Origin of the sequence: Micromonospora sp. DT43 (genome assembly GCF_049841645.1) — a bacterium.
Taxonomy (GTDB): Bacteria; Actinomycetota; Actinomycetes; order Mycobacteriales; family Micromonosporaceae; genus Micromonospora.
This window is the reverse complement of sequence record NZ_JBNCKR010000014.1, coordinates 1-55,353: the sequence shown is the minus strand read 5'-3', so window position 1 is coordinate 55,353 and position 55,353 is coordinate 1. Positions and strand designations below refer to the sequence as shown.

54 protein-coding genes (1 of these 54 only partly in view) are annotated in these 55,353 nt (G+C 72.1%); 26 read left to right on the top strand and 28 right to left on the bottom strand.

The genetic code is table 11. From position 1 onward, the window contains the following. On the bottom strand, window positions 1-400 hold the 5' portion of the coding sequence (locus ACLQ26_RS26810) for a type II toxin-antitoxin system PemK/MazF family toxin (RefSeq protein ID WP_393298511.1). It extends 92 nt beyond the left edge of the window; 400 of the gene's 492 nt are visible here — the first part of the coding sequence; it begins with the start codon at window positions 398-400; its stop codon lies off the left edge, out of view. 64 nt (window positions 401-464) lie between these two features. On the opposite strand from ACLQ26_RS26810, the gene ACLQ26_RS26805 reads away from it, so the two are divergent. Together ACLQ26_RS26805 and ACLQ26_RS26800 are read left to right on the top strand one after the other, a co-directional pair. After that, window positions 465-980, top strand: a complete 516-nt coding sequence (locus ACLQ26_RS26805) for an NUDIX hydrolase (protein WP_425747090.1) — start codon at window positions 465-467, stop codon at window positions 978-980. Window positions 981-1,030: 50 nt separating this feature from the next. Further along, window positions 1,031-2,332, top strand: coding sequence for a hypothetical protein (locus tag ACLQ26_RS26800; protein WP_425747089.1), 1,302 nt, complete (start codon window positions 1,031-1,033; stop codon window positions 2,330-2,332). Window positions 2,333-2,462: 130 nt separating this feature from the next. Here ACLQ26_RS26800 and ACLQ26_RS26795 read toward each other — a convergent pair whose 3' ends face one another. The 5 genes from ACLQ26_RS26795 to ACLQ26_RS26775 form a co-directional block, all read right to left on the bottom strand. Continuing rightward, window positions 2,463-3,107, bottom strand: coding sequence for a DUF2267 domain-containing protein (locus ACLQ26_RS26795; protein WP_425747088.1), 645 nt, complete (start codon window positions 3,105-3,107; stop codon window positions 2,463-2,465). Window positions 3,108-3,201: 94 nt separating this feature from the next. Next, a complete protein-coding gene (locus ACLQ26_RS26790) occupies window positions 3,202-3,600 on the bottom strand; it encodes an NUDIX hydrolase (protein WP_425747087.1) in 399 nt (132 codons plus the stop codon). Window positions 3,601-3,650: 50 nt separating this feature from the next. Further along, complete coding sequence (locus ACLQ26_RS26785) at window positions 3,651-5,003, bottom strand: MGH1-like glycoside hydrolase domain-containing protein (protein ID WP_425747086.1); 1,353 nt, start codon at window positions 5,001-5,003, stop codon at window positions 3,651-3,653. Next, the gene (locus ACLQ26_RS26780) at window positions 5,000-5,821 is read right to left on the bottom strand and encodes a sugar phosphate isomerase/epimerase family protein (protein ID WP_425747085.1); all 822 of its coding nucleotides are present in this window, start codon (window positions 5,819-5,821) and stop codon (window positions 5,000-5,002) included. Before ACLQ26_RS26780 ends, ACLQ26_RS26785 begins: the two co-directional genes overlap by 4 nt. Then, a complete protein-coding gene (locus ACLQ26_RS26775) occupies window positions 5,822-6,859 on the bottom strand; it encodes a zinc-dependent alcohol dehydrogenase (RefSeq protein WP_425747084.1) in 1,038 nt (345 codons plus the stop codon). A 116-nt stretch (window positions 6,860-6,975) separates the two neighbouring features. On the opposite strand from ACLQ26_RS26775, the gene ACLQ26_RS26770 reads away from it, so the two are divergent. The 4 genes from ACLQ26_RS26770 to ACLQ26_RS26755 all read left to right on the top strand — a co-directional run bounded on the left by ACLQ26_RS26770 (window position 6,976) and on the right by ACLQ26_RS26755 (window position 10,964). After that, entirely contained in the window at window positions 6,976-8,370 is a 1,395-nt protein-coding gene (locus tag ACLQ26_RS26770) for an ABC transporter substrate-binding protein (RefSeq protein WP_425747082.1), read from the top strand. Further along, window positions 8,367-9,323: a carbohydrate ABC transporter permease gene (locus ACLQ26_RS26765; RefSeq protein ID WP_393298488.1), complete on the top strand. Its 957-nt coding sequence runs from the start codon at window positions 8,367-8,369 to the stop codon at window positions 9,321-9,323. The genes ACLQ26_RS26770 and ACLQ26_RS26765 overlap by 4 nt, the downstream gene beginning before the upstream one ends. Beyond that, entirely contained in the window at window positions 9,323-10,189 is an 867-nt protein-coding gene (locus tag ACLQ26_RS26760; RefSeq protein ID WP_234588159.1) for a carbohydrate ABC transporter permease, read from the top strand. Before ACLQ26_RS26765 ends, ACLQ26_RS26760 begins: the two co-directional genes overlap by 1 nt. A 169-nt stretch (window positions 10,190-10,358) precedes the next feature. Beyond that, window positions 10,359-10,964: a class I SAM-dependent methyltransferase gene (locus ACLQ26_RS26755; protein ID WP_425747080.1), complete on the top strand. Its 606-nt coding sequence runs from the start codon at window positions 10,359-10,361 to the stop codon at window positions 10,962-10,964. A gap of 2 nt (window positions 10,965-10,966) precedes the next feature. Here the strand turns inward: ACLQ26_RS26755 and eccB are convergent, their stop codons facing one another. Beyond that, window positions 10,967-12,340, bottom strand: coding sequence for a type VII secretion protein EccB (gene eccB / locus ACLQ26_RS26750; RefSeq protein ID WP_425747079.1), 1,374 nt, complete (start codon window positions 12,338-12,340; stop codon window positions 10,967-10,969). Between the two features lie 128 nt (window positions 12,341-12,468). On the opposite strand from eccB, the gene ACLQ26_RS26745 reads away from it, so the two are divergent. Both ACLQ26_RS26745 and ACLQ26_RS26740 read left to right on the top strand, forming a co-directional pair. After that, a complete protein-coding gene (locus ACLQ26_RS26745) occupies window positions 12,469-13,182 on the top strand; it encodes a spermidine synthase (RefSeq protein WP_425747078.1) in 714 nt (237 codons plus the stop codon). 152 nt (window positions 13,183-13,334) lie between these two features. Then, window positions 13,335-13,511 carry a hypothetical protein gene (locus tag ACLQ26_RS26740; RefSeq protein WP_007459256.1) on the top strand — a complete coding sequence of 59 codons (177 nt, stop codon included), beginning with the start codon at window positions 13,335-13,337 and terminating at the stop codon, window positions 13,509-13,511. A gap of 12 nt (window positions 13,512-13,523) precedes the next feature. Here the strand turns inward: ACLQ26_RS26740 and ACLQ26_RS26735 are convergent, their stop codons facing one another. Further along, window positions 13,524-15,326, bottom strand: a complete 1,803-nt coding sequence (locus tag ACLQ26_RS26735) for an acyl-CoA dehydrogenase (protein WP_425747077.1) — start codon at window positions 15,324-15,326, stop codon at window positions 13,524-13,526. Window positions 15,327-15,469: 143 nt separating this feature from the next. Between ACLQ26_RS26735 and ACLQ26_RS26730 the strand changes: the two genes are divergently transcribed. Further along, window positions 15,470-15,880: an MmcQ/YjbR family DNA-binding protein gene (locus ACLQ26_RS26730; RefSeq protein WP_393298473.1), complete on the top strand. Its 411-nt coding sequence runs from the start codon at window positions 15,470-15,472 to the stop codon at window positions 15,878-15,880. A 119-nt stretch (window positions 15,881-15,999) separates the two neighbouring features. Then, a complete protein-coding gene (locus ACLQ26_RS26725; RefSeq protein WP_425747076.1) occupies window positions 16,000-16,695 on the top strand; it encodes an alpha/beta fold hydrolase in 696 nt (231 codons plus the stop codon). 15 nt (window positions 16,696-16,710) lie between these two features. Here the strand turns inward: ACLQ26_RS26725 and ACLQ26_RS26720 are convergent, their stop codons facing one another. Genes ACLQ26_RS26720 through ACLQ26_RS26710 form a run of 3 tightly spaced genes read right to left on the bottom strand, consistent with a single transcriptional unit; the run spans window position 16,711 to window position 20,195 of the window. Continuing rightward, on the bottom strand, window positions 16,711-17,967 hold the full coding sequence (locus ACLQ26_RS26720; RefSeq protein ID WP_425747075.1) for an MFS transporter: 1,257 nt from the start codon (window positions 17,965-17,967) through the stop codon (window positions 16,711-16,713). Further along, window positions 17,964-18,560, bottom strand: coding sequence for an ArsR/SmtB family transcription factor (locus ACLQ26_RS26715; RefSeq protein WP_425747073.1), 597 nt, complete (start codon window positions 18,558-18,560; stop codon window positions 17,964-17,966). Before ACLQ26_RS26715 ends, ACLQ26_RS26720 begins: the two co-directional genes overlap by 4 nt. 42 nt (window positions 18,561-18,602) lie before the next feature. Further along, window positions 18,603-20,195 carry an LLM class flavin-dependent oxidoreductase gene (locus ACLQ26_RS26710; RefSeq protein ID WP_425747072.1) on the bottom strand — a complete coding sequence of 531 codons (1,593 nt, stop codon included), beginning with the start codon at window positions 20,193-20,195 and terminating at the stop codon, window positions 18,603-18,605. Window positions 20,196-20,305: 110 nt separating this feature from the next. Between ACLQ26_RS26710 and ACLQ26_RS26705 the strand changes: the two genes are divergently transcribed. Beyond that, window positions 20,306-20,899, top strand: a complete 594-nt coding sequence (locus ACLQ26_RS26705) for a MarR family winged helix-turn-helix transcriptional regulator (RefSeq protein ID WP_425747071.1) — start codon at window positions 20,306-20,308, stop codon at window positions 20,897-20,899. A 168-nt stretch (window positions 20,900-21,067) separates the two neighbouring features. On the opposite strand, the gene ACLQ26_RS26700 is transcribed toward ACLQ26_RS26705, so the two are convergent. From ACLQ26_RS26700 to ACLQ26_RS26690, 3 genes are all read right to left on the bottom strand, one after another. Further along, on the bottom strand, window positions 21,068-22,576 hold the full coding sequence (locus tag ACLQ26_RS26700; RefSeq protein WP_425747070.1) for a phosphoesterase: 1,509 nt from the start codon (window positions 22,574-22,576) through the stop codon (window positions 21,068-21,070). A gap of 193 nt (window positions 22,577-22,769) precedes the next feature. After that, a complete protein-coding gene (locus ACLQ26_RS26695) occupies window positions 22,770-24,728 on the bottom strand; it encodes a Xaa-Pro dipeptidyl-peptidase (RefSeq protein ID WP_425747069.1) in 1,959 nt (652 codons plus the stop codon). A gap of 84 nt (window positions 24,729-24,812) precedes the next feature. After that, complete coding sequence (locus ACLQ26_RS26690; protein WP_363689958.1) at window positions 24,813-25,475, bottom strand: hypothetical protein; 663 nt, start codon at window positions 25,473-25,475, stop codon at window positions 24,813-24,815. A gap of 484 nt (window positions 25,476-25,959) precedes the next feature. On the opposite strand from ACLQ26_RS26690, the gene ACLQ26_RS26685 reads away from it, so the two are divergent. After that, entirely contained in the window at window positions 25,960-26,922 is a 963-nt protein-coding gene (locus ACLQ26_RS26685) for a helix-turn-helix transcriptional regulator (protein WP_425747068.1), read from the top strand. 33 nt (window positions 26,923-26,955) lie between these two features. Here ACLQ26_RS26685 and ACLQ26_RS26680 read toward each other — a convergent pair whose 3' ends face one another. Then, on the bottom strand, window positions 26,956-28,344 hold the full coding sequence (locus ACLQ26_RS26680; protein ID WP_425747067.1) for a PLP-dependent aminotransferase family protein: 1,389 nt from the start codon (window positions 28,342-28,344) through the stop codon (window positions 26,956-26,958). Here ACLQ26_RS26680 and ACLQ26_RS26675 point away from each other — a divergent pair. Continuing rightward, window positions 28,343-29,290: a DMT family transporter gene (locus ACLQ26_RS26675; RefSeq protein WP_425747066.1), complete on the top strand. Its 948-nt coding sequence runs from the start codon at window positions 28,343-28,345 to the stop codon at window positions 29,288-29,290. The genes ACLQ26_RS26680 and ACLQ26_RS26675 overlap by 2 nt on opposite strands. Here ACLQ26_RS26675 and ACLQ26_RS26670 read toward each other — a convergent pair. After that, window positions 29,287-29,673 (bottom strand): winged helix-turn-helix transcriptional regulator, encoded by a 387-nt coding sequence (locus ACLQ26_RS26670; RefSeq protein WP_425747213.1) that lies wholly within the window; start codon window positions 29,671-29,673, stop codon window positions 29,287-29,289. The genes ACLQ26_RS26675 and ACLQ26_RS26670 overlap by 4 nt on opposite strands. A 96-nt stretch (window positions 29,674-29,769) precedes the next feature. Between ACLQ26_RS26670 and ACLQ26_RS26665 the strand changes: the two genes are divergently transcribed. After that, on the top strand, window positions 29,770-30,627 hold the full coding sequence (locus ACLQ26_RS26665) for an SDR family oxidoreductase (protein ID WP_425747065.1): 858 nt from the start codon (window positions 29,770-29,772) through the stop codon (window positions 30,625-30,627). Between the two features lie 96 nt (window positions 30,628-30,723). Here the strand turns inward: ACLQ26_RS26665 and ACLQ26_RS26660 are convergent, their stop codons facing one another. Continuing rightward, window positions 30,724-31,419 (bottom strand): TetR/AcrR family transcriptional regulator, encoded by a 696-nt coding sequence (locus ACLQ26_RS26660; RefSeq protein ID WP_425747064.1) that lies wholly within the window; start codon window positions 31,417-31,419, stop codon window positions 30,724-30,726. Between the two features lie 83 nt (window positions 31,420-31,502). Between ACLQ26_RS26660 and ACLQ26_RS26655 the strand changes: the two genes are divergently transcribed. The 5 genes from ACLQ26_RS26655 (at window position 31,503) to ACLQ26_RS26635 (ending at window position 36,082) form a co-directional block, all read left to right on the top strand. After that, complete coding sequence (locus tag ACLQ26_RS26655; protein ID WP_425747063.1) at window positions 31,503-32,396, top strand: ion transporter; 894 nt, start codon at window positions 31,503-31,505, stop codon at window positions 32,394-32,396. 79 nt (window positions 32,397-32,475) lie between these two features. Beyond that, window positions 32,476-33,642 (top strand): acyl-CoA dehydrogenase family protein, encoded by a 1,167-nt coding sequence (locus tag ACLQ26_RS26650; RefSeq protein ID WP_425747062.1) that lies wholly within the window; start codon window positions 32,476-32,478, stop codon window positions 33,640-33,642. Beyond that, the gene (locus ACLQ26_RS26645; RefSeq protein ID WP_425747061.1) at window positions 33,642-34,487 is read left to right on the top strand and encodes a phosphate/phosphite/phosphonate ABC transporter substrate-binding protein; all 846 of its coding nucleotides are present in this window, start codon (window positions 33,642-33,644) and stop codon (window positions 34,485-34,487) included. The genes ACLQ26_RS26650 and ACLQ26_RS26645 overlap by 1 nt, the downstream gene beginning before the upstream one ends. Further along, on the top strand, window positions 34,484-35,689 hold the full coding sequence (locus tag ACLQ26_RS26640; RefSeq protein WP_425747059.1) for a ferritin-like domain-containing protein: 1,206 nt from the start codon (window positions 34,484-34,486) through the stop codon (window positions 35,687-35,689). Before ACLQ26_RS26645 ends, ACLQ26_RS26640 begins: the two co-directional genes overlap by 4 nt. 39 nt (window positions 35,690-35,728) lie before the next feature. Continuing rightward, window positions 35,729-36,082: a TraR/DksA family transcriptional regulator gene (locus ACLQ26_RS26635; protein ID WP_425747057.1), complete on the top strand. Its 354-nt coding sequence runs from the start codon at window positions 35,729-35,731 to the stop codon at window positions 36,080-36,082. A gap of 45 nt (window positions 36,083-36,127) precedes the next feature. Here ACLQ26_RS26635 and ACLQ26_RS26630 read toward each other — a convergent pair whose 3' ends face one another. Further along, entirely contained in the window at window positions 36,128-37,522 is a 1,395-nt protein-coding gene (locus ACLQ26_RS26630) for an FAD-dependent oxidoreductase (protein WP_425747056.1), read from the bottom strand. A gap of 13 nt (window positions 37,523-37,535) precedes the next feature. Beyond that, window positions 37,536-38,033, bottom strand: a complete 498-nt coding sequence (locus ACLQ26_RS26625) for a GNAT family N-acetyltransferase (protein WP_425747055.1) — start codon at window positions 38,031-38,033, stop codon at window positions 37,536-37,538. A gap of 98 nt (window positions 38,034-38,131) precedes the next feature. Here ACLQ26_RS26625 and ACLQ26_RS26620 point away from each other — a divergent pair, with 98 nt between their 5' ends. The 5 genes from ACLQ26_RS26620 to ACLQ26_RS26600 all read left to right on the top strand — a co-directional run bounded on the left by ACLQ26_RS26620 (window position 38,132) and on the right by ACLQ26_RS26600 (window position 42,626). After that, entirely contained in the window at window positions 38,132-38,509 is a 378-nt protein-coding gene (locus ACLQ26_RS26620; RefSeq protein WP_425747054.1) for an ArsR/SmtB family transcription factor, read from the top strand. Next, window positions 38,506-39,606, top strand: coding sequence for an ACR3 family arsenite efflux transporter (gene arsB / locus ACLQ26_RS26615; RefSeq protein WP_425747053.1), 1,101 nt, complete (start codon window positions 38,506-38,508; stop codon window positions 39,604-39,606). The genes ACLQ26_RS26620 and arsB overlap by 4 nt, the downstream gene beginning before the upstream one ends. Further along, complete coding sequence (locus ACLQ26_RS26610; RefSeq protein ID WP_425747052.1) at window positions 39,603-40,010, top strand: arsenate reductase ArsC; 408 nt, start codon at window positions 39,603-39,605, stop codon at window positions 40,008-40,010. The genes arsB and ACLQ26_RS26610 overlap by 4 nt, the downstream gene beginning before the upstream one ends. Window positions 40,011-40,500: 490 nt before the next feature. Continuing rightward, window positions 40,501-41,895: an L-fuconate dehydratase gene (locus ACLQ26_RS26605; protein WP_425747051.1), complete on the top strand. Its 1,395-nt coding sequence runs from the start codon at window positions 40,501-40,503 to the stop codon at window positions 41,893-41,895. An 8-nt stretch (window positions 41,896-41,903) separates the two neighbouring features. Then, the gene (locus tag ACLQ26_RS26600) at window positions 41,904-42,626 is read left to right on the top strand and encodes a FadR/GntR family transcriptional regulator (RefSeq protein ID WP_425747050.1); all 723 of its coding nucleotides are present in this window, start codon (window positions 41,904-41,906) and stop codon (window positions 42,624-42,626) included. 83 nt (window positions 42,627-42,709) lie between these two features. Here the strand turns inward: ACLQ26_RS26600 and ACLQ26_RS26595 are convergent, their stop codons facing one another. Genes ACLQ26_RS26595 through ACLQ26_RS26585 form a run of 3 tightly spaced genes read right to left on the bottom strand, consistent with a single transcriptional unit; the run spans window position 42,710 to window position 45,619 of the window. Beyond that, the gene (locus ACLQ26_RS26595) at window positions 42,710-43,519 is read right to left on the bottom strand and encodes an ATP-binding cassette domain-containing protein (protein ID WP_425747049.1); all 810 of its coding nucleotides are present in this window, start codon (window positions 43,517-43,519) and stop codon (window positions 42,710-42,712) included. Continuing rightward, window positions 43,519-44,571 carry an ABC transporter substrate-binding protein gene (locus ACLQ26_RS26590; RefSeq protein WP_425747048.1) on the bottom strand — a complete coding sequence of 351 codons (1,053 nt, stop codon included), beginning with the start codon at window positions 44,569-44,571 and terminating at the stop codon, window positions 43,519-43,521. The genes ACLQ26_RS26595 and ACLQ26_RS26590 overlap by 1 nt, the downstream gene beginning before the upstream one ends. Window positions 44,572-44,611: 40 nt before the next feature. After that, window positions 44,612-45,619, bottom strand: coding sequence for an ABC transporter permease (locus tag ACLQ26_RS26585; protein WP_425747047.1), 1,008 nt, complete (start codon window positions 45,617-45,619; stop codon window positions 44,612-44,614). 740 nt (window positions 45,620-46,359) lie between these two features. Between ACLQ26_RS26585 and ACLQ26_RS26580 the strand changes: the two genes are divergently transcribed. Further along, the gene (locus tag ACLQ26_RS26580; protein ID WP_425747046.1) at window positions 46,360-47,787 is read left to right on the top strand and encodes an endo-1,4-beta-xylanase; all 1,428 of its coding nucleotides are present in this window, start codon (window positions 46,360-46,362) and stop codon (window positions 47,785-47,787) included. Between the two features lie 142 nt (window positions 47,788-47,929). Here the strand turns inward: ACLQ26_RS26580 and ACLQ26_RS26575 are convergent, their stop codons facing one another. From ACLQ26_RS26575 to ACLQ26_RS26550, 6 genes are all read right to left on the bottom strand, one after another. Beyond that, complete coding sequence (locus tag ACLQ26_RS26575) at window positions 47,930-48,664, bottom strand: hypothetical protein (protein WP_425747045.1); 735 nt, start codon at window positions 48,662-48,664, stop codon at window positions 47,930-47,932. A gap of 2 nt (window positions 48,665-48,666) precedes the next feature. After that, window positions 48,667-49,380 (bottom strand): GAF and ANTAR domain-containing protein, encoded by a 714-nt coding sequence (locus tag ACLQ26_RS26570; RefSeq protein WP_425747044.1) that lies wholly within the window; start codon window positions 49,378-49,380, stop codon window positions 48,667-48,669. Between the two features lie 150 nt (window positions 49,381-49,530). Continuing rightward, on the bottom strand, window positions 49,531-50,685 hold the full coding sequence (locus ACLQ26_RS26565; RefSeq protein WP_425747043.1) for a serine hydrolase domain-containing protein: 1,155 nt from the start codon (window positions 50,683-50,685) through the stop codon (window positions 49,531-49,533). Between the two features lie 3 nt (window positions 50,686-50,688). After that, a complete protein-coding gene (locus ACLQ26_RS26560; protein WP_354857223.1) occupies window positions 50,689-51,513 on the bottom strand; it encodes a carbohydrate ABC transporter permease in 825 nt (274 codons plus the stop codon). After that, on the bottom strand, window positions 51,510-52,481 hold the full coding sequence (locus ACLQ26_RS26555; RefSeq protein ID WP_425747042.1) for a carbohydrate ABC transporter permease: 972 nt from the start codon (window positions 52,479-52,481) through the stop codon (window positions 51,510-51,512). The genes ACLQ26_RS26560 and ACLQ26_RS26555 overlap by 4 nt, the downstream gene beginning before the upstream one ends. Next, window positions 52,478-53,833, bottom strand: coding sequence for an ABC transporter substrate-binding protein (locus tag ACLQ26_RS26550; protein WP_425747041.1), 1,356 nt, complete (start codon window positions 53,831-53,833; stop codon window positions 52,478-52,480). Before ACLQ26_RS26550 ends, ACLQ26_RS26555 begins: the two co-directional genes overlap by 4 nt. A 372-nt stretch (window positions 53,834-54,205) precedes the next feature. On the opposite strand from ACLQ26_RS26550, the gene ACLQ26_RS26545 reads away from it, so the two are divergent. Then, window positions 54,206-55,240, top strand: a complete 1,035-nt coding sequence (locus tag ACLQ26_RS26545; protein WP_425747040.1) for a LacI family DNA-binding transcriptional regulator — start codon at window positions 54,206-54,208, stop codon at window positions 55,238-55,240. The last annotated feature ends 113 nt before the right edge of the window (window positions 55,241-55,353 follow it).

The following is a 55,353-nucleotide window of genomic DNA, read 5'->3' as shown; positions in this document are numbered from 1 at the left end:
CGCGCATGGTGAGCACGCGGTCCAGGCGTACCCAGCTCGGCCGCTTGTCGCGGTCCCACTCGCCGGGGCCGAGCGCGAACCAGTGCCGCTGCCCGTCCCGCTCGCTCTGGCTGGACAGCATCAGACCGAACAGCGTCCGGCTGTGCCGCCCGACCACCAGCACCGGGCGGTCCTTGCCCTGGCGGGGGTCATCCTCGTACGGCACCCAGGTCCAGACGATCTCGCCAGGGTCGGCCTGGCCATCGCGTTCGGGCGCGTAGGTCAGCTCCCGACGCTGCAACGCGCTCACCTGACGGGGACGAGCCACCCGCGCGGGGGCCGGCCCGGTACGCCGGGGCGACGGGATGACCGCGCCCACCCGGGAGATGCGTTGCGCCACGTTCCTCAACAGACCAGCCACGGCGGGCAGCCTACCGGCCCTGGCGTGGGGCGCCGGAGTCGGCGCACTGCGGCAGACTGGCCCGATGGACGAACTACCCGACGACCTGCCGATCCTTGAGCGGCGCGCGGTGCGCGTGGTGGTCCTCGACGACACCGACCGGGTGCTGCTGTTCCACACCCGCGACCCGGACCATCCGCGGCTGGGTACGTGGTGGGAGCTGCCCGGCGGCGGCATGGACCCCGGTGAGACGTACCGCGACACGGCCGTGCGGGAGCTGCGCGAGGAGACCGGCATCGTGGTCGACGTCGACGAGGTGGGCACGCCGACCTGGCGACGACGGGCGAGCTTCCTGCACCGCCAACTGCGCCACGTCCAGGACGAGGTGATCGTCGCCGTACGGCTGACCCGGCCCGGCCCGGACGTCGACGAGGCGGACCGGCTCGACTACGAGCGCGAGGACTACTTCGGCTTCCGCTGGTGGCCGCTGGCCGAGGTGGTGGCCAGCCGGCAACGGTTCTACCCCGGGCAGCTCCCCCGGCTGGTCACGTCCTTCCTGGCCGGCGAGGAGATCGACGAACCGTTCGAGCTGTGGTCGTGAGCGGCGTCGGTGAGGATGCCGGAGTGGGGCGCGGCGGGCAGAGTGAAGGCATGACGACCGACCTGCACGGGCCGCTCTCCGCGTACGCCGAGCGGCTGCACGCCACGATCGGCGACCGGCACCACGTCGCCTCCCCGCTCGGCGCCTGGCTGCTGCTCGCCCTCAGCGCGGCGACGGCCGACGCCGACCCGGTGACCGGGCCGGAAACGGCGATCGAGCCCACGGCGGCCACCGACGTGGCGGCCGCGACCGGGCCGGACTCGGCGACCGGACGGCTGGCGGACGCGCTGGGCACGGATCTGGCCCGCGCGGCGGAGGTTGCCCGCAGGCTGCTCGACGCGCCGCATCCGCTTGTCGCGTCGGCCACCGCGCTCTGGCTCCGGCCGGGCCACCTCACCGGCGAGCCGGCCGGGTGGCGGGCCGCACTGCCCACGGCGACCGAGGTCGGGATACTCCCCGATCAGGCCGGGTTGGACGCGTGGGCACGCGAGCACACCGACGGCCTGATCGAGACGTTTCCCCTGAAGGTCCACCCGGACGTCGTGTTCGCCCTGGCCAGCGCCCTCGCGACCCGGATCTCCTGGGCGCAGCCGTTCGAGGTCATCGACGCCCGCGCGCTCGGCACGGCCAGCGCCTGGGCACGGGACCTACGGCGAGCGCTGCGCAGCCCGAGCCACGGCCACCGGTGCGCCATCGTCACGACCGCACGGGCCGGTGACGTGATCGTGCACGCCGCACCGGCCCAGGCGACCGACGGCGCGGGGCTGGTGGTGCTCTCGGTGGCCGCCGCACCGCACGTCCCGCCTGCCGATGTGCTGGCCGCAGCGTACGACCTCAGTGCCGGCGCGGCCGACGGCGCGCAACCGGCCGGACGGCGCTCGCTGTTCGACCTGCCGCTGGGCGAGACCGCGCTGTGGACGCTGCGGGAGGAGCGGGTCCGGACCCGCGCGCGCGACGGCCGCGAGGAACGGCACAGCGCGGTGCTCCCCTGCTGGTCGGCGCGCAGTGAGCATGACCTGACCGCCGAGTCGCTGGGCTTCCCGGCGGCCACGGCGGCGCTGGCCACGGCGCTCGCCCAGCCGGTGCAGGGCTTCGAGGCACGGCAGGTGGCGATGGCCCGCTACGGCCGGTACGGCTTCGAGGCGGCGGCGGTGACAGGCATGTTCGGCACGGTCAGCCTGCCGCCGGAGGGCGTCGCCCGCACGGCCGAGTTGCGCTTCGGCCACCCGTACGCCGTGGTGGCCGTCGCGACCGACACCACTGCCGACGGCGGCATCGGGCCGTGGCACGGGGTGCCGGTCTTCTCCGCCTGGGTCACCGAGCCGGAGGACCTGCCCGACGCCGACGCCTAGACGCCCGGCGCAGGCTTGATCAACTCGGGTTCCTGCACATCGGGGCATCCCGAACCCGCGGATACCCCGGTTTGCAGGAAGTCGAGTGGACCTTGGCGGCCCGGAGGGCGGACCGCGGCGGATGCGCGGGTCAGGGGATGGACGGGTCGGGCACAATGGGCGGACCGGTCGCGCCGTCATCGTCGTCGCGGGGCAGTCGCGCGACCATCTCCCGGAACTCCCGTACGGTCACCGCCTCCCGCAGGGTCGCGAAGACCGCTCCGGTGCCGGCCCGTGCCGTTGCCGGGTCCACCCCGGCGCGCTGGCCCACCCGGCGCAGGAACTCCGCCGGCCCGGCGTCCACCGGCGGCGGCGTCGTGACGGGCCCACCGACGTCGAGGCCCACGCCGGTGTCGAGCCCGTCGACGCCGGTGACCGGATCGGGAACCGGGCCCGAGGACGAGCCAGCCAAGTCCGCAGGCAGGCCAGCCGGGTCCGCAGGCAGGCCAGCCGGGTCCGCAGGCAGGCCAGCCGGGTCCGCGGGCCAGCCCGCCACACCCGCAGGCGGGCTGGACGGGTTCGCGGGCGGGCTCGGCGTCGCGCCGTCCAGGTAGCCGTCGACCTCGTCCGGGAGGTGTCCGGTGAGATCGTCCGGCGGGCCACCGGTTACTCGTTCGGCCATCGTCTGGAGCACCGCTCGGGCGAGCGCGGCGGCCTGCTCGGTCGGTAGGCCGGAGCGCCGGGACACCGCGTCGATGAAGTGCGGAAACCCGTCGCCGCCCGCGCTGTCGGTCACGCCGCGCGTTTACCCCGGGCAGCCCACGCCAAACGGCGCGACCAGCACGCCAGACCAGCCACCAGCACGCCAGACCTGCCAGTGCGGCAGACCGTCAGCGCAGCAGGTCCGCGTCCCGCAGGTGGTCGAAGATGAGCTGGTCGACCGGGGAGGTCCGGTGTCGGTCGGCGTACCCGAGCCAGGCCATCTCGGCGATTTCGCTGGCCGGCCGCAACCGCCCCCGGTAGCCGGCTCGGTAGCAGGTCATCCGTACGGTGATCCCGGTCGCGTGCCCGTGCGCCTGCGCGCTGAACGTGCCCAGGTGCACCGCATCCCGCACGTCCACCTCGACGCTCAACTCCTCGTCGATCTCCCGGCGCAGGGTCTCCAGGTCACTCTCCCCCGGCTCGCGCTTGCCGCCGGGCAGGTACCACACGTCCTTGCCCTGTGACCGGGTGCTCAGCACCCGCCCGTCCTCGACGAGGATCCAGGCCACCTTGTCGATCTCGCGCACGCCACCCCTCCCGCCGCCAGGACCGGGCACGCTACCAGCCGACGGCGCGCTCAGGGCACCGGCTCGTCGGCGAGCAGGTCGAGCAGCAGCGCGGCGGTCCAGCCGAACGCCGGTGAGCCCAGTCCGGCGCCCGTGTCGGGGTGGAAGTACTCGTGGCAGCCCGCGCCGGCGACCAGGTCGATCATCGAGCGGCGCAGGCCGGCCGCCAGCTCCGGGTGGCCGTGGGTCAGCAGACCGCGCCGCACCAGCCAGCCCATGTTCAGCCAGCTCGGCCCGCGCCAGTAGCGCAGCGGTTCGAAGTCGGGCGCGGTGCGGTCGTAGGTGGGCAGCGGCCGATCCATCCACCGCGCCACCCCGAAGCGCGGCGACCTGGCCTCGGCGACCAGCGCGTCGACCTGCCGGACGGGCAGTCCGGGCAGGATCAGCGGCGCGAGCCCGAGCACGGTACGCGCGCCGACGAGCCGATCGGTGCGCAGGTCGCGGGGCTGGAACGTGCCCGTGCGGGGGTCGTACAGCCGGCGTACCAACGCCTCGGTGACGCGGTCCGCGCGGAGCCGGTGCGGGGTCGGGTCCGCGCCGGTCAGCGCGGCGATCTCGGCCAGCGCGTGCTCGGCCGCCCCGAACGCCGCGTTGAACAGCGGGCACTCCACCAGGAACGGATGGCCGTCGGCCAGGTCGCGGTCGTCGTAGCCGTGGTCGCGGTAGGCCGCGACGATCGCCAGGTAGCGCGCGTAGTCCAGGTCCGTGGGGCGGTGCGCGGCGTCGGCGTGCGCGGTGTCGTGCCGACGGTACGCGCGCATGACCGCCGCGTCGGCGTCGACGGCTGCCATCGGCTCGTCCCAGGCGGGGCTGTTGTCCAGACCGGACTCCCACGGGTGGACGACGCACACCAGGCCGTCACCTGCGACGTCCCGCCGCTTCGCCAGGTACCGCTGCTGGGCGACAAGCGCCGGGTAGAGCCGGCGCAACGCGGCCAGGCCGGCCGGATCGGGCGCCCGACGGTACGCCAGCAGCGCGGCGAGCGCGTGCACCGGCGGCTGGACCAGGCCGGAGGTGTCCACCGCCGGCGTGCCCTCGACGTCGGCGGAGCGCCACAGCTGCGGGCCGGGGAAGTACGCGCCGACGCGCAGCGCCGGGTTGAACACGATGTGCGGCACCCGCCCGTCGGCCCACTGGGCCCGGAAGAGACTTGTCAGCTCCTGCCAGGCCCGCTCGGGACGCACGTGGGCCCACCCGACCGCGATGAACGCGGAGTCCCAGCTCCACTGGTGTGGATAGAGGGTGCGCGACGGGACGGTGTGGTCGTGCTCCCAGTTGGCGTCGAGGGTGGCGACGGCGAGCCGACGCAGCCCGGCCAGGTCCACGGGCCCGCCGGTGCGGGTGGGGACGGCGCCGGCGGTCATGCTGCGGCCCGCCGGGGCAGCGCGTGCCGCAGCACCGCCGCAGCCTGTTGCAGGGCCCGGACCGGGTCGCCGCGCAGCCGGCACTCCAGAGCCAGCCAGCCGTGGTAGTCCAGCTCGAGCAGGGTCCGTACCAGCGCCGGCCAGTCCAGGTGCCCGGTGCCCGGCTGGTACCTGTTGGAGTCGCTCACCTGCACGTGCCCGAGGTACGGAGCGGCGGCGCGCAGCGCCCGGTGCACGTCGTCCTCCTCGATGTTCATGTGGAAGGTGTCGGCGACGACCCGCACCGAGGGCAGCCCGAGCGCGGCACAGAGGGCGACCGCCTCGTCGAGCCGGTTGACCATGTGGTCCTCGTACCTGTTGAGGGGTTCGAGGAAGAGGGTGACCCCCTCGGCGCGGGCGTGCTCGCCCAGCGCGCCGAGGGCGTCGAGGAGCACCTGGCGGTCGCCGGCCGGCGGGCGTGGCGGCTCGAACGGCGGCAGCCGCCGGGAGAACATGCCCCACGCGGCCGGGGTCATCGCCCCGACGCCGCCCAGCTCGGCGATGACCGAGAGCTGGGAGCGCAGGTTGCGGACGGCGTCGGCGGACCGGGCGGGGTCGAAGTCGCCGATGAAGTGGTCCATCTCGACGCAGACGGTGGGCATCACCACCCCGGCGGCGCGGGCCCGGCGCAGCTCGGGCAGACGGTCGGCGAACGCGAGGTTCCCGCGGCCGCGCAGCTCGATGCCCTGGTAGCCGAGCGCGGTGGCGAGGGCGTACTTCTGGATCAGGTTGGTGCCCGGCAGGAGTTGTTCCTGGCAGGCCAGCGCGATGGTGGTCATCTAGAACCTCAACACCACTTGGAGGACGTCACCGGCGCCGCGGTCGAGCAGCGCGAGGGCGTCGGCGACCGCGCTGGCGTCGACGATGTGGCTGACCAGCGGCAACGGGTCGACGCTGTGCTCGGCCACCAGCTCCATGAAGGTCTGCGCGACCCGATCTCCGGTCCACCGGCCGGCCATGCCCGGCGCGGGGGTGGGGCCGGAGACCTGGGCGGCCACCAGCTGGATGCGGTTGTGGTGGAACTCCTCGCCGAGGCCGAGCGCGTCGGCCTGGCCCTGGTAGAAGCCGGCGGCCACGACCCGTCCGGCGTGTGCGGTGGAGCGGATCGCCTCGTGCAGTGCCGGGTACGCCCCGGACAGCTCCAGGCAGACGTCCGCGCCCCGGCCACCGGTGAGGTCACGCAGCACGGCGGCGGCGGACTGGGTGGCCACGTCCACTGTGGATCGCGCACCGTAGCGGGTGGCGTGGGCCAGCCGGGCGGGCACCCGGTCGACGGCCACCACCCGGGCGCCGGAGAGCGCGGCGAGCCGGGTGGCGAGCAGCCCGATGACGCCCTGCCCGAAGACGCCGACCCAGTCGCCCAGGTGCAGGTCACCGGCGAGCACTGCGGTGAGCGCGATGGCCCCCGGCCGGGCGAAGACCGCGGCGAGCGGGTCCAGGTCGGCGGGGAGCGGCCAGACCGCTTCGGCGGCGAGGACCGCCTCGGCCCGGTGCCCCCAGATGCCCCACACGAGCTGCCCCGGGTGGCGGTCGACGACCTCCGGCGCCACCTCGACGACCTCGCCGACCTCCTCGTAGCCGAAGCCGATCAGCGGGTACGGCACCGGAGTCTGGCGGGGGACGAACATCCGGGCGGCGTCGTCCCAGTCCTTGCGGAGCCGGGGATTGCTGCCTCGGTAGAGGGTCAGCTCGGTGCCGGCCGAGATGCCCGAGTAGCAGGTGCGGACCCGGACCTGGCCGGGGCCGAGCGGATCCGGCGGGCAGGGCTCGAGGCTGATCCGTCGAGGCCCGGCGAGAGAGACCACCCAGTTGCCCATGTGTCACATCCCGGTAGCACTGGGCTCCAGGATAGACACAAAATCGCAATATGTCTTGTTATTGATCAATCGAACGTGTTGAATCCGTCATGTACCCTTCGAGAGGAGTGCCACCGATGTCAGCACCTCCGAGGCGGATACTCGCCACCACCCTGATCATGACACTGGCAGCGTCCACCCTGCTGGCCTGCGGGGACGACCAATCCGACAGCAACAGCAAAAAGATCACCGTTTGGAGCCTGGAGGACGTCGCCGACCGCGTCACCGCCACCAAGGCGATCATCGCGGACTTCACCGCGAAGACCGGGATCCAGGTCGACCTCGTGACAGTCAACGAGGACCAGTTCCCCTCCCTGATCGCCGCCAACGCCGCCGCCGGCGACCTGCCCGACGTGGTCGGCTCGGTCTCCCTGGCCGGCATCCGTACGCTCGCCGGCAACGAGCTGCTGCACGCCTCGGCGAACGCGGAGGTCGTCGACAAGCTGGGCCGGCAGACGTTCTCGCCCCGAGCGTTGGAGCTGACCTCCGACGACGGCAAACAGCTCTCCGTGCCCAGCGACGGGTGGGGGCAACTGCTCGTCTACCGCAAGGACCTGTTCGCCGCCGCCGGCCTGCCCGCCCCCGACACCTACGAACGGATCACCACCGCCGCGGCGAAGCTGAACACCGGGGGCGTCGCCGGCATCACCGCGGCGACCTCCCCCAGCGACGTGTTCACCCAGCAGACCTTCGAGCACCTGGCACTCGCCAACGGCTGCCAGCTCACCGACGACTCCGGCGGAGTCACGCTCGACTCACCACAGTGCGTCGAGGCGTTCCGCTTCTACGGCGACCTGATCCGCACCAGCTCGGTGAAGGGCGCGCAGGACGTGGACACCACGCGGGCCACCTACTTCGCGGGCAAGGCCGCCATGGTGGTCTGGTCGCCGTTCATCCTCGACGAGCTGGCCGGGCTGCGTAACGACGCCAAGCCGACCTGCCCGCAGTGCCAGGCCGACCCGACGTTCCTGGCCAAGAACAGCGGGTTCGTCACCGCGATCAAGGGCCCCAACGGCACCGAACCCGCGCAGTACGGCGAGATCAGCTCGTGGGCCGTGCTGGACGGCGCGGTGGCCGACCCGGCGAAGTCCTTCGTGGAGTACATGCTCGGCGACGGCTACCCGCGCTGGTTCGGCATGTCCCCGGAGGGCCGCTTCCCGGTGCGCAAGGGCACCCCGGCCGAGCCGGAGGCGTTCCTCACCGCGTGGAACACCAGCCAGGCCGGTGTGGACGCCAAGAAACCCCTCTCCGACGTGTACGGCGAGGAGGTGCTGGCCACCCTGCGCAGCAGCCCGGACACGTTCCAGCGGTGGGGGCTCAGCCAGGGCCAGGGCAAGCTCGTCGGCGCCATGCTCGGCGAGCTGCCGGTGCCCAAGGTGCTGGGCGACCTCGTGTCCGGCAAGTCGGACGCGGCGGCCACCGCCGGCCGGGCCAAGAAGGACGTCGAGGCGATCAAGGCGGGCGTCAATTGACCACCACCGCCCCCGACACCGGCCGCTCCCCCACCGAGGAGCGGCCGGCGCCGCCTCGCCGTCGACCACTGACCCTGCGCCGTCGTGAGTCGCGTGCCGGGCTCGCGCTCGTCGCGCCGACCCTGCTCGTCACCATCGCGGTCATCGGCATCCCGATCGTGTGGACCGTGGTGCTCGCCTTCCAGCGGGTCCGGCTCGCCACCCTGCGCAAGACCGGGCTCTTCGGCGAGTTCACCATGAGCAACATCGACCGGGTGCTGCACACCCCCGGCTTCGCCGACACGCTGTGGGTCACGCTGCTCTACAGCGTTGGCGGCACTGTCGGGTCGATCGCGCTCGGTCTGGTCGCCGCCCTGGTGGTACGCCGGCCGTTCCGGGGTCGCACGCTGGTGCGAGCCTCCATGCTGCTGCCGTACGTCGCGCCGGTGGTCGCGGTCACCTTCGTCTGGCAGGTGATGCTCGACCCGCAGCTCGGCATCGTCAACCACTGGGGTCAGCGCCTGCTGGGCTGGGACGCGCCGGTGCCGTTCCTCACCCAGGAGTCGACGGCGCTGGCCACCGTCATCGTGTTCGAGGCGTGGCGGTACTTCCCGTTCGCGTTCCTGTTCCTGTTGGCCCGGCTCCAGGCGGTGCCCGGCGAGCTGGAGGAGGCCGCCCGGGTCGACGGCGCCACGCCCACCCAGCGGTTCCGGCACATCCTGCTGCCGCAACTGCTCCCGGTGATCGCCCTGCTGGGGGTGCTGCGCTTCATCATGACGTTCAACAAGTTCGACGACGTCTACCTGCTCACCGGCGGGGCCGCCGGCACCGAGGTGGTGAGCGTCCGGGTGTACGAGTTCCTCACCGCCCGTACCGACATCGGTGCGGCGGCCGCCCAGGCGGTCGTACTGGCCGTGGTGCTCATCGTCTTCGTGCTGATCTACCTGCGCTTCTTCGGACGGAGGGTGAGCTGATGGACCGGGACATGGTCGAGACGGTGAGCCTGCGATGGCTGCGCCGCCTGGTGATCGCCGCTTTCCTGGTGGTCACCGTCTTTCCCTTCTACTACATGCTCGTGCTCTCGGTGCGCCCCATCGAGCGGCTGCTGCTCGACCCGGGCTCGCTTGTCGTCGGCTTCGGCGAGCTGACCGTGGCCACGTACGCCGAGGTGCTCAAGGCCACCGACGACGGCGGCCAGGGTTTCCTCACCTTCATCCGCAACAGCGGCCTCGTCGCGGTCGCCGCGACAGTGCTCACGCTGCTCGTCGCGATCCCCGGCGCGTACGCCGTGGCCCGGCTGCGGTTCTTCGGCCGGCGGCAGGTCGACTTCCTGTTCCTGGCCGTCTACCTGTTCCCGTCGATCGTCATCGCGATCCCACTGTTCGTGGTCTTCAGCCTCGCCGGGCTGCGCGGCTCGCTGTTCGGCCTGGTGTTGGTCTACATCTCGCAGACGCTGCCGGTGTCGGTCTACATGCTGAAGAACTACTTCGAGACCATTCCGGTCAGTCTGGAGGAGTCGGCGGCCATCGACGGGGCCGGCCGACTCGGCATCATCCGCCGGGTCAGCCTGCCCCTCGCCGCGCCGTCGATCATGGCGGTCGCGCTCTACGACTTCATGATCGCCTGGAACGAGTTCCTCTTCGCCCTGCTGTTCCTGGTCGACAAGCCGGACCGGTGGACCGTGTCGCTGGGGTTGTCGCTGCTCTCCGACGGCGTGGAGGTGCCCAAGACGGTGCTGATGGCCGGTTCGGTCGTCCTCACCCTGCCCATCGTGATCCTCTTCTTCGCCAGCGAGCGCCTGCTCACCGAGGGTCTGACAAGCGGCGCGGAGAAGGGCTGAGTAGAGGCGTACGGGGCGCTGGGCGGCGTCACGCCGCTCAGCGCCCCGCCCCTTGATCGTTGGCAGCTGAGCGGCTCGACACGCCGAGCAGCACCCTGCTGAGCTGCCACCGATCGGTACGCCCCCGAAGGCCGCGCCGCGTCCCCGCCGGTCCGGTTACGGTGGCCGTATGGCCAACCCGACCCGCTGGGCGACCGACACCGGTCCGGAGCACTCGCAGTGGTACATCGACCGGTTCCGCAAGCTCGCCGCCGAGGGAGCGGACCTGGCCGGCGAGGCCCGGCTGGTCGACACGCTCGTCGCGCCCGGCTCGCGGATCCTCGACGCCGGCAGCGGCACCGGCCGGGTGGGCGCGGCGCTGGCCCAGCGAGGGCACACAGTGGTCGGGGTCGACGCCGACCCCGCGCTCGTGGAGGCCGCCCGCGCCGATCACCCCGGCCCGCGCTGGCTGGTCGCCGACCTGGCCGAACTGGACCTACCGATGCTCGGCGAGGCGGAGCCGTTCGACGCGGCAGTCCTCGCCGGCAACGTACTCGCCTTCGTCGCTGCTGGCACCGAGCCGGAGGTGCTGCGCCGACTCGCCGTGCACCTGCGCCCCGACGGAGTGCTGGCCGTGGGCTTCGGCACCGAACGCGGCTACCCGCTGACCGCGTTCGACGCCGACGCGGTCGCCGCCGGGCTGCGCCTGGAGCACCGCTTCGCCACCTGGGACCTGCGGCCGTGGCGCGACGACGCCCCGTTCGCGGTCAGCCTCCTGCGCCGTCCGGCCACCTGACGTCAGGCCGGGGCGGCGACGGCTCGGGCGGCGGCCGGGTCCAGGGTGGCGCCGGCCGGCACGAGACTGACCAGGCCGGCGGGCAGCCGCACCGGTCGCACGTCGCCGTATCCGAGCATCGCCAGCACCTCCCGGTCGGCCAGCACGTACCGCCGGCCCAGGTCGGTGACCACGGACACCGCGCCTCCGGACGCGCCGGGCGACGCGGCCGCCTCGACCACCGCGCCGCCACCCGGCTGCACCACCACATGGTCGGCCAGCGCCGCGCCGCCGCTCGGCGCGGTCCGGGGAACGGCCGCCAGATCCGGCAGCCGTACGCCGCTGAGCACCTCGCCCGCGCCGCCGTCGTCACCGACCCGGGCGCAGATCGCCGCGTCGTCGGGACCGACGAGCCGGGGCGGGACGGGCGGCGGCGCGGTCGGGCCGCTCGGTGCGAGGTCGGGCATCGTGGGCAGCGCGGCGAACCGACCCAGCGTCATCGGTTCCGACTCCCCCTGCCCGGTGCGGGCCAGCAGCAGCCCGGCCTGCAACTCGGTGATCCCGGCCAGCCCGCCGTCGAGCGCCACCGCGTACTGCCGACCGCCGCCGGAGTTACGCACCAGGTAGACCTGACCGATCGTGGCCCCGGGCACCCGGGTGGCGGGTTGACCCTCGCCGGGCAGCGCCGGCGGGGCCAGATCCACGCCGGCGGGGAGCGCGTTGAGCAGGGCGGGCGCGACCGGCACCGACCGGGAACGGGTGGTGGCCAACGCGGCAAGCACGCGGTTGGGATCGCGGACCAGGTACCGGTGCTGGTGCCACACGAGGTGCAGGCCGCCGTCCGGGTGGCGCAGCAGCAGGGCGTCGTCGCCCAACGACCGACCGCCGTCGGGTTCGGTGCCGATGAGCAGCGCGGAGCGGGGGTCCTCGCCGCCGGCAGTCGAGCAGACCGTCCAGGCGGCCGCCGCCAGCCGGCCCGGGGCGGGCAGTGAGTCCGGCGCGTCGGCGATGCCCAGCGGCAGGCCGCGCGGCACGCCCTCGATCGACCGCCGGGAGACCAACACGGTCTTCGAGCGGTCCGCGCCGACGATCAGCAGCGCCGACGTGTAGTTGAGCACCGGGTGCAGCTTCTGCTCGCGGTAGACGAACCGGGCGCCGGACTCCTTCTCCACGATCACCGCGCCCGGATCGCGCCACCCCTTGCCGCCACCGGCGAACAGGCCGTAGAGCGCGAAGCCCCCGAGCCCGATCGCCGCGACGAGGACGCTGGCCAGGCCCGCGCCCGCCAACCGCCGAAACGGCGACTGGGCCGGGTCGGTCTCCCGCATCACCAGGGCGGCGACCGCCCGCTGGACGCTGAACTGGTAGGAGTGCAGCTGATCCTGCCGCGACGGCATGGGGTCCCTTCCGCTGGTTCGACCGGGCCACAGGATATGCGCTGCGTCGATGTCCCGTGGACCCTGCGTGGCGGCCCCGGCCCCGACCGGTACCATCCGGGGACGAATCCGGCGGCGAGAGGGCACCCGTGGGCGCGCGTTTCGAGGAGCTGGCCTGGCGGGAAACCCCGATCGGCGCGATCAGCCTGCGGCGACGCCGCGATCCGGCACTCCAGGTCGAGGTGTACGAGGTCAAGCTCGACGACGAGTACCTGATGTCCAGCCTCTTTCCCGTCGCCGAGATCGAGCTGGCCCGGCTGGGCCTGGCCGAACTGACCGGTGACGTCCTCGACGTGGTGGTCGGCGGCCTCGGGCTGGGATACACCGCGTGCACCGCGCTGGCCGACCCCCGGGTGGGGTCACTGCTCGTCGTGGAGGCCGTCGAGGACGTCATCGACTGGCATCGGCGAGGGCTGCTGCCGTTCGCGGCCGGGCTCGCCGATGATCCGCGGACCCGGTTCGCGCGGGCCGACTTCTTCGCCGCCGTGGCGGCCGACGGCGGTTTCGACGCCGAGTCCCCCGGGCGGCGGTTCGACGCCGTCCTGCTCGACGTCGACCACTCGCCGCGCAACGTCCTGCACCCCAGCCACGCCCCCTTCTACACGCCGGACGGGCTGCGCCGGCTCGCCGCGTTGCTGCGCCCGGAGGGCGTCTTCGCGCTCTGGTCGGACGACCCGCCGGACGACGAGTTCGTCGCGGCGCTCAGCGAGGTGTTCGCGACCGCGCGGGCGCAGGTCGTGCCGTTCGCCAACCCCCTGACCGGCGGCCAGTCCGCCAACACCGTCTACGTGGCCCGCCGCTGATCCCGCCCCTCCCCGCGCTGGTCCCGGCTCGCGGGACAGCAAGCGCAGGATCGCGGAGGTTGGGCGCCGGAGGGCTCGTTTGGGGATGGCGGGATCGGGAAGGGGAGGCTCGGGCCCGCGTATCCGAACGCGGCCCGTCCTGGGAGGTCGAGATGCGCGCCATGCTCTGGGTCGTCGGCGTGGTCGCCGGCGTGCTGATTCTGCTCGGGCTGATTCTCGAGGCGGTCCGCTGGCTGATCATCATCGGTCTGATCGCGCTGGTGATCGTGATCATCCTCGGCGTGGTCAAGGGCCGGCAGGCAATGCACCACCAGACCCGCCGACGGTGACGCCAGGCCCCCTCAGAACCAGTCCGCGCGCATGTCGAGCGTGGTCCGGTCGAGGCTGTCCAGCAGGTCGAACTGCGGGCCCGTGCGGGACAGCTCGACTGTGAAGAAGTAGCGGGCGGCCTGCCGCTTACCGGCGTGGAAGGCGTCGCCACCCTCCTGCGACGGCAACGCCAGCACCTGCTCCAACCACATCCACGCGATCACCACGTGCCCGACCGCCTCCAGGTAGACGCTGGCGTTGGCCAGGGCGAGCGCCGGGTCGCCGCCGGCCCAGAGTCGGCGGGTGACCGAGGCGATCCGATCCACCGCGTCGGCCAGCCGATCGGCCAGCTCGGCGGCCTCGCCCCCGGCCTTACGGCCCCGGGCGACGGTGTCGCTCATCGTCTCGCTCAGCAGGAGCAGGCCCGCGCCGTCGCGCATGGTCATCTTGCGGCCCAGCAGGTCCAGCGCCTGGATGCCGTGGGTGCCCTCGTGGATCGGGTTGAGCCGGTTGTCGCGGTAGTGCTGCTCCACGTCGTGGTCGCGCGTGTAGCCGGCGCCGCCGAGGACCTGGATCGCCAGGTCGTTGGCTGCCAGGCACCACTGCGACGGCCAGCTCTTGGTGATCGGGGTGAGCACGTCCAACAGCAGGTGCGCCCGCTCCCGGTCGGTCTGCTCCGGGGCGGTCTGCTCCTCGTCGAGCAGCCGGGCGCAGTAGAGGACCAGGGCCAGGGCGCCCTCCACGTAGCTCTTCTGCGCGAGCAGCATCCGCCGTACGTCCGGATGGTCGATGATCGGCACCTGCGGTGCCACCGGGTCCTTCGCGTCGACCGGCCTGCCCTGCGGCCGCTCACGGGCGTACGCCAGGCTCTTGAGATAGCCGGTGTAGCCCAGCGCCATGGCGCCCGCGCCCACGCCGATCCGGGCTCCGTTCATCATGTGGAACATCTGGGCGAGCCCCTGGTGCGGCGCACCGACCAGGTGGCCCACCGCGCCGGGGCGACCGTCGGGGGCGTGCCCGCCGTCGCCGAAGCTGAGCAGGGTGTTCGTGGTCCCCCGAAAGCCCATCTTGTGGTTGAGCCCGACGAGCACCACGTCGTTGCGCTCCCCGAGCGAACCGTCCGACCCGACGAGCACCTTGGGCACGACGAACAGAGAGATGCCCTTCACCCCGGGCGGCCCGCCGGGAATCCGTGCCAACACCAGGTGGACGATGTTCTCGGCCAGCTCATGGTCACCGCCGGAGATCCACATCTTGGTGCCGAACAGGCGGTACGTCCCGTCCGGCTGCGGCTCGGCCCGGGTGGTGATGTCGGCCAGCGAGCTGCCGGCGTGCGGCTCGGACAGGCACATGGTGCCGAAGAACCGACCCTCCAGCATGGGTCGCACGTACGTGTCGACCTGCTCGGCGCTACCGTGCGCCAGCAACAGCTTCGCGTTGCCGAGGGTCAGCATCGGGTACGCCGACGTGGCCACGTTGGCCGCCTGGAACCAGGCGAAGCAGGCGGCGGCGACGGCCTGCGGCAGTTGCAGACCGCCTACCGATTCGTCCAGCCCGGCGGTGAGCAGACCCGTCTCGGCGAAGCTCTCCAACGCGGCGCGTACCTGCGGGATCAGCCGCACCCGCTGCCCGTCGAACGTCGGTTCGGCAAGGTCGGCGGCCCGGTTGTGCGGAGCGAACTGCTCGGTGGCCACCCGCTCGGCGAGGTCCAGGGCGTCGTCGAAGGTCTCCCGGGAGTGCTCGGCGTAGCGGGGACGCTCGACGAGCTGCGACACCCGCAACCAGTCGTGCAGCAGGAAGTCGAGGTCACGGCGGGAGAGCAGAGTGGACGGCACGGAACTCCTCGGCGGGCTGGGGTGTGGCGGTTCGGGGTGGCGGCCGGCGTCGCCCCGACCATCCTGACCGATGGATCGGGAGCACACCACCGCCGCCCGTCGGCAGGCGTCATTGTCGTACCCGTCGGCTAGCGTCCTGGCCCGTGACCGCACCCGGAGACGTCGACCCCGAGGTTCTCGACCGGCTGCGCCCGATCTGCCGCGGGCTGCCGGAGACGTACGAGGAGCCGGCCTGGGTGGGCACGCGTTGGCGGATCCGTCGACGCACCTTCGCCCACGTGCTCACCGTCGACCCCGACCGTCAGGCGGTGCTCGCGCGCGCCGCCGCGCTCGACCGGCCGTCCTGCCTGCTGGTCTTCCGGTCGCCGCTCGACGAGATCGCCGGTCTCCTGAGCGGCGGACACCCCTTCTACAAGCCGGACTGGAGCCCGAACGTGCTGGGCATGATTCTGGACGAGGCCACCGACTGGGCCGAGGTCGGCGAGCTGCTCACCGAGAGCTACTGCGTGCAGGCGCCCAAACGGCTCGCCGCCCTGGTTGACAGGCCCGCCTGAGCGCACTCGGCGAGGCCGGCGCTTCGCGGCGCTCGGCATGGGGATACCGCGCATCGCCACCCTGCCGCACCTGGCCCTGACGCGCGGAGTTGTCGGAGGTCGACACTAGGGTTCCGGCCATGGCTGATGTGGTGCTGGTGGCGGGTGCGTGGCTGGGGTCGTGGGCGTGGGACGAGGTGGCGCCGGGGCTGCGGGCCGCCGGGCACCAGGTCCTTTCCCTGACCCTGTCCGGTCTCGCCGAGAGACAGGGCGTGCCCGCCGGGCAGCAGACCCACGTGCGGGACATCGTCGGTGAGATCGAGCGGCGCGACCTGCGTGACGTGGTGCTGGTCGGGCACAGCTACTCGGGCATCCCGGTGGGTCAGGCCGCCGCGCGGATCGGCGACCGGTTGACCCGGGTGGTCTACGTCGACGCGGAGGTGCCTGTCGACGGCCACTCGTTCGCGTCCGGCTGGTGGCAGGGGCAGGCGGCGTTCGAGTCGGTGCTCGCCGACAACGGCGGCGACTGGCCGCCGCTCGACGCGGGCGAGTTCGACGGTCAGGGGCTCACCGACGAGCAGATCGCCCGGCTGGTCAAGGGCGCCACGCCGCACCCGGGGTCCACGCTTACCGAGCCGGCCGTGCTGGCGCGTCCGCTGGGCGAGCTGCCGACGACGTACGTCAAGTGCCTGCTCGACGGGCCGGAGCCCAACGACACGGTGGCCGCGCTGCTGACCAGCGAGCAGTGGCGACTGGTCACGATGGCGACCGGCCACTGGCCGATGTTCTCCCAGCCCGACGAGCTGGCCCGGTTGCTGGCCGACGAGATCGGCTGACCGTCCGGGGGCTGCTCAGGGCGCCGCCGTGTCGAGCGTCCTGATGTGACGCACCGGGGACGCGAGCAGCCACAGCACGGCGAGCATGCCGCCCACTCCGGCGACGACCAGGGCGGGCCGCAGCCCGAGGGTGGTGCCCAGCGCGCCGCCGACAAGCGCGCCGAGCGGCCGGATGCCGTAGTTGACGGCGCTGTACGCGCCGGCCCGGCGACCGCGCGCGTCGTCGGGCGTCACGGCCATGAGCAGGGCGTTGAGGTTGACGTCCATCAGCATCACACCGAGGCTGGATACCAGCTCGATGGCGGCCAGCATGGCCACCTTCGCCCAGGTCGGGCCGGCGATCAGCGCCGTCAGCGCCAGCGGCGCGGGAAAGACCACCACGCCGATCATCGCGGTCCGGCCCAGCCCGATGGCCCGCGACAGGCGGGGCGCCAGTGCCGCGCCGGCCAGTCCACCGAGCGCGCCGACGCCGAACGCGACGCCGATGGCGCCGGGCGAGAGGTGGAGTTCACGGTTGGCGTAGAGCACCAGCAGCGCGGCGGCGATGAAGGTGAAGAAGTTGACTGTGGTGGTGCAGCCGAGCGCGGCGCGCAGCACCGGGTGGCGCAGCACCAGCACCAGTCCCTCGCGGACCAGCCCGAGGGTGGACGTCTCCCGGGGCGGCGGAGGCGACTCGGTGACCGGGATGCGCCGCAGTAGCAGCGCGGAGGCGAGGAAGGACACCGCGTCGACGAGGATCGCCACCGGCGCGCTGAGCGCCTGCACGAGTCCACCGCCGACGGCCGGGCCGGCGATGAACGAGAGGGACCGGCTCACGCTGAGTTTGCTGTTCGCGTCCACGTACGCCGATCGCGGCACCAGGGCGACGAAGAACGCCTGCTGCCCCAGGGCGAACAGCACCGCCCCAGCGCCGGTGAGCAGCGCCACCAGGTAGAGCTGGGTGAGGGTGATCGCGCCGACCACGTACGCCACGGGCAGGCTGAGCAGCACGGCCGCGCGGGCGAGGTCGGCGATGATCAGGAGTCGACGCTTGTGGGTGCGCTGGTCCACCCAGGCGCCGAGGAACAGGCCCAGCAGGTTGGGCAGCCAGATCAGCGCGGTGAGGACGCTTACCTGCACGGGCGTCGCGGCGAGCAGGGAGACGGCGATCAGCGGCAGGGCCAGCTCGCTGACCCGGTCACCGAACGCCGAGATCGTCTGCCCGATCCAGAAGGTGCGGAACCGCCTGTCGCGTCCCAGCGCCGGTGCGGGCGCGGCGTCGACGGCCGTCATGACGCGGACCCGTCGTCGGCCGGCTCGGGCAGCAGGTAGCGCAGCATCCGGACGAGCTGCGCGCCGGCCGGCTTCGTGTCGTCGTCCTTACGCCGCACGTACGGGGCGATCAGCTCCTCGATCGCCTCTTCGAGATGCCGCAGCTCGTCCGGCGTCGCGACGAAGCGGGTGTCGGCCACCCCGGCGAGCCCGCGCCACTCGGCGTCCAGGCGGGGTTCGTCGTGCAGCAGCCACTGCTGTGGCGTCTCCGCGATCCGGGCGAACATCTCGCCGCGTAGCTGCCGTCCTGCGGCCTGGCCCTCGGCGTCGTCGGGCAGCGTGAAGCGGAACCCCCGGGCGGCCGCCTGCCACCAGCGCTCCCGCTTGCTGGTGGCACCGTCGGCGTCGGTGACCAGACCGAACGTGGCGAGGTGGCGCAGGTGCCAGCTGACCACCGACGGCGTGGCGCCGACGTGCGGCGACAGTCCGGTGGCCGTGGCCGGGCCGTGCCGCTGGAGCCGGTCGAGGATGGCCAACCGGACGGGATGCGCCAGCGCCCGCAGCGCCTGCGGCTCGGTGATCTCGAAGTCCCCGTACGGATTAGTGAGAGACATGTTTCGAAAGTAGTCTCTCAGGTTCGTCGGGGCAAGCCCCCGCTAGCTCACCCCCAGGCGGGCCAGCGGCTCGACCAGCTCGCGCTCCTCGTAGCTGAGGTGCGACAGCAGGGCGTCGGTCAGCAGGTTCACCGCAGCGCGCAGCTCGGCCAGGCCGTCCGGCGTCCCGACGTATGCGACAAGCGCCTTGTCGACGCCCTCCAGCACCTCGTGGATGACGTGGTGCTCCTGCTCCAGCCGGTCGACGACCGGCCGCAGCCGCGGGTCGGCCTGCCGCAGTCGCGGAAAGAGTGCCTGGTCCTCGATGGTGTGGTGGGTGGTGACGATCCGGCAGTAGGACTCGCAGTAGGCGCCCAGCGTCCACCGGTTCTGCCGCATGGTCATCGTGTTGATGTGCGATCGCGCCGCGCCGGCGTCGATCTCACCCGCCGCGACCTGCTCGATGAGATCGTGGATCTCGGCCAGCTCGCCGCGCAGGCCGTCGTGCACCTGCACGAGGTGGTGACCGTTGGCCTGCTCGTGCGCCGTGTAGGTGCGCGTCGGGTCGGGTGCGGGCCCGGTGGGGCGGGCGGACTCGTCCCAGACCTGCCGGTCGCTGAGCCGCCGGCCGTCGTCAGGCGTCGGCACCACCGCGAAGGCGCCGCCGGTCACCCTGGCGCGGGCCCGCCGCGGGGCGGGCGCGACGAGCGCCGCTGGCTGCGCGGCCACCACGGGCTCGGCGGGAGTACGCGCCGACGGGGTGCCACTGTCGCGTTCGGCCGCGACCAGTTCGCGCACGGCGGGGGCCACCTCGCCGGCGAACCGGCGCAGGTCGTCGGGGTTGTCGCTGGCGAGGATGAATGTGCTGACGCCGTCGACAAGCGCCAGCTCGACCAGCTCCCGCACCCACTGCTCGGCGGGCCCGTGCAACAGGCCGCCACCGGTTGACGAGAAGGTGCCGGAGATGTTGAGCAGCCGGCGGACGTCGCCTGGCGCGCGGCCGGCCTCCCGCGCGGCATCGTCGATGATCTTGTTGGCGCTGGCCAGGTCACCGGGCTGGAGGTAGTCCAGTGACGGCAGCCAGCCATCGGCCCGGCGACCGGTGAGCGCGAGCATGCGCGGCTTGTACGCCCCGAGCCAGATCGGGACCGGGTGGGCGGGTGCGGGACCGCGCTTGGCGCCGAGCACCCGGTGGAACTCGCCGTCGACCCGCACGCCTCCGCGCGCCTGGGCGTCCCACATCTGCCGGATGACGTCGACGGCCTCCTCCAGCGCCCGTACGCCCTGCCCGGGGGTCAGCCGCCGGCCGCCCATCGCCTCGATGGCGTCCCAGAACGCTCCCGCTCCGAGGCCCAGCGCGACCCGACCGCCGCTGAGCAGGTCGAGGCTGGCGACGCTGCGGGCGAGCACGGCGGGCGGGCGCAGCGGCAGGTTGGTGACGTTCGCCGACAGGTGCACCCGGTCCGTGCGCGCGGCGACGAAGCTCAGCAGCGTCCAGGTGTCCAGGAATCGCGGCTGGTACGGATGGTCCTGGAAGGTGACCAGGTCCAGCCCGACCTGCTCGGCCAGGACCGCGAGCCCGACCGTGCGGTCCGGATCGTCGTTGCCGGGCGTGGTGAACGATCCGAAGACCAGGTCGTGGCCGTAGTCGCTCATGGTGCGAGCCTCCCGTCGTGACGCGTCGACGATGCGTCGTGACCTCAACCTTATGTCGTACAGAACATCTGCCGCCAACAAGGTCGGTCTTCCTGCGCTATTGTCGGGGCATGACGGCTGTCACCGACCGGCCGGACCGGCCCGATCCCCTCGACGACGATCTGGGCTGGATGCTGGGAATCGTCTTCCGGGGCTACGTCCGGGCAGCCGAACACGCACTCACCGACTTTCCCGGTGGCCCGCGTGGCTACCAGGTGCTCACCGCCGCGGCCACCGGGCCGGCCCGCAACCAGGGCGCGATCGCCGAGGAGCTGGGCATCGACCGGACGGTGCTCACGTACCTGATCGACGACCTCGAACGCCCCGGCTTCGTCGCCCGGCGGGCGGACCCGGCCGACCGGCGCAGCCGGCTGGTGGACGTCACCGACGCCGGGCGGGCAGCCTGGGAGCAGCGGCGCGGGGCGCTGCGGCAGGTCGAGGCGCACCTGCTGGGGGCGCTCACGCCTACCGAGTCGGCGACCCTGCGGGAGCTGCTGCAACGGGTCGCCTGCTCGACCCAGGCGATCGACCCCCTGCGCGATCTCTGCCAGGCGGTTGCCGAGGTGCGGCCCGAGCCCGCCGCGCCGGCGGCGAGTCCGCCGCGCGCACCGGCCGACCGCACTCGGCCACGCGCCACCCGATCGCGCCGCCGCAGCGACGACTGACCGGACCGCCGACAGGTGAAAGCGCGCCCACCGGCTCGGGCCGCTCGTCGGCGCGACGGCCGGTGAGTGATCTCGCGCTGGTCGCAACGGCGCGGGCCCGCCGGCCCCTCCCCGACCGTGGCGCGTCGAGGGGTGCCGGCGGGCCCGCAGTGTCGCTGCGGCGACGGGTCAGCGCACGTGCACGAACACCGGGTTCGAGTAGAACCACAGGTCGTCCCACGGGCTCTCCAGCCCGTCGGCGAGCGGCTCGGCCTCGTCCGTGCTGGTGCCGCGCACCCGCGCGTAGGTGTCGGCCTCGACGTTGCGCAGGGTGTGGCGGATGACGTAGTCCGCGCCCTGGCGACGCCAGTCCCGCGGACCGAACCGGGCCACCACAGTCGTGGTGGGGTTGGTGTCGGCGTCCAGGTTGGCGCTCGGCCCGGTGATCTGGCCGACGATCAGGTCGACCCGCCGGACCTCGGGACGGTCCCCGTTGCCGTTCACACCGTCCAGCGGTCGGAACCTGATCTCGATCTCGACGTCGGTGCGGCTGCGGCGGCTGACCGTGATGGTCTCGCCGACCTCGGCCGTCCGCCCCTGGGACCTGGCGGTCACGTCGAGGCTGCGGATCAGGTCACCGGTGGTCACCCAGATCCGGCCGTTGCGCAGGCCGTCCATGATGTCGCCGTAGTCCTGGCGGGCGTGCACGTAGGTCTTGCTGTACTCGCCCGGCCAGAAGTCCGAGCCGCCGCGCGACCAGTGCACGTGCGAGTCCGACGTCGCGGTGATCCACCAGCGCCGGCCCTCACCGAGCAGCGAGTCCCAGAGCCCACCGACCCGCGCGGTCATCTGGTCGAAGCCGCCGTAGGTGGGGTGGTTGCCGTACCCCCCGCGCTTGCCGCCGTTGAGCGGTCCGGCCTGGTGGCCGGGCGCGCCCTCGAAGCCGATGTAGACATCCGGCGCGGCGTTGTTGCCGTTGCGGAACTCCCGCGGCGTGTCCTGGCCGTAGACGCCGAGGCCGGTGGCCGAGCGGGACGCGTGGTGGGCGATGACCAGCGGCTTGTGCGGCATGCCCCGGGCGACCTTGAGGAACTCCACCATCTTGGCCTCGGTGTCGCGGGCCGGGTCGGTGGGGAAGGCGTCGTACTTGGCGAACCGGCTCTCCAGCTCGAAGAGCTGCTTCGCCTCGTCGTCGTGACGCGGGATCATCAACGTGTGGTGGTCCAGCGAGGGCGCGTCGAACTCCATGCCCCAGAACTGGAGCACCTCGGGGACCAGCTTGCGCGAGCGCAACAGGTCGGGGTACGCCTGCTCGATGTTCACCTTCGAGTGCGTCGGGCCACCGTGGTCGGTGCACATGGCCCAGGTCAGGCCGAAGTTCTTGGCCATGATCGCGTTGGTGACGATCGGGTAGACCGCGTCGGCGCCCTTGTGGAAGACGATGGGGCTCTTCGTGGTGTCGAACTCGCCGCTGTACTCGGAGTGCACGTGGTGGTCACCAGCGCGCCAGGCCCGGTTCCTGGTGTTGCCCCGGTCGCTCGTGTCGTCGCCGGGTCGGCGCTCCTCGTCGGCCCACGCCGCGCCCGCGCCCACGAGGGGGCTGGCGGCGGCGAGCGTCGCGCCGACGCCTGCGTACTTGACCAGCTTGCGCCGCGACAGCTGCGCGCGCTCGACCTCTTCGGCTTGCTTGTCTCTCACGTGAGAGCCTCTCCTCGATCAAGCGAATGCTCTTTCGATCAAGAAGCCTCGAAGAGGTTGGTGAACGCCCGCCGTACGACGGGCGGGCGCACGATGAACACCCTGGCAGTGCCCGTTGAAGGGCACGGCGAGACGCGGCGGTCGGTCACCCCGCGACAGCGGGGCGTACCGCCGGACCGAGCGCCGGCGGGGGTCAGGGCAGCTGCCGCGGGTCGCCTGCCGATCTGGCCGCGGACTGCTCGCTCGGCGCGGTGTGCACCGACGGCGCGACGTCGACGGCGGGCAGTCCGGCCTGGCCCGTGACCGGAAGGATCAGGTGGCTGCGACCGAGGTCGACCCGGACTGTCGCATCCTGGTCGTCGGAATCGGTGAACTCCGGATCGCTCTGACCGAGCACGAGGCCGAGGACGTGCCCGGCCGGAACCACCGTGTCGTACGCGCTCAGCGGCACTGTCACCACGTACCACCGGTCCGGCCGCAGCGGCGTGGTGAACCGCAGCGTGCGGTGGTGCGCGGCGTCCAGCCAGCCCCGGGTCAGCACCGCGTGGTCGGAGACCTCGGTGATCTCCTCGGTGTCGTGGTAACAGGCGTCGTCGACGTCTGTGGACGCTCCCCAGCAGGACTCGCTGTCCAGCGTCCGCACTCCCCCGAAGCTGATTCGCTCGGCGGTGCCGTAGTCGACGAGCCGGACGCTCAGCTCGGTGGTCGGCCGGTCCACCCGCACTCGTAGCCGCACGGACGGGCTGCCGGAGATCCGCAGTGGAGTGCGCAGCGCGCCGGAGAGGAAGACCAGCCGGCCGGCGGTCGCGGTGTTCGGCTCGGCTGTCACCTCCTCCTCGGTCAACGACTCGTCGACGTACGCCTGCTCCTCGCCCGGTCGCGCGCCGCGCCCACCCAGCGTGCCTGTCACGCCGTCGCCGACGCCGAGGGAAACGCGGACGTCGCGGGTGCCGGGGGCCGGCCAGTCCCGCTGTGTCGTCCACGTGTGCGGAGCGGTCTGCAGGTCGACCCGCGGCTCGTCGAGCACCCCGTTGGGCAGCCCCTGCAACCAGTAGTCGAACCAGCGGTGCAGGGCGGCCACCCACTCGGCGCGTCGCACGTCGAACGGATCCTGGTGGCCGGACTGGGAGAGCCACAGCTTGCGGGGCACGCCGCGCTCGGCCAACTCCTGCCACCAGTCGGCGAACTGGTTGGTCGTGACGTTGAGGTCGTTGAGGCCGTGTGCCACGAAGACGCTGGCCCGGACCCGGTCGGCCGAGGGCCGGTAGTCCCGCTGGGCCCAGAACCCGTTGTAGTTCCCGGTCTCCTCCGCGCTGTCCGCGCGCAGCCGGGCCAGCATCTGCGCGCAGACGTCCGCCGGGCGGCCGTTGACGACCTCGTGCAGGTAGCCGGGATAGTCGGGGGCGGTCAACAGTCCCCGGTAACGCATGTAGTCGTACCAGCTGGAGATCGCCGAGATCGGCACGATGGTGGCCAGGCCCTGCACCCCGGTGGCGGCGACCCCGTTGGCGACCGAGCCGTCCCACGACTTGCCGATCATGCCGACCCTGCCGGTGCTCCAGCCGGCGGCCACCTGTCGACCGTCGGCCGTGAAGGCGCGGGCGCGACCGTTGAGCCAGTCCACCACCGCCCTGGCGCTGCCCACCTCGACCGGCCCTCCGACGTCCTCGCAGCCGGTCGAGCGGGCCGTGCCGGCGAGGTCGACGGCGACGAAGGCGTATCCGCGCGGGACGAAGTAGTTGTCGTAGAAGAGCGGCACCTTGGCGATGACGCCGGCCGCGTCGTACGTCTTGAGCTCGCCCTCGTTGCCCCGGCCGCAGCAGAGGTAGTAGGGCGAGGCCTCCATGATGACCGGTACGCGGACCCCGGCGGCGGCCGCCTCCCGGGGCCGGACGACGTCCACCGCCACCCGGTCGCGCGCGCCGTCACCATCGCTGTCGACAGGGGTTTCGACCCAGACGCTCTCCCGGATCGCGTCGGCGTAGGAGTAGGCGGGGACAGTCCCGGTTCCGACGACGTGCGGCGGGGTCGGGCGGTGTCGCGCCGTCGGGGCCCCCGCCGTCGCGGCGGCGGGTTCGACGGCGGCGAGCACCGCGACCAGCAGGCTGGCCAGGACGGTGGCGATCCGTGCGCGGGGTCGGGCGGTCGACATCGGTGTCCTCCCGGGTACGACGCGTGAGGACATTCCACCGCATCGATGTCCTCCTTGCCTAGTGTTCTCGGCGGCGGGTCGTCGTCAGATCCGGGCGCGTGGCAGCCAGCCGAGAAAGCGGAGACGCGCTCGGGGCAGGGGCAGCGTCGGCAGATCCTGGGCGGCGGCGACGAGGCAGGAGCCGAGATAGACGGCGAGAGCGGCACGCGCCCCGCCGAATTCGGCGAGCAGTTGGCTCTGCTTGGTCGCGCAGGGCCACTCGCGGCCGCATCCGGTGCAGGTCCAGCTCGGTGGGCTGGGCAGGTGCTCGGGCAGCTTCGTACGCCGGTACCGGCCCACGACACTGTTGTCGGCGCGCACGTCGCGTCGCCGGGGCTCGGGGCCGCCGTTGCGGTGCGCGGGTGGTCGGGGGGCGGGCAGATAGCGCCGGACGGTGCCGAGGAGCGCTCCGACGCGAACCAGGGCGTCCGGCCCGACGTGGTGGGCCAGCAACGCCGTGAGAAGGTAGTGCCCCAACACGTCGAACGAGTCACGGTTGAGCCGCAGGTCCCGGCACAGGTCGACGAACTCGGGTGTGGACAGCGGCACCCGGTCGTCGAGCGCGCGGCGCAGCACCGTCCGCAGCGCGGCGCCGAGATTGACCAGCGCGTCACCCTCTCCCAGTCCCAGGCTGTCCTCGTCCGCCACCCGTGCCAGCGCTTCGGCCACCGCCAGCCGAACGACGCGCTCCGGATCGGTACTGTCCAACGCCTCACCTCCGCCTGCTGGCCGGATCTCCGGCAGCGGTCCGGACGCCGGCGACGCCCGGGGGATCATGAACAAGATTTCGTTGCGGCCGCCGGGACGACTAGGACAGCGGGCGCAGGATCGCCGCACGCGATAGCCAAAAAACGAAACCGACTTGCAATTTGCCGGATCATCGGCAAGGCACCGCCGTCTGCCGTATGGTGGAATTCCCATCAATGGATATATGAGTTGTTGGGAATGCTTAGAGTTTCCACCTTGACAACGCTCGACCGGTCGCCACCCGTCCCTCCGCCGACACCCGAGATCCACTGGGATCCTCCTCTGGCCGCCCCGCTCCCGGGCGACCCCACGGAGGCCGCCACCACCGCCGTACCGCCGGTCAGCAACGTGCCGCGATCAGCGGCGCATGCGCCCCGGACACGTCCCGACCACATCGCCGGCCCTGATCCCCATCCGGCGGTCCCCTCCCGGACGGAGACAGCGGATGACGTCACCAGTGCAGGTCCGAGGGTTCGACAGTCGCGATCCGGCGGCCATCCACCACTTCCTGGCCAGCACGTACACGCCGGACCTGCGGATCCGCGCCGGCGAGAACGGCTACCACCTTGTCCACCAGCGCGTCGACACCGGGCCGTTCGCCCTCGCCACGACCCGGCAGACCGCTCATCTCGGCATCCAGGTGGGCGAGATGGACGGGCTGGTCGTCTGCCGCACCCGCACCGCCCTCATCAGCCGCGCCTGCGAGGGGTCACCCCATCGCTTCGGGCCCGGCGAGACCTTTCTGGTCACCCGCCCAGGGCAGCCGTTCCACCTGCGGTGGGAACCGGGCGAGGTGGAACTCTGCGTCCTGGACCTCGGGGTGCTGACGCAGGTGGCGACCGCTGCCACGACCCGAAGGCCCGGCCAGATCCGGTTCACCGACCTCGGCGGAGTCGACGGGCCGCTCGCCCGGCAGTGGCAGCGGACCACCAGTTACGTCAGCGACGTCGTGGCGAGCATCCCGAGCGCCAGCGCCCAGCCGTTGGTGATCGGCAATGCCGCACGGATGCTCGCGGCGGCGGCGCTCGCGATCTTTCCCAACACGGCGTTCACCGACGAGACCGCCGAGGACCGCCGCGACGCCAGCACCGCCACCCTGCGCCGCGCCGTCGCGTTCATGGAGGAGAACGCCGACCGGGACATCAGCGCCGCCGACATCGCCAGCGCCGCCGCCGTCTCCCTGCGCGCTGTGCAACTCGCCTTCCGCCGCCATCTCGGCACCACCCCGATGGCGTACCTGCGTCGGATCCGGCTCGACCGGGCCCACCACGATCTGGTGCGTGCCGATCCTCGACAGGAGACCGTTTCGGCGATCGCCAGCCGGTGGGGGTTCGCCAGCCACAGCAGGTTCACCGCTCGGTACCACGCCAGCTACGGGGTGCCGCCGCGCGAGACGCTCAACGCCTGAGGCGGGCCGTCACCGCCCGGGACGCCACCTGGCTCAGCGCATCGCGCGGGCCAGGCGGCGCACGGCCTCGTCCATGAGGTCGGGCGCGGCGGCCGCGTAGGTGAGACGCAGATGAGGGGCCGGCGGCTCGGCGGCGTACCAGGGACGACCCGGGAAGATGACGACGCCCTCGGCGGCAGCCGCCACGCCCAACGCCACGTCATCGGTCCGGTCGGGCAGACGGACCCAGAGATGCAGACCCCCACGCGGAATCGTCTGCGGGGAGAGGCTGGGAAGGTGCCGCCGCAGCGCGCTCACCAACGCCCCGCGCCGCGCCCGCAGCGCCGTGGCCAGGGCCCGACGGTGTCGCGGCCACGCCGGGGAGGTGAGGAACTCCAGGGCCGCCTGTTGCAGTGGGCCGGCGACGAAGAAGTCGTCGAGCAGCCGCGCCGCGCGCAGCCGCGCGCCGGCCGGCCCGCGTGCGCCGATGGCGGCGACGCGCAGCCCAGGCGCGATCGACTTGGTCAACGAGCGCAGGTAGATGACATGCCCGTCGGGGTCGTCGGCGGCCAGCGGCGGTGGGGCCGGGCCATCGATGGTCAGATCGCGGGCGTAGTCGTCCTCGATCAGGAACGCCCCGGCGTCGCGTACCGCGTCGGCGACCTGCGCACGGCGGTGCGCCGCCAGCGTCGCGCCGTGCGGGTTGGCGTACAACGGTTGGCAGTAGAAGAGTCGCGCACCGGTGCGGGCGAACGCGGCGGCGAGCTGATCGGGGCGCACCCCGTCGGCGTCCGCCGGCACGGGCACCACCCGGAGTCCGGCCGCGCGGGCCACCGCCAGCGCGCCCAGGTAGGTCGGTGACTCGACGAGCAGTGTGTCGCCGTGGGCGGCGAGCGCCCGCAACGCCGACGACAGCGCGGCCTGCCCGCCGGAACAGATCACCATGTCGTCGGCCCGCAGCCCGCTCCCGGCCTCGCGGGCGAACCAGGCGCGCAGGTCCTCGCGACCCTCGACCGGTCCGCGCTGCCAGGACGCCGGCTGGCGGGCGGCCCGGGTAAGGGCGGCGCCCAACGCGGCAGCAGGCTGCAACTCCGCATCCAGGTAGCCACCGGACAGCGACAGCGCACCGGCGCGTGGAAGCGCCAGCAGTGCCTGCATCTCCTCCTCACCGGCAGGGCGGGGACCGAGCGCGACGGTCTGCCAGGACAGGTCGGATACACGCCGCCCGTCGGACGGTGCGGCCACGAAGGTGCCTCTGCCGGGTCGCGCCTCGATCAACCCCTGGGCCACCAACCGCCGGATCGCCTCGGCGACGGTGACCGGCGACGCCTGGTGCCGGGCGGTCAGCTCACGGACCGAGGGCAGTCGGGTGCCCGGACCGGCGGCGGTCGCCAGTCTACGTAGATCTTGGATAACGCGCTCGGCTGCGTTACCGTTTTCCATGAGTGGGGATAGTAGCGCTACTGCGACCCGGACGATAACAACTGACCGGGCCGGCGGCCTCGCCCTCGGCGCGCTCGGCGTACTCGGCTTCAGCCTCTCCCTGCCCGCCACCCGCATCGCCGTGCACCACCTCGACGCATGGTTCGTCGCGTTCGGCCGGGCCGTCGGCGCGGGCCTGCTCGCCTGGGCGTACCTGCGCCTCAGCGGCGCACCGCGGCCCAATGCGAGGCAGTGGCGCCGACTGGGGATCGTCGCCCTCGGCGTCGTCGTCGGCTTCCCGTTGTTCACCTCACTGGCGCTGCGCACGCAGACCTCGGCGCACAGCACGGTGGTCATCGCCGCGCTGCCCGCGATGACGGCCGTGTTCGCGGTGCTGCGCGGCGGCGAACGTCCGCCGCCGCTGTTCTGGGTGGCGAGCGTCGGCGGACTGCTGGCGGTGCTCACGTTCCTCGGCGCCAGTGGGGCGGTACGCGGGGTTATCACCGCGCCCGACGCGTTCCTGCTCGTGGCGGTCGTACTCTGCGGCCTGGGCTACGCCGAGGGCGGCGCGCTCGCCCGCGAGTTGGGCGGCGCCCGGACGATCTGCTGGGCGTTGCTGCTCTCGTTGCCCGCCACCGCGTCCGTCACGGTCGCCGCCGCCGTGGCCGACCCGCCGCGCACCGACGCCGCAGGCTGGGCGGCGTTCGGCTACCTCACAGTGGTCTCGATGTTCCTGGGCTTCTTCGCCTGGTACGCGGGCCTGGCCCGGGGCGGCATCGCGCGGGTCGGCCAGGTCCAACTCGCGCAGCCGGTGCTCACGCTGGGGTGGTCGGCACTGCTGCTCGGCGAGCGCGTGACAGCCGCCTCGACGCTGGCGGCCGCGGTGGTGCTGGGGTGCGTCGTACTGACCCAGCGCAGCCGGCGTTCCGCGCCGGGGGTGCGACGCGCGAAACCCGACTCGGCCTAGTCCCGCTCGCGTGCGCGGGCGGTCTGCAGCTCGGGCACCGAGGCTTCCAGCAGGTCGGCGAGGCCGCGCAACTGCTCGGCGACCCGGGTGCCGAGGGGGGTCAGCGAGTATTCGACGCGCGGCGGGATCGCCGTGAGCACCTCGCGGGTGAGCATGCCGTCGCGTTCGAGGGTCTGCAGGGTCTGGGAGAGCATCCGCTCGCTGACCCCGTCGACGCGCCGTCGCAGGGCGTTGAACCGGTAACCGCCCTCACCGAGCGCGAGCAGGACGAGCGAGGCCCACTTCGAGGTGACGTCCTCGAAGGCGGCCCGGGAGGTGCAGCCGCGCGCGAAGACATCGCTGACGAGGTCCTGGGTAGGCCCCTCCAGGCCCTGGGCCGGCATGTCGCTCACCTCACCAGCCTACCCGACGCTTACCTGGACGCTTGTGCTGTAGATTCGTAAGTGCTTACGATTCGTCACCTAGGCCCGGAGGTCCCCATGCCCACGTACGCCGTCACAGGTGCCACCGGCCGGCTGGGCCGCCTGGTGATCGAGCAACTGCTCGACACCGGCGTGCCCGCCACCGAGATCGCCGCCATCGTCCGCAGCCCGGAGAAGGCCGCCGACCTCGCCGCACGCGGGATCGAGATCCGCCGGGCCGACTACGACGACCCATCGACGCTGCCCGGCGCCGTGGCCGGCGTCCGTCGCCTGCTGCTCATCTCCGGCGACACCCCCGGGCAGCGGACCGCCCAGCACACCGCCGTCATCGATGCCGCCAAGCTCGCCGGGGTCGAGCGCCTCGTCTACACAAGCATCCTCAAGGCGGACACGACCACGAACCCGCTCGCCCCGGAGCACAGGGCCACCGAGGAGGTCCTTGCCGCGTCGGGCCTGCCCCACACGGTGCTGCGCAACGGGTGGTACACCGAGAACTACACCGACCAGCTGCCGCAGTACCTGCAGAGCGGCACCATCCTCGGCGCCACCGGCGGCAGCAAGGTCTCCGCCGCCGCACGGATCGACTACGCGGCCGCCGCCGCGGCGGCGCTGACCCGGGACGAGGACGGCAACGCCGTCTACGAGTTGGGCGGCACCGCGTTCACCTTCGACGAGCTGGCCGACGCCGTCACCGAGGTGACTGGCACGACAGTCGTCCACCGCGACCTGTCGGCCGCCGAGCTGGCCTCGACGCTGGAGAACATCGGGCTGGACGCCGGCACTGCCGGGTTCGTCGCCGCGCTCGACCACTCGATCGCCATCGGCGAGTTGGCTACCGACAGCGACGACCTCAGCCGGTTGATCGGCCGGCCGAGCACGCCGCTGCGCGACGCGGTCCGAGCCGCGCGGGCCTGACCTGCCGCGACCGATCGGGCGGGTGACGAGGGTACGTGAGCGTCGCCCGCCCGGCGGAACGCCCACCGGTCTCGGGGCCCTCGGGTATGCCCCGGGTCAGCCCACCTCGGGCGGCGTGGCGAGCAGGCTGGCCAGCAGACCGCGCAGCGTCCGCTCGAAGAGGTCCGTCCGGGGCGCCGGCGGCGCGGGCTGGCGGAACGCGGCGACCAGATGCGGGTACGCGGCGAGATCGGCGCCGGCGAAGCTCGCCGACCCGGCGGCGGCCTCACTGCGGGCGAACAGGGTCACCACGCCGGTCAGCATGGCGATCGCCTCGAACTTGGCGGTGACGGCACAGCGCACGGGTTGCAGGATCCGGAGGCAGTTGTCGAACCAGGCCAGGCTCTCGGGGCCGATGCCGGACGGCCGTTGGATCACCTCGACCAGCCACGGGTGGGCGCGGTGCAGCGCCAACTGCTGGCGGGCCACCAGCAGCATCTCGTCGAGCCAGTCGTCGCGCGCCGGCGGGTACGGCCGCAGCTCCCCCACCACCCGGTCGGTCATCAGGTCCAGCAGGTCGTCGCGGGACGACAGGTACCGGTAGAGCGATCCGGCGCCGGTGCCGAGCGCGGCGGCGACGGCGCGCATCGACACCGCGGCGAGCCCTTCGGCGTCGGCCAGGGTGACGGCGGCGGTGACGATGGCGTCCCGGCTGTGCGTCGGAGCGGGGCCACGGGCGCCCCGTTCGGGCCGGGCCCAGATCGGCTGCCGGCCGGCGTCGCGATCACCGGAGCTCGCGGGTGCGTCGGTCACCGATCCACCCTAAACAGCAAACATCGTTCGCGGTCCAGGTGCACCGTCACCCCCGCATCCTTGATCTTGGCTAGGGTGGTGGCATGCCGCCGCGCCGCCGGCCCGCGCTGGCCGACGCCTGCGCACGCCTCGCCCGATCCCGTCCCTTCGAGATCGGCATCGTCGTCGTCATCCTCGCCAACGGGATCGTCCTCGGTCTGGAGACGTACGACGGTCTGGTCCCCGCGACCTGGGCGCTGCACGGGCTGGAGGCGCTCTTCCGCGCCGTCTTCGTCGTCGAGATCGGCATCCGGCTGGCGGCCTACGGCCGGCGTCCGCAGGACTTCTTCCGGCACGGCTGGAACGTCTTCGACTTCGTCGTGATCGCGGCCATCTTCGTTCCCGGCCTGCACGGCGACTCGGCGCTGCTGCGCGTGGTGCGGGTCGCCCGGATGGTCAGGCTGGTGCGCTTCTCGCCGGGCCTGCGGACCATCGTGTCCGCGCTGTGGCGCAGCCTGCCCGGCGTCACCGGGTTCCTTGCCCTAGCCGTGGTGACCCTCTACGTGTACGGGATGGCCGGCTGGCTGATCTTCGGCGACAGGTATCCGGACGAGTACGGCGACATCGGCCGGTCGCTGCTGACATTGTTCGTGCTGCTCTCGCTGGAGACACTGCCGGACCTCATCGAGCAGGGCCTGGCCATCTCGCCGTGGACGCTTCTCTACTACGTCAGCTACGTGGTGATCACCGTCAACCTCCTGCTCAACATCCTCATCGCGGTCATCGTCAACTCCATGGAGGAGGCCCGTCGACTGGAGATGACCGAACGGCTGGCCCCCGGCTACGACGCCGACGGCGACGGCGTACCCGACGAGGTGGACCGCATCGCGCTCACCCAGCGGCTGGACGACCTACGGGCGGTCATCGGCGAGTTGGAGCGGGAGCTGCGCATCGACCGGAACGACACACACCGCGAGGACACCCCCTCTCGACGGTGACAGCACGGTCTCGATCATGGCAGTTCGATCGGCTAGTCTCGATGGCAGTCCCGCCGGTCCGACTGAAGGGACACCGCGCATGACGGCAAGTGTCGACAGTGTCCAGCCCCGCACCGACGTCCTGACCACGCTCACACCCGTGATCGAGACCGTGATCCGCCGGCGGGCGGGTACCGTCGACCGGGACGCCGCGTTTCCCCGGGACGGCATCGACGCCCTCGCCGCGGCGGGCCTGCTCGGCCTGGCCAGCGCGACCGAGGTCGGCGGGGGCGGCCAGGGCCTGCGCGTCGTCGCCGACGTCATCGAACGGCTGGCCGCCGAGTGTGGGTCCACGGCGATGGTGGTTCTCATGCACTACGCGGCGACAGCCGTCGTCGAGGCACACGGCCCGCACGAGGTCCGCGCGGCCATCGCCGCCGGCCGTCACCTGAGCACGCTTGCGTTCTCCGAGTTCGGCTCCCGCAGTCACTTCTGGTCGCCCACCGGCTCCGCAACCGCGTCCGACGACGCCGTGCGACTCGACGCCCGCAAGAGTTGGGTCACCTCGGCGGGCGAGGCCGACAGCTACGTCTGGTCGAGTCTTCCGCTGGCGTCGGGAGCCGGGCCGATGACGCTGTGGCTCGTACCCGCCGACCGCGCCGGCCTCCGCGTCGCCGGTGACTTCGACGGGCTCGGCCTGCGCGGCAACGGTTCTCGGCCGATGACGGCCGAGGGCGTGGTGATCCCCGCCGACGCGATGCTGGGCACCGACGGCGCCGGCCTGGACCTCGCGCTCGGCGCCGTACTCCCCTGGTTCCTGGTGCTCAACGCGGCGTTCTGCCTCGGCCTCGCCGACAGCGCGGTCGCCGAGGCGGGCCGACACCTCACCGGTACCACGCTCACCCACACCGGCGCGGCGCTTCGGGACGCACCCGTCGCCCGACGCGACTTCGCCCAGTTGACGATCCGCACCCACGCGTTGCGCGCCTTCCTCGACGACACCCTCACCGCGCTGGAGACCGGCCGGGACGACGCGACGCTGCGCGTACTGCAGGTCAAGGCGCTGGCCGGCGACACGGTCGCGGACGTCACCGACGGCGCGATGCGGCTCTGCGGCGGCAGCGCCTTCCGCAAGGAGTTGGGCCTGGAACGACGGTTCCGCGACTCCCGAGCCGCCCGGGTGATGGCACCGACCACTGACGCCCTGCACGACTTCGTGGGCCGCGTCGCCACCGGGCTGCCGCTGCTCGACGAGGCCAACCGCTGATGCCGGCGCCGTCGGTCCTGATGGGCGCTGTCGCGTACGACCCCAAGGTCGTCACCATCTGGGAGGGCTTTCGCGGTTGGCTGCGCGATCACGGCCTGGACTTCGACTTCGTCCTCTACTCGCACTACGAGCGGCAGGTCGAGGACCTTGTCGCCGGCCGCATCGACGCCGCCTGGAACTCCCCGCTCGCCTGGCTGCGGGCCGACCGGTTGGCCACTGCCCGCGGCGGCGCCGTGCGCGCGCTCACGATGCGCGACACCGACCGGGACCTCACCTCGGTCGTGGTGGTGCGCGCCGACTCGCCGGTGCACCGGATCGAGGATCTCGCCGGCAGGCTGGTGGCCACCGGCGCGGTGGACAGTCCACAGGCGACGCTGATCCCGCTCGGCCACCTCGCCGCGGCCGACGTCCAGGTCAACGTGCGCCGGTTCGACGTCGGTGTCGGCCTGCACGGTGACCACGTCGGCGGCGAACGGGACGCCGCGCGCGCCCTGGCGGCAGGGGAGGTCGACGCCGCCTGCATGATCGACGCGAACCACCTGCTGTTCGTCCAGGAGGGCACGCTGCCGACCGAGGGCACCCGGATCGTCGCGCAGACCGGGCGGTACGACCACTGCAACATGACGGTGCGCGAGCCGGCGTCCGACGGGGTCCGGCTCTTCGGCGACCTGCTGCGCGGCATGTCGTACGCCGACCCGCAGGTGCGACCGCTGCTCGACCTGGAGGGCCTGACGGCCTGGCAGGACGGCCGCACGACGGGGTACGCGGCCCTCGCCGAGGCGGTCGACTCGAGCGGGTTCTACGCCCCCGACGGGCGGGTGACCGCCACGGACTACCGGCCGTGACCGCCGACGTCGAGATCGATCTCGGCGGTCTCGGCTTCGACCGTGGCGCGCACCTGCTGGTACAGCGCGCCCTGGCCGGGTTGCCGCCGGGCGGCCGGGTGGCGGTCTCCGGCACCGACGCGGCACTGGGAGTGCACCTGCCGGCATGGTGCCGAAGCCGGGGTCACCGGGTCGAACGGCCCGATCCCGCGGACCGGAGTCGTCTGGTGGCTGTCGTCGTCCGGGGCACCGCCGACGACGACCGCTGGTTCGGCGCGGAACGGGCCGGGCCGCCCCTGCCCGCGGCGCTGCACAGCCGCCCACCGCCGCGCTGGGGGCTCGGCGCCCGTGGCGCGCTGCTGGAGGCCGGCGGGCCGGAGGCCCGGTTCGACCTGGACGACCGCGATCTGGTGTGGGCCGACATCGCCCCCACCCTGTACGCGCAGGCGGCCGCACGGCAGTGGGACCCGCAGACGGCGGTGCCGTGGGACGACACGTTCGCCCTTCCGGCGGACGTCGAGGCCGCTGTCGTGCAGGTGATGACCTATCTGGTCGAGAACGAGCAGGCGGCTCTCGTCGTACCGGCCCGGTTCATCGGCCGCATCCACCCGCACTTCCGGGAGGTGGTGCAGCTCCTCGCGGTGCAGGTGGCCGACGAGGCCCGGCACATGGAGGTCTTCAGCCGGCGGGCGTTGCTGCGCGGCGCGGAGCTGGGCACCTCCTCGGCGGGTGGCCGGCAGTCGCTCTTCACGCTCGTCGCCGAGTCCGATTTCGCCCTGGCGTCGTTCCTGCTCTCCGTGCTCGGCGAGGGCAGCTTCGTCGACCTGCTGGGGTTCCTGGTACGGCACGCACCCGATCCGGTGACCCGCCGGATCTGCTGGTTGGCGATGCAGGACGAGCGCCGGCACGTGGTGTTCGGCATGGCCCACCTGGAGCACCAGGCGACAGTCGACCCGGCGCTGCGCGACCGACTCCGTGCCGCCATCCACCGCCGTCACGACGCCCTGGCCGACACCGCGGGTCTCAACGCGGACGTCTTCGACGCGCTGGTGGTGCTCGCGGCGGGCGGGTGGAACCCCGACGACGTGGCCGCCGGCTTCGCGCACGTGCGCGCGCTGCAACAGGCGATGGACCAGGGCCGCCAGCGCCGCCTCGTCCGGCTGGGCTTCCGACCGGACGAGGCGGCCGCGCTGTCCGCCCTGCACACCCGCAACTTCATGTAGACGCGTGCGGGTCCGCGGGCCGCGTACCGTTGAACCATCATGCCCACCGATTCCCGCGCGGTCCGTGCGGACCTGCTGCGCCGACGCGACGAGACCGCCGCCGAGGCCGCCGCGCTGGAGGGTGACCTGCGGAGCCTCTTCGAGGCCTCCCGGTCGTCGAACGCCGACGACGAACACGACCCCGAGGGCAGCACCATCGCGTTCGAACGGGCGCAGCTCAGCGCCGTCCTGGACGCGGCACGTCGACGCCTCGCGGAACTGGACGAGGCGGTGCGCCGCGTCGACGCCGGCACCTACGGCGTCTGCGAACGATGCTCGCGCCCGATTCCAACCGAGCGGCTCGCCGCCCGCCCGTCGGCGCGTACCTGCGTCGCCTGCGCCAGCCGACGGTGACGGCGGCGGCCCCGGGGGCCGGCGGGCGTCCGCACCGCGGTGCCGTCAGCTGGCGCAGCAGCCATCGGCGGACGCGGTCCCGACAGCGACGAGGTTGAGCAGCCCGCCGGAAACGCCGGTGGCCAGCCCGCGGCGGATCGGCTCGGCGGGCGGCGTCGGGCCGCAGCAGCTGTCGCCGCTCAACGGGTCGGCGGCGTTGCTGCCGCACACGCCGGTCTCGGGCAGGTCGAGTTGGACGTCGCGGGCGGCGGCCCAATCTCCGGCGAGGGCGGCGACGACCGAGCGGACCTGCTCGTAGCCGGTGGCCATGAGGAACGTCGGCGCCCGTCCGTACGACTTCATCCCGACGGCGTAGTAGCCCGCCTCCGGGTGGCCGAGCTCGTCGACGCCGTGCGGAGGCACGGTGCCGCAGGAGTGCTCGTTCGGGTCGATCAGCGGGGCGAGCGCGCGGGTCGCGCCCAGCACCGGGTCCAGGTCCAGCCGCAGCTCGGCGGTGATCGAGTGGTCCGGACGGTAGCCGGTGGCCGCGACGACGCGGTCCACGAGCACCGACTCCTCGCCGCCGTCGGCGTGCCGGACGAGCACCCGGACGCGCCCGTCGACAGGTGTGAGGGCGTGCACCCAGAAGCCTGTGAGCAGCCGGACCCGGCCGGCGTCGACGTGCCCTCGCAGCCGCGCGCCGAGGGCGCCGCGCGCCGGCAGGGCGTCGGCGTCTTGACCGCCGTACGTCCGCGCGGGTGAGGCGGTGCGGATCGCCCAGGTCACCTCGGTGCCGGGCTCGGTGGCGGCCAGTTCCGCCAGGGAGAGCAGGGTGTTCGCCGCGGAGTGACCGGCGCCCACGACGAGCGTGTGGCGCCCGGCGAAGCGGTCCCGGTCGGCGCCGAGCACGTCGGGCAGCGCGTGTTCGAGGTACGCGGCGACGTCGGCCTCGCCCCGGGCGGGCAGGCCGGACGCGCCGAGGACGTTCGGGGTGCCCCAGGTGCCGGAGGCGTCGATCACGGCGCGGGCCAGCAGTTCGTCGCCGTCGGCGAGGCGGACCAGGAAGGGCGTGGTGTCACGACCCGCGGTGCGCAGCCGGTCGAGGCCGAGGCGGCTGATCGCCTCGACCCGGGCGCCGTAGCGGACGTGCGGCGCGAGCGGGGGCAGCTCCGCGAGCGGCTGGAGGTACGCGCGGACCAACTCCGCTCCGGTCGGCAGGGCCTCCGGGTCGGGGGCGACCCAGCCGGCGTCGTCGAGGAGCCGGCGGGCGGCCGGGTCGATGTTGTAGCGCCAGGGCGAGAAGACCCGCACGTGCCCCCACTCGGCGACGGCGGCGCCCGGGGTGTCGCCGGCCTCCAGGACGACGAAGGGTAGGCCGCGTTCGTGCAGATGGGCGGCGGCGGCCAGGCCGGCCGGGCCAGCGCCGACGACCACGACGGGAAGGCTGTGCAGGGCGTTCATGGGGGACTCCTCGTCAGGTGATGGTGGGGCTGCGGCGTTCCAGCAGGACGACGTCGCGCCAGCGGTCGTGGTGGCGGCCGATCCGCTCCCGGACGCCTATGACACGGAACCCGGCCCGCCGGTGCAGGGCCAGGCTGCCGATGTTCTCCGGGAAGATGCCGGACTGGATGGTCCAGATGCCGGCGGCCTCGGTCGAGGTGATCAGTGCGTCGAGCAGCACCCGGCCGACGCCGCGCCCCTGGGCCGCCGGGTCGACGTAGACGGAGTGCTCGACCACCCCGGCGTAGACCGGACGGCTCGATGTCGGTGTGACCGCGACCCAGCCGAGGATGGTGCCGCCGCCGTCCACGGCCACGAAGCGGTGCGCGGGCAACCGGGTGGCGTCGAACGCCTCCCAGGTCGGCGCGGTGATCTCGAAGCTGGCGTCACCGCCGTCGAGGCCCGCCTGGTAGATCGTCAGGACGCGGTCGGCGTCGGTGGCGGTCATCGGGCGCGTGGTCAGGTCGATCATCGACGGGCTCCGTTCCGGTATCGGACCGTGGGACACTGTCTCGACTTCCGTCGAATCAGACAGTTGCACGCTGATTAGATGTCTGTCAACCTAGAGGAATGTCGAAACAAGCGGTCGTGGACGCGCTGTGCTGCCCGCCCCTGTCCGAGCGGCGCGTGCCGGCCGAGACCGCCGCCGCGCTCGCCCCCGCGTTCAAGGCCCTCGGCGACCCGGTCCGCCTGCAGCTCATGTCGATGATCGCCTCCGCCGAGGGCGGCGAGATCTGCGTCTGCGACCTCACCCCCGCGTTCGACCTGACCGGCCCGACCATCTCGCACCACCTGAGGACGCTGCGCGAGGCCGGGCTCGTCGACGCCGACCGCCGCGGCACCTGGGTCTACTACCGTGCCCGGCCGACGGTCCTGGGCCAGCTCGCCGCGCTGCTCACCGTCGTACCGACCGACGCCGCTCCCGCCGCCCGGCCGGAGTGCTCGTGAGCACCCTCACCCGCCAGACCGACACGGCCGCGAGCGCCGTCGTCGGTCGACTCTCCCGACTCGACCGGTTCCTTCCCGTCTGGATCGGGCTGGCCATGGCCGTCGGACTGCTCCTCGGCCGCCTGATCCCCGGGCTCGACGACGCGCTGGACGCGGTGGCGGTCGGCGGGATCTCACTGCCGATCGCGCTCGGCCTGCTGGTCATGATGTATCCGGTGCTGGCGAAGGTCCGCTACGACCGACTCGACACCGTGACCGGCGACCGCCGCCTGCTGGTCTCGTCGCTGGTCCTCAACTGGCTCGTCGGCCCGGCCGTGATGTTCGCCCTGGCCTGGGTGTTCCTGGCCGACCAGCCCGCGTACCGCACCGGCTTGATCATCGTTGGTCTCGCCCGCTGCATCGCCATGGTCGTCATCTGGAACGACCTCGCGTGCGGCGACCGCGAGGCCGCGGCCGTCCTCGTCGCGCTCAACTCGGTCTTCCAGGTCCTCGCCTTCGGCCTGCTCGGCTGGTTCTACCTGTCGGTGCTGCCCGGGTGGCTCGGGTTGCCGGGCGCCGAGCTGCGCGTCTCGGCCTGGGAGATCGCCCGCAACGTGCTCGTCTTCCTCGGCGTCCCGCTGCTGGCCGGCTACCTCACCCGCCGCCTCGGCGAGCGCGCCAGGGGTCGTGACTGGTACGAGTCCCGCCTCCTGCCCCGCATCGGCCCCGCCGCCCTGTACGGGCTGCTGTTCACCATCGTGATCCTGTTCGCCCTGCAGGGCGACGCCATCACCGGCCGGCCCTTCGACGTCACCCGCATCGCCCTGCCGCTGCTCGTGTACTTCGCGCTGATGTGGGCCGGCTCCTACGCTCTCGGCCGGACCCTCGGCCTCGGCTACGCGCGCACGACCACCCTCGCGTTCACCGCCGCCGGCAACAACTTCGAACTCGCCATCGCCGTCGCGATCGGCACCTTCGGCGTGGCCTCCGGCCAGGCGCTCGCCGGGGTCGTCGGGCCGCTGATCGAGGTGCCCGTGCTGGTCGGCCTCGTCCACGTCTCGCTCTGGGCGCGCCGCCGCTTGTTTGCCCCACCCCTGGACCGAGAGGCGTCCCGATGAGCGACAAACCAAGCGTCCTGTTCGTCTGCGTCCACAACGCCGGCCGCTCCCAGATGGCCGCCGGCTGGCTGCGCCACCTCGCCGGCGACACCGTCGAGGTTCGCTCGGCGGGCTCCGCCCCGGCCGAGACGATCAACCCCGCCGCCGTCGCCGCCATGCGCGAGGTCGGCATCGACATCACCGACCAGACGCCAAAGCTCCTGGCGTACGCCACAGCGGAGTCCTCCGACGTCATCGTGACCATGGGCTGCGGTGACGCCTGCCCGGTCTTCCCCGGCAAGCGCTACGAGGACTGGAAGCTCGACGACCCGGCCGGCAAGGGAGTCGAGGCCGTCCGTGGAATCCGCGACGACATCCGGACCCGGGTGCAGCAGCTCCTCGCCGACCTGGCCGCTCGCCCCTGATCCCGGACGAGACCGACAAACACCCCCGCTGACCGAGACCCACCGACGGCACCCGGCGTCCACAAAGATGCGATGTATCAAGTCGGCGACGCCAGCAACGCCTCCCCCAGCCACCGTCGACAGTCGCGGCGAACATCTAATCTTCATCGGACCTCATCGACGTCCGGAGCACCGCCCGGCTCCGGCCGGTGCAGTGCCCGCCGGTCCGGCCCACGACGCGGCGGAGCAGGCCGGCGATCCCGCGAGAGGGTCAGCAAGCAGCATCGGTGCCCTCTGACACCGGCGCCACCTCCCCTGCGTGGGCTCGTCCTGCGGGCGCGGCGGACGCCCCGCCGGGAGGAGGACGGACGCGGTCACCCGACGCCGCCGGAGCGCACAAAACGTTGGATCTATATTGGCACCGGTCGATCGACATCGTTGACGCACCCGATCGGGCCTCCGTATACTCCAAATGATCATCAGATCTTTAGCCTAGTCGGGCGAGGAGCGCATGCCGCAGATCACTGGCGTCACCGTCGAGGACGTCCGCTTCCCCACCTCGCTGACCGCTGACGGGTCCGACGCCATGAACAAGGACGGTGACTACTCGGCGGCCTACGTCGTCCTGCACACCGACGGCGTCGACAGCGCCGGCGCGCCGCTGGCGGGTCACGGCCTCACCTTCACCATCGGCCGGGGCAACGACATCGTCGTCGCGGCGGCGGTGCACCAGGCCCACCGCCTGGTCGGTCTGGACGTCACGACGATGGCCGCCGACATGGGTGCCGTCTACCGCCTGCTCACCTCCGACTCCCAGCTGCGCTGGCTCGGACCGGAGAAGGGCGTCATCCACCTGTCGTTGGCCGCCGTGCTGAACGCGGCGTGGGATCTGGCCGCCCGACTCGCGGCCAAGCCGCTGTGGCGGCTGCTCACCGACATGTCCCCCGAGCAACTCGTCGACATCGCCGACCTGCGCTACCTGTCCGACGCGCTGACCCGGGACGAGGCGCTGGCCATCCTGCGCGCCAAGCAGAGCACGAAGGCCGACCGCCTCGCCGAGTTGGCGCGCACCGGCTACCCGGCGTACACCACCTCGGCGGGTTGGCTCGGCTACGGCGACGACAAGCTGCGCCGGCTGTGCCAGGAGGCCGTCGACTCCGGCTACGGCTACGTCAAGCTCAAGGTCGGCGCCGACCTCGAGGACGACATCCGGCGGTGCCGGATCGCCCGCGAGATCCTGGGCCCGCACCGCAACCTGATGATCGACGCCAACCAGGTGTGGGACGTCGACCAGGCCATCGAGTGGGTCAAGGCCCTCGCCCAGTTCTCGCCACTGTGGATCGAGGAACCGACCAGCCCGGACGACATCCTGGGCCACGCTGCCGTGCGCCGTGCCGTCGCTCCCGTCGGCGTCGCCACCGGCGAGCACTGCCACAACCGGGTGATGTTCAAGCAGCTGTTCCAGGCCGAGGCCATCGACTTCTGCCAGTTGGACACCGGCCGGCTGGCCAGCATCAACGAGATCGTCGCCGTGCTGCTGCTCGCCGCGAAGTTCGACGTCCCGGTGTGCCCGCACGCCGGCGGTGTCGGGCTCTGCGAGATGGTCCAACACGTGTCGGTGCTCGACTACGTCGCGATCTCGGGGGACCTCACCGACCGTGTGACCGAGTTCGTCGACCACCTCCACGAGCACTTCACCGATCCGTGTGTCGTCCGGGACGCCGGCCGGGGCAGCGGTTACGTGCTGCCCAGTACGCCCGGCTACTCCACCCGGATGCACCCCGAGTCGATCGCGCGGTACCGGTTTCCCGACGGCCTCTACTGGGCCGCGGCGGAGCCGGCTACGGTGTCATCTCCGGAGCCGTACGTCATCGCGGGTGGGGCGGCCACCCCCGCCGGCCGCTAGGAGGTGTCATGTCCCGCACCGACGAAGTGGTGAACGGCATCAAGCGGATGATCCTCGAGGGGACGTTCAAACCCGGGGACCGGCTGCCCATCGAGAAGGATCTCGCCGAGTCCCTCGGCGTCTCGCGGGGATCGCTGCGCGAGGGGATGTCGGCGCTGTCCATCCTCGGCATCGTCAACATCCGCCAGGGCGACGGCACGTACGTCACCAACCTCGACGCGCCGCAACTGCTGGCCCCGATGGGCTTCGTCGTCGACTTCCAGGGCCAGGGCGACGGGCGGCACATCCACACCGTCCGCCGTCTGCTGGAGTGCGAGGCCGCCCGGTTGGCGGCGACCAGGATCACCGACGAGGCCCTCGCCCAGGCCGGTGAGCTGCTCGACGAGGCGGCCCGGATCGCCGGTCGGTCTCCGCAGGACCATGAGCGGATCATGGAAATCGACATCGCGTTCCACCGGATCATCGCCGCACACGCCGACAACCCGGTGCTCGTCGGCCTGATCGAGGCGTTCGCCGGGCGCACCCTGCGGGGGCGGCTCTGGCGGAGTCTGCACGAGGAGGGCGCGGACCGGCGTACCCACGACGAGCACGTGGCGATCCTGAGGGCCCTCGTGGCGCGCGACCCGGAGCGGGCCCGCACCCGGATGGCCAACCACCTGATCGGTGTGGAGGAGTCGCTACAGGGGCTGCCCGACGAGGCGGAGGCAGGCGTCGACGCGCAGGCGCAGTGATCGCCCGCCCGCTCCGAGCACCGGCGGAACCGATGCCGGTCCACCGCGCTCGGTCACGGGCGGGCGACAGCCGTCACCGCTAGCTAGTCGCGCTCCGCGCCGGTGCTTCCGGTCATCGCCGCGACCAGGTCGTCGGTGGTGACCTCGTCCGCGCGCAGTCGAGCCGCCCGTCGGCCGAGGCGCAGCACCTCCACGCGGTCGGCGATCTCGAGCACCTGCGGCATGTTGTGGCTGACCAGCACCACCGACATGCCGGCATCCCGGGCGCGCCGGACGACGTCAAGCACCCGCCCGGTCTGCACGACGCCGAGCGCGGCGGTCGGCTCGTCGAGGATCACCACGTTTGTCGCCCAGATGATGGCGCGGGCCACCGCGACGCACTGCCGCTGCCCACCGGACAACATCGCGATCGGGGTGGTGACCCGGGGGATCCGCACACCCAGCTCGTCGAGGGCCGCGGCGGCGCCCTGGCGCATGGCGCGCTTGTCGAGCAGCCCCAGCCGACCGAGCGGCCCGGAGCGCAGGATCTCCCGCCCGAGGTAGAGGTTGGCGGCCACGCTGAGGTCGTCGGCGACGGCGAGATCCTGGTAGACGGTCTCCACCCCCGCGCGCCGGGCGTCGACAGGCGTGGCGAACTGGACCGGACGTCCATCCACCCGGATCTCGCCCTCGTCGGGCGGATGCACACCGGACAGGGTCTTGATCAGCGTGCTCTTTCCGGCGCCGTTGTCGCCGATGAGCGCGACGACCTCGCCCCTGTGGACCGTGAAGTCCGCGCCACGCAGCGCTTCCACGTGGCCGAACCGCTTGACGATGCCACGGGCTTCGAGGACCGGCGGCCTGTCGGCGGCCGGCTGGCTGTTCTCGGTGGTGGCCGTCGCGGCGGTGGCCATCACTGCACCGGGGGGTTGGCGCAGCTGGGCTCGAGCACCGCCTTGATCTCGGCGGAGTCGATGTTCTTCTTGGTGACGAACGTGACCCCGGTGTCCGCCGACGCCAGCGGCGCCTTGTCCCGCAGGTGCTTGACCATCTTGTCGACGCCGAAGTAGCCCATCTTGAAAGGGTTCTGCACGACAAGCGCGGAGATCTGGCCGCTCCGCAGCCCGGCGACCTCGTCCGGGGCGGCGTCCCAGCCGATGATGACCACCTTGCCGGACTTGCCCGCCGCCTGGATGGCCTGCGCGGCGCCGAGCACACTCGGTTCGTTCGCCGCGAAGATGCCGGCGAGGTTCGGGTTCGCGGTGAGGATGTTCTCGGTGACCCGCCGGGCCTCGTTGACGTCGCTACGGCTGGGCTGTTGGCCGACCAGCTTCAGATTGGGGAACTGCGCGAGGCCGGCCTTGAAGCCGTCCACCCGCTCGGTGTTGGTCTGCGACCCGGGCTGGAACTCGACCAGGGCGACCTGGTGGTTGCCGGGGCCGAGTTCGGTGGCGAGCAACTTGGCCGCCTCGGTGGCCGACGCACGGTTGTCGGTGGCGAAGAGGGGCACGCCCGACGGCTGCGGGCTGGTGCCAGAGTCGATCATCGCGACCGGGATCTTCGCGGCGAGCGCCTGGTCGGTCGCGGGCGCCAGCGCGCTGGAGTCGGTCGCCGCGTAGACGATGCCGTCCACCTTCTTGGTGACGAAGTTCTGGATGAGGTTGACCTGGCCCTCGACATCGGTCTCGGTGGTCACCCCGTCCCACTGGACGGTGACGTCCCCGGCGCGCTGCGCGGCGCACTCCGCGCCCGCCTTCACCGTGTTCCAGTAGTCGGCGCCGACGGCCTTCGGCACGACGGCGAGCTTCAACGGACCGCTCGCGTCCTTCGTCGCCCCGTCGCCCCCGTCGCGAACCTCGACCCCGCTACAGGCACTGAGCAGGGCGGTCGCTGCGGCTGCGGCCAGAACGGCCCGTACAACCAGGATCGACCGTCGCGTCCGCCGGCTGGTGGTGGTGTGCGCCATGGTGTGTGTCCTTCCTCGTTCGGACTCTCGGAATGGCATGTCAACCCCGTGATTCCAGCCGCCGACGGCGGTACTGGTCGAAGTAGACGGCGGCCCAGATGATCAGGCCGACGATCACCTGCTGGTAGTGGATGCTGATGTCGAGCAGAACGGCACCGTTGCGGACCAGTGCGATGAGGAAGGCGCCGATGATGGTCCCGACGATCCGGCCCTGCCCTCCGAACAGGCTGGCGCCGCCGATGACCGCGGCGGCGATGACGTCGAGTTCCAACGAGATGCCGTAGTTCGGCTGGCCGGAGTTGACCCGGGAAGCGGCGATCATGCCGCCCAGACCGACAAGCACACCCGCCAGGACGTACACGTAGGTCAGATGGCGGCCCACCGCGACGCCCGAGCGGCGGGCGGCCTCCAGGTTGGAGCCCATCGCGTAGGTGTACTGGCCGAAGCGGGTCTGCGAGAGCAGGAACGCCACCCCGACGGCGACCACCGCGGTGATCACCACGGCGAACGGGATACCGATGATCTCCCCGTTGCCGAGCAGCTGGAACGACCGGGGCAGACCGTAGACGCCGACCGCCCCGGTCATGATGAAGACCAGACCCCGGCCGACCGACATCGTGCCCAGCGTCGCGATGAACGGGGGAATCCGGGCGACTGTCACCAACAGCCCGTTGAGCAGCCCGGCCAGGGCGCCGACGCCGATCGCGACCGCCGTCGCCGCCAGGAGCGGGAAGCCCAGGTCACGGACGACCATCGCTCCCGCCACACCGGCGAGCGCGGCGACCGAACCGACCGACAGGTCGATGCCCCGGGTGATGATGACCATCGTCTGCGCGGCGGCGATGATGGCGATCACCGCGGTCTGCGCGCCGATGTTGAACAGGTTGTCCGCCGTCAGGAAATAAGGACTGGCGAAGCTCAACGCGATGAACAGGACGACGAGCGCGGTGGCCGCGGTGAACTCGGAGAGCGCGTGGGAGATGCGCTCCCGCAACCAGTCGTTGAGCGCGCCGCCCTGGGCGTCCGTCGTTGCCTCGACCGCACTCATCGTCGGACCCGACCTTCCTCCACTGTGTTCCCGGCGCCACAGGCGTCTGCGCCGGTGAACAACACACTCCTCAGCAACCGGACCTCCCCAGGAAGTCACCCACGGGCCGCACCCGCAGCGCCTCGTGCGATAGATCGGATGTTTCCCGCGATCAGGCGTTACCTTGCCATGGTCACACTCATGTTGCCAAGGTCTTACCGCCATGTTTTGGCATCGTCGCAGCCCACTTCGGACTGCATACGTCGGACCAAAACCCGGCCGCCTGCCACCGGCCGCCGCGTGCGCCCCGCCGGGAGCCGGCCGGCCCGCCCCGTCGTGCCGTTCCCCGCTGGCGGTAACGCCCGACGACCGGCCCGCACGGGCGCCATCGCCGCAGACCCGCGCCGCCGGGCCGCCGCTCATCTTGAGCATGTTATCGATAACATGCTATGTTCCGCCAAGGAGTCGAGGGCACATCCCTCCCGTTCGGAGTTACCGACACCTCGAAGGGCATCGGGTCCCGCGACCCGGTCGACGGTCGGTGACCTGTCCGAACCACACCTGTCCGGCGTACGCCTGATCCCGCGTCCGCGGTCGCTCACTTCGTGACGTCCGCCCTCAGGCCATCGCTGTTGGCAACCGGTCCGATCGCACCCGGGTCCCTCCACCCATCCCGAACGGATCGCGACGGGCCGCCCACCACCGGTCGGGCAGGCCGACCCCCCGCCTCCGGCCGCCACCATCTCGAAAGGCAGAACCCCATGGACAAGATCCCCGACGAAGACGCACCACGACCCCGGTTCCGGGGTCGTCGGGTGCTGGTACCGCTCGCTGCCACCCTCGCGGCCGCCGCCGCGACGGTGGCGATGACCTCCGCCGCCAACGCCGGCACCACCCTGGGCGCCTCGGCGGCCGAGAAGGGCCGCTACTACGGCGCGGCGGTACCCGCCTTCAAGCTGTCGGACAGCCAGTTCGCCAGCATCGTGAACCGGGAGTTCAACCAGCTCACTCCCGAGAACGAGATGAAGTGGGACGCCACCGAGCCGCAGCAGGGCCGGTTCACCTACGGCGGCGGGGACCAGATCGTCGCCCACGCCCAGTCGCACGGCATGCTGGTCCGCGGTCACACGCTGCTGTGGTACCAGCAGCAGCCGGGGTGGGCGCAGGGCATGTCCGGCACCGCGCTGCGCAACGCCGCGATCAACCACGTCACCCAGGTCGCCACCCACTACCGGGGCAAGATCTACGCCTGGGACGTGGTGAACGAGGCGTTCGCCGACGGTGGCAGCGGCGGACGTCGCGACTCCAACCTGCAGCGCACCGGCAACGACTGGATCGAGGCGGCGTTCCGCGCCGCCCGCGCCGCCGACCCGGGCGCGAAGCTCTGCTACAACGACTACAACACCGACGGGATCAACGCGAAGTCCACGGGCATCTACAACATGGTGCGCGACTTCAAGTCCCGCGGCGTCCCGATCGACTGCGTCGGCTTCCAGTCCCACCTGGGCACCACGGTGCCCGGTGACTACCAGGCCAACCTGCAGCGCTTCGCCGACCTCGGCGTCGACGTGCAGATCACCGAACTGGACATCGCCCAGGGCTCCAACCAGGCCAACGCGTACGCCCAGGTCACACGGGCCTGCATGGCCATCGCTCGGTGCACGGGCATCACCGTCTGGGGCGTGCGGGACAGCGACTCGTGGCGCGGCAACGACAACCCGCTGCTGTTCGACCGCTCGGGCAACAAGAAGGCCGCGTACACCTCGGTCCTCAACGCCCTGAACGCCGGAACTCCCATTCCGACCACCGCGCCGCCGACCACCCCGCCGCCGACGACGCCCCCGCCCACGACCCCGCCGCCGACCACCCCGCCGCCCACGACCCCGCCGCCGACGGGTAACGGGTGCACGGCGTCGGTGTCGCTGAACTCCTGGAACGGCGGCTTCGTCGCCACCGTCAAGGTCACCGCCGGGTCGACGGCCCTGCGGGGTTGGACGGTCCGGGTCACGCTGCCCTCGGGCGCCGCCGTCACCAACACCTGGAGCGCGCAGGCCAGCGGCTCGTCGGGCGCGGTGGACTTCCGCAACGTCGACTACAACGGCCAGGTCGGCGCGGGCGCCAGCACCGAGTTCGGCTTCCAGGGCACCGGCGCCAGCCCTTCCGGCGCCCCCATCTGCACCGCGAGCTGACCCGTCCCCTCTCAGCTCACCCCCGGGCACCCCCGGGGCGTCGCGGACGTACCGCGCGCCCCGGGGGTGCCGTCCTATTCGGACGTGCCGGTATCGACACCCGTCCGCGAGGCGAGATCCCGACGGGGCCCGGCCTCGGCCGTCAGTTCAGGTGTTGACGGAGGATGGCCGAAGCCGTGCCGGTCAACGAGGTGCCGGAGGTGGTCGCGTCGACCAGCCGCCGGTAGGCCGGCCCGACGGCGACGTTCTCCCGGTCCATCAGCACACCGAGCGCCCGTTGGACGAGGTCGCGGCAGCGCAGCGCCTCCGCGAGCCCCGCGAGAAGCTGCTCGCTGCCCGCGTCCAGCCGAGTGGTCGCCGCGGAGTCGCCGGTGTAGCAGGATTCGACCCGCTGAATCAGCGGTCGCATGGCACTGGCGTCGCGGGCGTAGAGGTTCAGCCCGGCGATAGGTGCGCCGCTGCCGGCGAAGAGCGGGATCGACAGCGACGCCCGAACGCCGTACCGCCAGGCCACGTCCCGGAAGCCGGGCCACACCACCACGCCGGCCAGATCGGGCACGCCGACAGTCGTTGCCGAACGCAGCGCCGCGAGGCAGGGCCCACCGTCCTCCGCGTACTGAGCAAGGTCGATCTCCTCGGCGGCGTCGGCGCTTGCCGCCTCGGTGCGCGGACCCCCCGCCGCCGACACGGTCACCGAGGCGAAGTCGACAGGACCCACCACCGCCGCGCTCAACGCGACGATCGTGCGCAGGTGCGCCGGCAGCGCCGGAGACTCGTCGGGCAGGCCGGCGAGGGCGAGCAGCGCCTCCCGCAGGGCCTCGGGCGACTGCTCAGGCGTCGGCGACAACGGGCTATCTCCCTGATCGACGGAACCCACGCTCACACCCGAGCCCTCTGGACCGCCCTGGCGACGAGGGCCTCCGCCACCTCACGCACCTTGCGGTTGGTGTCCTGGGAGATCTTCGACAGCAGCGCGAACGCCTCGTCGGGCGTGCAACGCCGCTCCCCCATGATGATCCCCTTGGCCTGCTCGATCACCGCGCGGCTGCGCATCGCCTCCTGCATCTGCTCTGCCAGGGTGGCGGCGCTGTCGTACATGTGGGCGTTGGCGAGCGCCACCGCCGCGTACGCGGCGAAGTGTTCCGCGACCGCGACCGCCGGCGGGTCGAAGGCGTTCGCCGGGCCGCCGTAGACGTTGAGGGCCCCCACCACCGACTCCTGGATCGGCAGCCCGATCGACAACGAGCTGCCCACGCCCACGGCACGCGCCCGCCGCGCCCACTGCGGCCAGCGCTGCTCGACTGTCATGTCCGGCAGGGAGATGGTGTCGCCGCTGGCGGAGGCGTCCAGGCACGGACCCCGTTGCTGCTCGTACTGCCACTCGTCCAGCTCACGGGCCAGGTCGCCGGTGAACGCGGCGGTCCAACCCAGCTGAGCCCGGACGAGGGTGACCGAGACCTCCCTGGCGCCGGGCACGGTCCGGCTGGCCAGCGTGGCCACCCGGAGCAGCATGTCGTCGAGGCTGATCTCGTCGAGGCGGATCCGGCTCAACTCGGCCAGGGCGTGGGTGGGGTCCGCTGTCGGCTCGCTCATCGCCGACGTCCGTGTCGGCCGGCGCCTGCCGGCAGGTGAGAGTCGCGCACAGCTGGTCACCCCGTCGGATCGTGGCAGCGTCTCGTCGCATGGCCGCCGTCGACGACTCCCTACCCCGTACGGCGGCGACTCACACCGCAGCAGGCCGGCTCAGGCGTCGAGGCAGGCGCGGACGGCAGCGGTGAGCCGGTTGGCGCGCTCGTCGCCCGCCCCGTACATCTGGTTGACCACGTAGCCGAACCCCACCTCGTGGTCCGCGTCGGCGAAGGCGAGGTTGCCTCCGGCGCCGTCGTGGCCGAAGCTGCGCTCCCCCAGCAACGGCCGCGCCGGCGGAGAGTGCAGCAGGAAGCCGCTGCCCCAGCGCTGACCGGTGTCCGGCGGGCCGTGTCGCTGCTGACCCTGCGAGCGGACGACCACCGCGTCGTCCACCGACGCCCGCCTGAGCAGGGGCCCGCCCCGCAGGTCGGACACGCAGGCCGCGTAGAGCCGCGCCAGGCCATCCGCGGTGCTCACCGCACCCGCGCCCGGGATGCCGGCGGCCTGGATGGCGGGGTCGTTGAAGCTGACCAGGCCGTCGGCGTCGGCGGGAAAGGCGAAGGCGCCACCCATGGTGATGCCCCGTTCGGCAACGGGGTCGACGAACGGGTCGGCGTCCGACAGTGGCGCCAGTTCCCAGGCGACGGTGTCGCGCTCGCTGGCGGGCAGCCCGAGCCAGGTACGCAGTTCCAGCGGTCGCGCGAGGGTGTCGTTGAAGTACGCGCCCGGTAGCTGGCCGGTGACGCGGTGGATGACCTCGCCGACGAGCCACCCGTACGTCATCGAGTGGTAGCTGTGCTCGGTGCCCGGCTGCCACAGTGGCGTCTGCGCCTCGATAGCCGCGATGACCGGATCCCAGGCGAGCACCTCGTCGAGGGTCAGGGGCCGGTCCAGGGCCGGCAGACCGGCCTGGTGCGTGAGCAGCTGGCGTACGGGGATGTCCGCCTTGCCGTGCTGGCCGAACTCCGGCCAGTAGCGCGTCACGGGCGCGTCGAGGTCGAGTCGCCCCTGCTGCGCCAACAGGTAGGCGCAGATCGCCAGGATCCCCTTGGTGCAGGAGAAGACGACGGCCGGGGTGTACGCCGTCCAGGGCCGTCCGGTGCGGGTGTCGGCCAGCCCGCCGTACAGGTCGACGACCTTGCGGCCTCGCACGTAGAGGGTGACCGCGGCGCCGACCTCGCCCCGGGAGGTGAAGTTGTCGCGGAAGGTGTCGGCGACGCGCCCGTAGCGTTCGTCGACGTCACCGTGGATCTGCGGCTGCGTGGCCACTACCTATCCCTTCAGTGAGCCCTGGATCAGGGCCTTGATGAACTGTCGCTGGAAGATCAGGAACACGATGAGGGTAGGCGTGAGGATCAGCAGCGATCCGGCGCACAGCAGCACCAGGTCGGTGCCCCACTGACCCTGAAACGCCCCGAGCGCGCCGGCCATCGTACGTTTGGTGGCGTCGTCGACGAGGACGATCGCAAGCAGGAACTGGTTCCACGTCCACAGGAACATCAGGATCGTCAGCGACGCGATGGCCGGGCGGGCCAGCGGCACCTGAACCCGCCAGAACAGCTGCCAGGTGCTGCTGCCGTCCACCCGGGCGGCCTCGGACAGCTCGACCGGCACGTTGGTGAAGTGGGCACGCATCCAGAACACCGCGAACGGCATGTAGAGGCCGATCAGCGGCAGGATGATTGCCCACCGGGTGTTGAGCAGGCCGAGATCCTGCATCTGGTAGTAGAGCGGGGTGACCACGGCCTCGAACGGCAGGGTGAGGCCGAGTAGCAACAGGCCGAAGACGAGCCGACCACCGGGCACCCGCAGTTGACCGAGCCCGAAGCCGGCCATGGTGGCGATGAGCACGGACACCGGTACGACGCCGGCCACGATGAGCAGGCTGGAGCGCAGCAGCGCGCCCATGTTGGCGGCGGTGAACGCGTCGGCGAAGTTTCCCCACTGCGGGTCGGACGGCCAGGCCAGCCCGTCGGGCACGGTGCCGCGCGGTTGCAGCGCGGCCGAGAGCATGCTCACGAACGGCAGCAGGGTGACGAGGATCAGTGCGATCAGGAAGACCCGCCCGGTCACCTGCTCACGTCGGCTCAGGTTCACGGCTTCTCCTTACGGGTCAGTCGCTGGATCGGCAGCACGAACGCCAGCACCAGCAGCATGAGCACGACGGCGAGCGCCGAGGCCAGTCCGACCTGACGCTGCGAGAAGGCGAGGCGGTAGATCTCCAGGCCGGGAACGGTGGTCTGCAGACCCGGGCCTCCGCTGGTGGAGATGTAGACGATGTCGAAGCTCGCCAGAGCCGCGATGATCGTGACGGTGAGGCAGACCCCGATCTCCTGGCGCAGGCTGGGCAGGGTCACCGCGAGGAACTCACGGACCGGCCCCGCGCCGTCCAGGCGGGCGGCCTCGTAGAGCGCCGGATCGATCTTGCTCATGCCGGTGACCAGCAGGATCGTGCAGAGACCGAGCAGGACCCACGCGCCGATCACCCCGACAGCGGGCAGCGCCGTGTCGAAGTCGCCGAGCCACGCGCGCGCGACTCCCCCCAGCCCGAACGCGCGCAACACCTGGTTGACCAGACCGTTTGTCGAGAGCAGCCAACTCCACGCGATGCCGGCCGCCACGAGCGGGATGACCTGGGGCAGGAACAGGATCGTCCGGACGACGGTCCCGAACGCGCCGGTGGTGATCCGGCGGACCATGCTCGCCACCAGCAGACCGAGCGCGACCGGGATGAGGCTGAAGAAGATGATCAGGATGATCGCGTTGGAAATGATCTTCAGTAGGTCGCTGTCGGTGAACACCGTGACGTAATTGTCCAGGCCCGCCCAGTGGGCCACCCCGATCCCGTTCCAGTCGTAGAACGAGTACTGGACGGTCAGCGCGAGTGGGCGTAGGACGAAGACCGCGTACATCAGCAGAGCGGGCAGGACGTACAACCAGCCGGTCCCGGCCGCGCGGGCCCACCGGCGTCGGTGGGCCCGCGCGGACGTGAGACGGGCGGGACGGACCGTCGGCGGCGCCTGGTCGTCCCGCCCGCCTGGTGCGCTGCCGAGGGCAGACGTCATCGGGACAGTTCCTTCGCGTACTCGGCCTGGACCGCCTTGACGTACCCCTCGGGCGTCTGCTGGCCGGCGACCAGCTTCTGCATCTCCGGCGTGATCGCGGCGGCGAAGATGCCGCCGGTCGCGTTGGCGGTGAAGTCCACCGCGCCGTTCTCGGCCCCGAGCTGCTGCGCCGCCTTGAGGGTCTCGGCCAGCACGGTGTTCGGGGCGGCGGCCGGCACCGGAAGGTCGCTCGGACCACCCGGGCTGGACCCGCCGACCGTCACGGCGATCTCCCGCGCCTTGGCGTCGGTGTGCACCCAGTTCAGGAAGTACGCGGCGGCGTCCGGGTTCTTGGCCTTCGCGGAGACGCCGAACGTGTTGGGAGCGGACATCGCGACGTGCTTGCCGCCGGCGGTCTCGGCCGGGAACAGGAAGAAGCCCACGTTGCCGGGCATCGCCTTGTCGAGGTTGGCCGACTCCCAGTCGCCGTTGAACATGAACAGGCCGTTGCCCTTCTGGAACTGCCCCACCATGCCCGCGTAGTCGAGGGCGTTGGCGTCCTTCGGGAAGTAGCCGGCCTGGGCCCACTTCTGGATGGTCTGGGTGGCCTTCAACGCGGCCGGGGTGTCGAATGTGGCCCCCGGCTTCTGGAAGATCCAGTCGGCGACCTGGGCCGGGTCGCCGAACTGGTTCTGCAGCGCCTGGTGCGGGAAGTTGATGCCCGCGGTGTTCTTGTTGAACTGCACGATCGGCTGGACCCCGCCGGTCTTGGCCTTCGCCAGCAGCTGCTCGAACTCGGCGACGGTGGTCGGCGGCTGGGTCATGCCGACCTGGCTGGCCAGCTTCTTGTTGTAGAAGACGCCTGTGACGCTGTAGCCGAGCCCCATGCCATAGAGCGAGCCGGTGCCCCGGGTGTTCTCGCCGACGCGCAACTGCATGAGCTGCGACGCCGGGAACTTGTCCCAGCCGTACGCGGTGACGTACGGGTCCAGGTTCTTGAGCAGGTCGTCCTTGACCAGGTCGACCATCGTGGGGAGCCGGATGATGTCGGGCGCGTTGTCCGAGGCCATCACACGCGGCGCGTTCTCCACGATCACCGTGAACTGGTCCTCGCGGATGGCGAACGTGACGTTCGGGTGCTGCTTGGAGAACTCGTCGGCGAGCGCCTTGGCCAGCGGGAAGCCGGTCTCCGCGTACATCTCCAGCTTGATCGGAGCGGTGCCCAGTTCGGCCTTGACGGCGGCGTCGGGCCCGGCCGTCGACGACCGGTCGGCTCCCGGCGCGCTGCACGCCGTAGCGGCGAGCCCGATCGCCAGCAGCGGCGCGAGGATCACCGCTCTGCGTCGTGGGAGTTTAGTCAGCAATTCTGCCATTTCATCGCTCCTAGATTCCTTCGCACGCCGCGCGACCCATGGCCGCGCGACGGCTCCACCGGGACCACCGCGACCGGATGAACAGCCACGACGAGTCACGTCGTGACGGCCGCCCGGTGGCGACAAACCTTCCGGCCACCAATGACCGTCAGCACGCGACCGACGGCGCCTCCCGACGCGTCAAAAGTGGTCGCTAAACTGATTTAGCAGAGCATGCGCGTGACACCGAGGGCTGTCAAGGACAACCTGGCAACGGTCCGGAAACATCGACGTCACACCACGATCGACCCGACCGGAGCCCGACTCCGGGCACCGACGCATCATGATGGGCGGGAGCGGAGCCCGTGGCGCCGCGCCTGATTCGGAGGACTGATGGGCCGCAACAGAGCAACCCTGGCCGACGTCGCGCGGCGAGCCGGGCTGTCCAAGACCGCCGCGTCGATGGTGCTCAACGGCAGGGAGGGCACGCGGCTCTCGGCCGAGGCACACCAGCGTGTGTTCGCCGCGGCCGAGGAGCTGGGCTACCGGCCCAACCTCGCGGCGCGCAGCCTGCGTACCCGCAAGACCGCGACCATCGCGTTCGTCTCCGACATCGTCGCCACCACCCGCTTCGCCGGCGGTCTGATCCGCGGCGCGCTCGACGCGGCCCGGGAGCGGGACCACGTGCTGCTCATCACCGAGACGCAGGGTGACGCGACGTTCGAGCAGTACGCCATCGAGGCCATGCTCGACCGACAGGTCGACGGAGTCATCTACGCGGCCATGGCCACCCGGCGGTTGACGGTGCCTCCGGCCATCCTCGGCCGCCCGGTGGTACTGCTCAACGCCACAAGCGCCGACGGCCTGCCCTGCGTCCTTCCCGACGACGACCGGGCTGGCCGCTCCGTCGCCGCCGCCCTGCTGGAGCACGGCCACCGCGACGCCATCGCGCTGATCGGCCGCAACAGGCTCAAGGAGGACGACCCGGAGGTCTCCCTCGCCGCCAGGGCTCGCCTGGGCGGCATCCAGCAGGCCCTGGATGACGCGGGCGTCAGCCTCCTCGCGGAGTGCTTCTGCACCGAGTGGCTGCCCGAGCACGGCTACGCCGCCATGCGCGGGCTCCTGAGCAGGCCGTCGCGACCCAGCGCGGTCATCTGCATGAACGACCGGCTGGCCTTCGGCGCGTACCAGGCGCTCGGCGAGGCGGGCCTGAGCGTCCCGGACGACATCTCGGTGATCTCGTTCGATGACGACCCGATCGCCGCGTGGCTACGCCCCAGCCTGGCCACCACGGCGCTGCCCCACGAGCAGATGGGGCGGCGCGCGGTCGAGCTGCTCCTCGACGGCGGCGTCGCCGAGCCGTCACTCGTCGCGATGCCGCTGCGCCGACGCCGGTCCCTCGGGCCCCCCGCCGCCCTCGTCAGCTAAACCGGTTTAGTGCTACGTTTCCGGCCATGCTCCGTCTAGCCCGTGTTTCATAAGGCTCGGAGGTACTGGTTGATGGCGGCGATGGTCAGGGTGGCTTCGTAGCGGACGGCCAG

Bases quoted from the DNA above. Each gene is read 5' to 3' on its own strand.
- ACLQ26_RS26805 (WP_425747090.1), top strand. From the start codon at position 465: ATGGACGAACTACCCGACGACCTGCCGATCCTTGAGCGGCGCGCGGTG.
- ACLQ26_RS26800 (WP_425747089.1), top strand. From the start codon at position 1,031: ATGACGACCGACCTGCACGGGCCGCTCTCCGCGTACGCCGAGCGGCTG.
- ACLQ26_RS26785 (WP_425747086.1), bottom strand. From the start codon at position 5,003: ATGACCGCCGGCGCCGTCCCCACCCGCACCGGCGGGCCCGTGGACCTG.
- ACLQ26_RS26780 (WP_425747085.1), bottom strand. From the start codon at position 5,821: ATGACCACCATCGCGCTGGCCTGCCAGGAACAACTCCTGCCGGGCACC.
- ACLQ26_RS26775 (WP_425747084.1), bottom strand. From the start codon at position 6,859: ATGGGCAACTGGGTGGTCTCTCTCGCCGGGCCTCGACGGATCAGCCTC.
- ACLQ26_RS26770 (WP_425747082.1), top strand. From the start codon at position 6,976: ATGTCAGCACCTCCGAGGCGGATACTCGCCACCACCCTGATCATGACA.
- ACLQ26_RS26760 (WP_234588159.1), top strand. From the start codon at position 9,323: ATGGACCGGGACATGGTCGAGACGGTGAGCCTGCGATGGCTGCGCCGC.
- ACLQ26_RS26755 (WP_425747080.1), top strand. From the start codon at position 10,359: ATGGCCAACCCGACCCGCTGGGCGACCGACACCGGTCCGGAGCACTCG.
- eccB (WP_425747079.1), bottom strand. From the start codon at position 12,340: ATGCCGTCGCGGCAGGATCAGCTGCACTCCTACCAGTTCAGCGTCCAG.
- ACLQ26_RS26740 (WP_007459256.1), top strand. From the start codon at position 13,335: ATGCGCGCCATGCTCTGGGTCGTCGGCGTGGTCGCCGGCGTGCTGATT.
- ACLQ26_RS26725 (WP_425747076.1), top strand. From the start codon at position 16,000: ATGGCTGATGTGGTGCTGGTGGCGGGTGCGTGGCTGGGGTCGTGGGCG.
- ACLQ26_RS26720 (WP_425747075.1), bottom strand. From the start codon at position 17,967: ATGACGGCCGTCGACGCCGCGCCCGCACCGGCGCTGGGACGCGACAGG.
- ACLQ26_RS26715 (WP_425747073.1), bottom strand. From the start codon at position 18,560: ATGTCTCTCACTAATCCGTACGGGGACTTCGAGATCACCGAGCCGCAG.
- ACLQ26_RS26710 (WP_425747072.1), bottom strand. From the start codon at position 20,195: ATGAGCGACTACGGCCACGACCTGGTCTTCGGATCGTTCACCACGCCC.
- ACLQ26_RS26705 (WP_425747071.1), top strand. From the start codon at position 20,306: ATGACGGCTGTCACCGACCGGCCGGACCGGCCCGATCCCCTCGACGAC.
- ACLQ26_RS26695 (WP_425747069.1), bottom strand. From the start codon at position 24,728: ATGTCGACCGCCCGACCCCGCGCACGGATCGCCACCGTCCTGGCCAGC.
- ACLQ26_RS26685 (WP_425747068.1), top strand. From the start codon at position 25,960: ATGACGTCACCAGTGCAGGTCCGAGGGTTCGACAGTCGCGATCCGGCG.
- ACLQ26_RS26675 (WP_425747066.1), top strand. From the start codon at position 28,343: ATGAGTGGGGATAGTAGCGCTACTGCGACCCGGACGATAACAACTGAC.
- ACLQ26_RS26680 (WP_425747067.1), bottom strand. From the start codon at position 28,344: ATGGAAAACGGTAACGCAGCCGAGCGCGTTATCCAAGATCTACGTAGA.
- ACLQ26_RS26670 (WP_425747213.1), bottom strand. From the start codon at position 29,673: ATGCCGGCCCAGGGCCTGGAGGGGCCTACCCAGGACCTCGTCAGCGAT.
- ACLQ26_RS26665 (WP_425747065.1), top strand. From the start codon at position 29,770: ATGCCCACGTACGCCGTCACAGGTGCCACCGGCCGGCTGGGCCGCCTG.
- ACLQ26_RS26655 (WP_425747063.1), top strand. From the start codon at position 31,503: ATGCCGCCGCGCCGCCGGCCCGCGCTGGCCGACGCCTGCGCACGCCTC.
- ACLQ26_RS26650 (WP_425747062.1), top strand. From the start codon at position 32,476: ATGACGGCAAGTGTCGACAGTGTCCAGCCCCGCACCGACGTCCTGACC.
- ACLQ26_RS26645 (WP_425747061.1), top strand. From the start codon at position 33,642: ATGCCGGCGCCGTCGGTCCTGATGGGCGCTGTCGCGTACGACCCCAAG.
- ACLQ26_RS26635 (WP_425747057.1), top strand. From the start codon at position 35,729: ATGCCCACCGATTCCCGCGCGGTCCGTGCGGACCTGCTGCGCCGACGC.
- ACLQ26_RS26630 (WP_425747056.1), bottom strand. From the start codon at position 37,522: ATGAACGCCCTGCACAGCCTTCCCGTCGTGGTCGTCGGCGCTGGCCCG.
- ACLQ26_RS26625 (WP_425747055.1), bottom strand. From the start codon at position 38,033: ATGATCGACCTGACCACGCGCCCGATGACCGCCACCGACGCCGACCGC.
- ACLQ26_RS26620 (WP_425747054.1), top strand. From the start codon at position 38,132: ATGTCGAAACAAGCGGTCGTGGACGCGCTGTGCTGCCCGCCCCTGTCC.
- ACLQ26_RS26610 (WP_425747052.1), top strand. From the start codon at position 39,603: ATGAGCGACAAACCAAGCGTCCTGTTCGTCTGCGTCCACAACGCCGGC.
- ACLQ26_RS26605 (WP_425747051.1), top strand. From the start codon at position 40,501: ATGCCGCAGATCACTGGCGTCACCGTCGAGGACGTCCGCTTCCCCACC.
- ACLQ26_RS26600 (WP_425747050.1), top strand. From the start codon at position 41,904: ATGTCCCGCACCGACGAAGTGGTGAACGGCATCAAGCGGATGATCCTC.
- ACLQ26_RS26595 (WP_425747049.1), bottom strand. From the start codon at position 43,519: ATGGCCACCGCCGCGACGGCCACCACCGAGAACAGCCAGCCGGCCGCC.
- ACLQ26_RS26590 (WP_425747048.1), bottom strand. From the start codon at position 44,571: ATGGCGCACACCACCACCAGCCGGCGGACGCGACGGTCGATCCTGGTT.
- ACLQ26_RS26585 (WP_425747047.1), bottom strand. From the start codon at position 45,619: ATGAGTGCGGTCGAGGCAACGACGGACGCCCAGGGCGGCGCGCTCAAC.
- ACLQ26_RS26580 (WP_425747046.1), top strand. From the start codon at position 46,360: ATGGACAAGATCCCCGACGAAGACGCACCACGACCCCGGTTCCGGGGT.
- ACLQ26_RS26570 (WP_425747044.1), bottom strand. From the start codon at position 49,380: ATGAGCGAGCCGACAGCGGACCCCACCCACGCCCTGGCCGAGTTGAGC.
- ACLQ26_RS26555 (WP_425747042.1), bottom strand. From the start codon at position 52,481: ATGACGTCTGCCCTCGGCAGCGCACCAGGCGGGCGGGACGACCAGGCG.
- ACLQ26_RS26550 (WP_425747041.1), bottom strand. From the start codon at position 53,833: ATGGCAGAATTGCTGACTAAACTCCCACGACGCAGAGCGGTGATCCTC.
- ACLQ26_RS26545 (WP_425747040.1), top strand. From the start codon at position 54,206: ATGGGCCGCAACAGAGCAACCCTGGCCGACGTCGCGCGGCGAGCCGGG.